Origin of the sequence: Mycobacterium sp. SM3041 (assembly GCF_039668335.1) — a bacterium.
In the GTDB taxonomy this organism is placed as follows: domain Bacteria; phylum Actinomycetota; class Actinomycetes; order Mycobacteriales; family Mycobacteriaceae; genus Mycobacterium.
Map to the genome: position 1 here is coordinate 115,344 of NZ_JAYXBQ010000050.1, position 57,671 is coordinate 173,014.

Annotated in this window: 54 protein-coding genes, 2 riboswitches and 1 other annotated feature (2 of these 57 cut by a window edge); of the genes, 22 read left to right on the plus strand and 32 right to left on the minus strand. The window is 66.8% G+C overall.

All coding sequences use genetic code 11. The annotated features are described in order from the left end of the window. The 4 genes in view from VXD91_RS17660 to VXD91_RS17675 are tightly spaced (at most 10 nt apart) and all read left to right on the plus strand, a layout consistent with a single transcriptional unit that may run on beyond the window. On the plus strand, positions 1–347 hold the 3' portion of the coding sequence (locus VXD91_RS17660; protein ID WP_318986658.1) for a DUF4194 domain-containing protein. 319 nt of this gene lie to the left of the window's left edge; only the last 347 of its 666 coding nucleotides appear in the window; its start codon lies beyond the left edge, outside the window; the stop codon is at positions 345–347. Further along, complete coding sequence (locus VXD91_RS17665; protein WP_318986659.1) at positions 340–3,681, plus strand: SbcC/MukB-like Walker B domain-containing protein; 3,342 nt, start codon at positions 340–342, stop codon at positions 3,679–3,681. Before VXD91_RS17660 ends, VXD91_RS17665 begins: the two co-directional genes overlap by 8 nt. Before the next feature lie 10 nt (positions 3,682–3,691). After that, positions 3,692–4,477: an exodeoxyribonuclease III gene (locus tag VXD91_RS17670; protein WP_318986660.1), complete on the plus strand. Its 786-nt coding sequence runs from the start codon at positions 3,692–3,694 to the stop codon at positions 4,475–4,477. Then, positions 4,474–5,463, plus strand: coding sequence for an alpha/beta hydrolase (locus VXD91_RS17675; RefSeq protein WP_318986661.1), 990 nt, complete (start codon positions 4,474–4,476; stop codon positions 5,461–5,463). Before VXD91_RS17670 ends, VXD91_RS17675 begins: the two co-directional genes overlap by 4 nt. Here VXD91_RS17675 and VXD91_RS17680 read toward each other — a convergent pair. After that, positions 5,460–6,020, minus strand: a complete 561-nt coding sequence (locus VXD91_RS17680) for a TetR family transcriptional regulator (RefSeq protein ID WP_318986662.1) — start codon at positions 6,018–6,020, stop codon at positions 5,460–5,462. The two genes, VXD91_RS17675 and VXD91_RS17680, sit on opposite strands and share 4 nt — an antisense overlap. 113 nt (positions 6,021–6,133) lie before the next feature. On the opposite strand from VXD91_RS17680, the gene VXD91_RS17685 reads away from it, so the two are divergent. Both VXD91_RS17685 and VXD91_RS17690 read left to right on the plus strand, forming a co-directional pair. Continuing rightward, entirely contained in the window at positions 6,134–9,229 is a 3,096-nt protein-coding gene (locus VXD91_RS17685; protein ID WP_318986663.1) for an MMPL family transporter, read from the plus strand. 473 nt (positions 9,230–9,702) lie between these two features. Continuing rightward, the gene (locus VXD91_RS17690) at positions 9,703–11,133 is read left to right on the plus strand and encodes a DUF222 domain-containing protein (protein WP_346415966.1); all 1,431 of its coding nucleotides are present in this window, start codon (positions 9,703–9,705) and stop codon (positions 11,131–11,133) included. Between the two features lie 74 nt (positions 11,134–11,207). Here the strand turns inward: VXD91_RS17690 and VXD91_RS17695 are convergent, their stop codons facing one another. The 9 genes from VXD91_RS17695 to VXD91_RS17735 form a co-directional block, all read right to left on the minus strand. Next, a complete protein-coding gene (locus tag VXD91_RS17695) occupies positions 11,208–11,531 on the minus strand; it encodes a hypothetical protein (RefSeq protein ID WP_318987003.1) in 324 nt (107 codons plus the stop codon). A 146-nt stretch (positions 11,532–11,677) separates the two neighbouring features. Beyond that, the gene (locus VXD91_RS17700; protein ID WP_346415967.1) at positions 11,678–12,184 is read right to left on the minus strand and encodes a hypothetical protein; all 507 of its coding nucleotides are present in this window, start codon (positions 12,182–12,184) and stop codon (positions 11,678–11,680) included. Positions 12,185–12,319: 135 nt separating this feature from the next. Beyond that, positions 12,320–13,572, minus strand: a protein-coding gene (locus tag VXD91_RS17705; RefSeq protein ID WP_346415968.1) for an IS3 family transposase whose coding sequence is annotated in 2 segments (ribosomal slippage) — positions 12,320–13,275 and positions 13,275–13,572 — 1,254 coding nt in all. Because the reading frame shifts where the segments join, the coding sequence is not laid out codon by codon here. After that, positions 13,157–13,288, minus strand: a sequence feature (AL1L pseudoknot). (Overlaps the previous gene by 132 nt.) A gap of 224 nt (positions 13,573–13,796) precedes the next feature. After that, the gene (locus tag VXD91_RS17710; protein ID WP_318987001.1) at positions 13,797–14,183 is read right to left on the minus strand and encodes a hypothetical protein; all 387 of its coding nucleotides are present in this window, start codon (positions 14,181–14,183) and stop codon (positions 13,797–13,799) included. A gap of 3 nt (positions 14,184–14,186) precedes the next feature. Next, on the minus strand, positions 14,187–14,957 hold the full coding sequence (locus VXD91_RS17715) for a MerR family transcriptional regulator (RefSeq protein ID WP_346415969.1): 771 nt from the start codon (positions 14,955–14,957) through the stop codon (positions 14,187–14,189). A 9-nt stretch (positions 14,958–14,966) separates the two neighbouring features. Then, the gene (locus tag VXD91_RS17720; protein ID WP_212807120.1) at positions 14,967–16,451 is read right to left on the minus strand and encodes an NAD(P)/FAD-dependent oxidoreductase; all 1,485 of its coding nucleotides are present in this window, start codon (positions 16,449–16,451) and stop codon (positions 14,967–14,969) included. A 12-nt stretch (positions 16,452–16,463) separates the two neighbouring features. After that, a complete protein-coding gene (locus VXD91_RS17725) occupies positions 16,464–17,384 on the minus strand; it encodes a ferritin-like domain-containing protein (RefSeq protein ID WP_212807121.1) in 921 nt (306 codons plus the stop codon). A gap of 12 nt (positions 17,385–17,396) precedes the next feature. Further along, a complete protein-coding gene (locus VXD91_RS17730; RefSeq protein WP_346415970.1) occupies positions 17,397–18,254 on the minus strand; it encodes an SDR family NAD(P)-dependent oxidoreductase in 858 nt (285 codons plus the stop codon). Next, positions 18,254–19,243, minus strand: a complete 990-nt coding sequence (locus VXD91_RS17735) for an alpha/beta hydrolase (protein WP_212807123.1) — start codon at positions 19,241–19,243, stop codon at positions 18,254–18,256. Before VXD91_RS17735 ends, VXD91_RS17730 begins: the two co-directional genes overlap by 1 nt. 89 nt (positions 19,244–19,332) lie before the next feature. On the opposite strand from VXD91_RS17735, the gene VXD91_RS17740 reads away from it, so the two are divergent. After that, on the plus strand, positions 19,333–20,385 hold the full coding sequence (locus tag VXD91_RS17740; protein ID WP_346415971.1) for a ferredoxin--NADP reductase: 1,053 nt from the start codon (positions 19,333–19,335) through the stop codon (positions 20,383–20,385). Positions 20,386–20,392: 7 nt separating this feature from the next. On the opposite strand, the gene VXD91_RS17745 is transcribed toward VXD91_RS17740, so the two are convergent. Then, positions 20,393–22,147, minus strand: coding sequence for an MFS transporter (locus VXD91_RS17745; protein WP_061002157.1), 1,755 nt, complete (start codon positions 22,145–22,147; stop codon positions 20,393–20,395). Positions 22,148–22,287: 140 nt separating this feature from the next. Beyond that, positions 22,288–22,403, plus strand: a riboswitch (TPP riboswitch). Between VXD91_RS17745 and thiC the strand changes: the two genes are divergently transcribed. From thiC to VXD91_RS17770, 5 genes are all read left to right on the plus strand, one after another. Further along, entirely contained in the window at positions 22,394–24,016 is a 1,623-nt protein-coding gene (gene thiC, locus VXD91_RS17750) for a phosphomethylpyrimidine synthase ThiC (RefSeq protein WP_346415973.1), read from the plus strand. (Overlaps the previous riboswitch by 10 nt.) A 7-nt stretch (positions 24,017–24,023) precedes the next feature. Continuing rightward, complete coding sequence (thiD, locus tag VXD91_RS17755; RefSeq protein ID WP_082762123.1) at positions 24,024–24,860, plus strand: bifunctional hydroxymethylpyrimidine kinase/phosphomethylpyrimidine kinase; 837 nt, start codon at positions 24,024–24,026, stop codon at positions 24,858–24,860. After that, on the plus strand, positions 24,850–25,476 hold the full coding sequence (locus tag VXD91_RS17760; protein WP_061002153.1) for an alpha/beta family hydrolase: 627 nt from the start codon (positions 24,850–24,852) through the stop codon (positions 25,474–25,476). Before thiD ends, VXD91_RS17760 begins: the two co-directional genes overlap by 11 nt. Positions 25,477–25,490: 14 nt before the next feature. Further along, positions 25,491–26,978 (plus strand): NAD(P)/FAD-dependent oxidoreductase, encoded by a 1,488-nt coding sequence (locus tag VXD91_RS17765; protein ID WP_061002150.1) that lies wholly within the window; start codon positions 25,491–25,493, stop codon positions 26,976–26,978. A gap of 16 nt (positions 26,979–26,994) precedes the next feature. Next, entirely contained in the window at positions 26,995–27,273 is a 279-nt protein-coding gene (locus tag VXD91_RS17770) for a hypothetical protein (RefSeq protein ID WP_061002148.1), read from the plus strand. Here the strand turns inward: VXD91_RS17770 and VXD91_RS17775 are convergent. The 5 genes from VXD91_RS17775 to VXD91_RS17795 all read right to left on the minus strand — a co-directional run bounded on the left by VXD91_RS17775 (position 27,270) and on the right by VXD91_RS17795 (position 32,609). Further along, the gene (locus VXD91_RS17775; RefSeq protein WP_346415974.1) at positions 27,270–28,475 is read right to left on the minus strand and encodes an MFS transporter; all 1,206 of its coding nucleotides are present in this window, start codon (positions 28,473–28,475) and stop codon (positions 27,270–27,272) included. The genes VXD91_RS17770 and VXD91_RS17775 overlap by 4 nt on opposite strands. After that, positions 28,472–29,110, minus strand: coding sequence for a GntR family transcriptional regulator (locus tag VXD91_RS17780; protein ID WP_346415975.1), 639 nt, complete (start codon positions 29,108–29,110; stop codon positions 28,472–28,474). The genes VXD91_RS17775 and VXD91_RS17780 overlap by 4 nt, the downstream gene beginning before the upstream one ends. A gap of 67 nt (positions 29,111–29,177) precedes the next feature. Further along, positions 29,178–29,582: a hypothetical protein gene (locus VXD91_RS17785; RefSeq protein ID WP_162563420.1), complete on the minus strand. Its 405-nt coding sequence runs from the start codon at positions 29,580–29,582 to the stop codon at positions 29,178–29,180. Positions 29,583–29,664: 82 nt separating this feature from the next. Continuing rightward, positions 29,665–31,140 (minus strand): M28 family peptidase, encoded by a 1,476-nt coding sequence (locus tag VXD91_RS17790; RefSeq protein WP_346415977.1) that lies wholly within the window; start codon positions 31,138–31,140, stop codon positions 29,665–29,667. Then, positions 31,137–32,609, minus strand: coding sequence for a M28 family peptidase (locus tag VXD91_RS17795; protein WP_346415978.1), 1,473 nt, complete (start codon positions 32,607–32,609; stop codon positions 31,137–31,139). The genes VXD91_RS17790 and VXD91_RS17795 overlap by 4 nt, the downstream gene beginning before the upstream one ends. 106 nt (positions 32,610–32,715) lie before the next feature. Here VXD91_RS17795 and VXD91_RS17800 point away from each other — a divergent pair, with 106 nt between their 5' ends. Together VXD91_RS17800 and VXD91_RS17805 are read left to right on the plus strand one after the other, a co-directional pair. Next, positions 32,716–34,266 (plus strand): glycosyltransferase, encoded by a 1,551-nt coding sequence (locus VXD91_RS17800; protein WP_234880783.1) that lies wholly within the window; start codon positions 32,716–32,718, stop codon positions 34,264–34,266. A gap of 59 nt (positions 34,267–34,325) precedes the next feature. Beyond that, on the plus strand, positions 34,326–34,475 hold the full coding sequence (locus VXD91_RS17805) for a hypothetical protein (protein WP_234785527.1): 150 nt from the start codon (positions 34,326–34,328) through the stop codon (positions 34,473–34,475). Positions 34,476–34,486: 11 nt separating this feature from the next. On the opposite strand, the gene VXD91_RS17810 is transcribed toward VXD91_RS17805, so the two are convergent. The 4 genes from VXD91_RS17810 to VXD91_RS17825 form a co-directional block, all read right to left on the minus strand. Next, entirely contained in the window at positions 34,487–36,235 is a 1,749-nt protein-coding gene (locus VXD91_RS17810; RefSeq protein WP_346415979.1) for a PGRS repeat-containing protein, read from the minus strand. Positions 36,236–36,997: 762 nt separating this feature from the next. Next, entirely contained in the window at positions 36,998–37,747 is a 750-nt protein-coding gene (locus VXD91_RS17815; RefSeq protein WP_163692956.1) for a GGDEF domain-containing protein, read from the minus strand. A gap of 320 nt (positions 37,748–38,067) precedes the next feature. Further along, complete coding sequence (locus VXD91_RS17820; RefSeq protein ID WP_131808858.1) at positions 38,068–38,505, minus strand: PAS domain-containing protein; 438 nt, start codon at positions 38,503–38,505, stop codon at positions 38,068–38,070. A gap of 845 nt (positions 38,506–39,350) precedes the next feature. Next, the gene (locus tag VXD91_RS17825; protein ID WP_064860949.1) at positions 39,351–39,992 is read right to left on the minus strand and encodes a DUF6875 domain-containing protein; all 642 of its coding nucleotides are present in this window, start codon (positions 39,990–39,992) and stop codon (positions 39,351–39,353) included. A gap of 70 nt (positions 39,993–40,062) precedes the next feature. On the opposite strand from VXD91_RS17825, the gene VXD91_RS17830 reads away from it, so the two are divergent. The 4 genes from VXD91_RS17830 to VXD91_RS17845 all read left to right on the plus strand — a co-directional run bounded on the left by VXD91_RS17830 (position 40,063) and on the right by VXD91_RS17845 (position 43,984). Further along, entirely contained in the window at positions 40,063–41,295 is a 1,233-nt protein-coding gene (locus VXD91_RS17830; RefSeq protein ID WP_346415980.1) for an ATP-grasp domain-containing protein, read from the plus strand. Positions 41,296–41,340: 45 nt separating this feature from the next. Next, positions 41,341–41,799 (plus strand): YbaK/EbsC family protein, encoded by a 459-nt coding sequence (locus tag VXD91_RS17835; protein WP_061003612.1) that lies wholly within the window; start codon positions 41,341–41,343, stop codon positions 41,797–41,799. A gap of 197 nt (positions 41,800–41,996) precedes the next feature. Further along, positions 41,997–42,455 (plus strand): ATP-binding protein, encoded by a 459-nt coding sequence (locus tag VXD91_RS17840; RefSeq protein ID WP_346415981.1) that lies wholly within the window; start codon positions 41,997–41,999, stop codon positions 42,453–42,455. A 134-nt stretch (positions 42,456–42,589) separates the two neighbouring features. Then, positions 42,590–43,984, plus strand: a complete 1,395-nt coding sequence (locus VXD91_RS17845) for a HAMP domain-containing sensor histidine kinase (RefSeq protein WP_234880784.1) — start codon at positions 42,590–42,592, stop codon at positions 43,982–43,984. Here the strand turns inward: VXD91_RS17845 and VXD91_RS17850 are convergent. The 11 genes from VXD91_RS17850 to thiO form a co-directional block, all read right to left on the minus strand. Beyond that, the gene (locus VXD91_RS17850; RefSeq protein WP_061003619.1) at positions 43,945–44,622 is read right to left on the minus strand and encodes a response regulator transcription factor; all 678 of its coding nucleotides are present in this window, start codon (positions 44,620–44,622) and stop codon (positions 43,945–43,947) included. The two genes, VXD91_RS17845 and VXD91_RS17850, sit on opposite strands and share 40 nt — an antisense overlap. A gap of 46 nt (positions 44,623–44,668) precedes the next feature. Continuing rightward, on the minus strand, positions 44,669–44,824 hold the full coding sequence (locus VXD91_RS17855) for a hypothetical protein (RefSeq protein ID WP_165605570.1): 156 nt from the start codon (positions 44,822–44,824) through the stop codon (positions 44,669–44,671). 171 nt (positions 44,825–44,995) lie between these two features. Continuing rightward, positions 44,996–45,592, minus strand: coding sequence for a phosphatase PAP2 family protein (locus tag VXD91_RS17860; protein WP_061003621.1), 597 nt, complete (start codon positions 45,590–45,592; stop codon positions 44,996–44,998). 39 nt (positions 45,593–45,631) lie between these two features. Then, on the minus strand, positions 45,632–46,882 hold the full coding sequence (locus VXD91_RS17865) for a hypothetical protein (protein WP_061003623.1): 1,251 nt from the start codon (positions 46,880–46,882) through the stop codon (positions 45,632–45,634). 111 nt (positions 46,883–46,993) lie between these two features. Then, positions 46,994–47,518, minus strand: a complete 525-nt coding sequence (locus VXD91_RS17870) for a hypothetical protein (protein WP_234785282.1) — start codon at positions 47,516–47,518, stop codon at positions 46,994–46,996. Positions 47,519–47,800: 282 nt separating this feature from the next. Continuing rightward, on the minus strand, positions 47,801–48,544 hold the full coding sequence (locus VXD91_RS17875; RefSeq protein ID WP_346415983.1) for an ABC transporter permease: 744 nt from the start codon (positions 48,542–48,544) through the stop codon (positions 47,801–47,803). After that, positions 48,541–49,449, minus strand: a complete 909-nt coding sequence (locus VXD91_RS17880) for an ATP-binding cassette domain-containing protein (protein WP_061003627.1) — start codon at positions 49,447–49,449, stop codon at positions 48,541–48,543. Before VXD91_RS17880 ends, VXD91_RS17875 begins: the two co-directional genes overlap by 4 nt. A 34-nt stretch (positions 49,450–49,483) precedes the next feature. Next, positions 49,484–50,254, minus strand: coding sequence for an SGNH/GDSL hydrolase family protein (locus VXD91_RS17885; RefSeq protein ID WP_061003629.1), 771 nt, complete (start codon positions 50,252–50,254; stop codon positions 49,484–49,486). After that, positions 50,251–50,994, minus strand: coding sequence for a thiazole synthase (locus VXD91_RS17890; protein WP_256370123.1), 744 nt, complete (start codon positions 50,992–50,994; stop codon positions 50,251–50,253). The genes VXD91_RS17885 and VXD91_RS17890 overlap by 4 nt, the downstream gene beginning before the upstream one ends. Positions 50,995–51,016: 22 nt before the next feature. Further along, a complete protein-coding gene (thiS, locus tag VXD91_RS17895) occupies positions 51,017–51,214 on the minus strand; it encodes a sulfur carrier protein ThiS (RefSeq protein WP_133427856.1) in 198 nt (65 codons plus the stop codon). Further along, a complete protein-coding gene (thiO, locus tag VXD91_RS17900) occupies positions 51,208–52,215 on the minus strand; it encodes a glycine oxidase ThiO (RefSeq protein ID WP_346416092.1) in 1,008 nt (335 codons plus the stop codon). The genes thiS and thiO overlap by 7 nt, the downstream gene beginning before the upstream one ends. A gap of 6 nt (positions 52,216–52,221) precedes the next feature. Beyond that, a riboswitch (TPP riboswitch) is annotated at positions 52,222–52,332 on the minus strand. Between the two features lie 26 nt (positions 52,333–52,358). On the opposite strand from thiO, the gene thiE reads away from it, so the two are divergent. Further along, positions 52,359–53,027, plus strand: coding sequence for a thiamine phosphate synthase (gene thiE, locus VXD91_RS17905; RefSeq protein ID WP_073694780.1), 669 nt, complete (start codon positions 52,359–52,361; stop codon positions 53,025–53,027). On the opposite strand, the gene VXD91_RS17910 is transcribed toward thiE, so the two are convergent. Continuing rightward, positions 53,017–53,502 carry an NUDIX hydrolase gene (locus tag VXD91_RS17910; protein WP_174557639.1) on the minus strand — a complete coding sequence of 162 codons (486 nt, stop codon included), beginning with the start codon at positions 53,500–53,502 and terminating at the stop codon, positions 53,017–53,019. The two genes, thiE and VXD91_RS17910, sit on opposite strands and share 11 nt — an antisense overlap. Positions 53,503–53,646: 144 nt before the next feature. On the opposite strand from VXD91_RS17910, the gene glnX reads away from it, so the two are divergent. The 3 genes in view from glnX to VXD91_RS17925 are tightly spaced (each overlapping or abutting the next) and all read left to right on the plus strand, a layout consistent with a single transcriptional unit that may run on beyond the window. Further along, positions 53,647–54,963, plus strand: coding sequence for a protein kinase G-activating protein GlnX (glnX, locus tag VXD91_RS17915; RefSeq protein WP_061003639.1), 1,317 nt, complete (start codon positions 53,647–53,649; stop codon positions 54,961–54,963). Then, positions 54,960–55,925 (plus strand): transporter substrate-binding domain-containing protein, encoded by a 966-nt coding sequence (locus VXD91_RS17920; RefSeq protein WP_346415984.1) that lies wholly within the window; start codon positions 54,960–54,962, stop codon positions 55,923–55,925. The genes glnX and VXD91_RS17920 overlap by 4 nt, the downstream gene beginning before the upstream one ends. Beyond that, positions 55,925–57,671, plus strand: partial view of a serine/threonine-protein kinase PknG gene (locus tag VXD91_RS17925; RefSeq protein ID WP_212807152.1) — the 5' portion only. The gene runs 542 nt beyond the window's last position; the window shows 1,747 of its 2,289 coding nt (coding positions 1–1,747); it begins with the start codon at positions 55,925–55,927; its stop codon lies off the right edge, out of view. The genes VXD91_RS17920 and VXD91_RS17925 overlap by 1 nt, the downstream gene beginning before the upstream one ends.

Here is a 57,671-nt window from a genome sequence, read left to right on the forward strand (position 1 = left end):
TGCGCCGTGAGCCTCTGGGCACCTACGACTCGATCCTGGCGTTGCACCTGGCACAGCTGATGCGCGCCGGCGGCGACCAGAGCTTCCTGATCACCCGCGACGAGATGCACGGCATGTTCAGCGGCGTCCTGAACGAAACCGACCGCGACGCAGTCACTTTCACCGCCCGCATCGATGCCGCCATCGCGCGCCTGACGGGCCTGGACATCCTGCGCCGTAGCCGTGACGACGAGGACAGCTACACCGTGAGTCCCGTCATCACGGCAGTGATGACGGCCTCGGTGATCACCGAGCTGCAGCAGCAGTTCGAACAACTCACCGGCGGAGGTACGGAAGCCGATGTCTGAGCAGTTCCACCTGTCCCGCCTCCAGATCATCAACTGGGGCGTCTTCGACGGTTATCACAGCATTCCGTTCAGCGCCGGCGGCTCACTGGTCGCAGGTGCCTCCGGCAGCGGCAAATCGTCACTGCTGGACGCGATTTCACTGGGCTTCCTGCCGTTCAACCGGCGTAACTTCAACGCGTCCGGCGACAACACCGCGGCGGGCTCGAGCGCGGGCCGCCGCACGGTCGACAAGTACGTCCGCGGCGCCTGGGGCCAGCGCAGCGAGGCCGGCACCAGCCAGGTCATGTACCTGCGCGGCGAAGGCACCACCTGGTCCGCCGTTGCCGTCACCTACACCAGCAACACCGGCCGCACCATCACCGGCCTGGTGCTCAAATGGCTGACGGGCGAATCACGTTCGGATTCGTCGAGCCGGTTCGTCATCGGCGACGGCGACCTGGACATCGAGGACGTCTGCAACCGGTGGGCCGCGGGCCGCTTCGACGCCGGGGTGTTCAAAGGCGACGGCTGGCGGTTCACGACCAAGGTCGAGTCGCAGTACCTGGCGCAGTTGTATGCCTCGATCGGCATCCGCGCGTCGGACGCCGCACAGCAGCTGCTCGGCAAGGCCAAGTCGCTGAAAAGCGTTGGTGGGCTTGAGCAGTTCGTCCGGGAATTCATGCTGGACGAACCGGACAGCCTGGCCCGGCTGCCCGAGGCGCTCAAACAGATCGACCCCCTCGTCGAGGCCCGGGAACTGCTCGCGGTGGCGCAACGCAAGCGCAAGATTCTCGGTGACATCGAGGCCATCCAGGTGCGCTATGCCTCCGAATCGACCGACCTGGGGATCATCGATCTGGTGGACCTGCCGATGGTGCGGGCCTACACCGACCACGTCCGGCTGCGGCACTGCCCCGCCGAGATCGAGACGCTCGACGCGACGATCGACCAGCTGGAGAACGAGAACGCCGACCTGACGCGGCAGCTCAATCTGGCCAAGGCCGAAGGTGATTCGCTCAACGCCCAGATCAACGGCGCGTCGGCGAATGTCGGCCCGCTGCAGGCCCAGGTCAACGCGGCCGAGGCGCAGGCCGACGATGTGGCGCGGCGGCGCGCGGCCTATGAGGAGATGGTCGCGGCCCTCGGCGTCGACGTGCCCGACACCGCCGACGAATTCTGGAACCTGCGCGAGGAACTGACCCGACAGGCCACCGAGATGCTGGGCAAGCTCGAGTGGGGGCGCGACGCCAGCACTGACGCGGAGTACGCACAGAAGTCGGCGCGCATCCTGCGCGACAACGCGGCCAAGGAACTCAAGCGCGTCGAGCACGTCGGCTCGGCACTGCCCGAGTCCGCCGTGACCATGCGGGACCACATCTGCGCGGGCGTCGGCATCGACCCCGCCGAACTGCCCTATGTCGCTGAGCTTTTCGATCTGCAGCCCGAGCACTCACGCTGGCGGCTCGCGGTCGAGAAGGTGCTGCGCGGGGTCGGCCTGCGGTTGCTGGTGCCCGATCAGCACTATGCCAAGGTACTGCGGTTCGTCAACGAGACCAACATGCGCGGACGGCTGGCCCTGCACCACGTCCGGGCCGGCGCCTCGGGACGCGAGGCCGAGCCGAACACGTTGGCGGGCAAGCTGTTCCTGGTCAAGCCCAAACACCCCTGCGCCGCCGAGGCCGCCGACGTGATCGCCGCGGCCGGTGACCACATCTGCGTGGACACCCCCGACGTGTTCGTCCGCTTCCGCCGGGCCGTCACCGACACGGGTCTGTACAAGGACTCCGACCGGCTGGCCATCAAGGACGACCGGCGCCCGATCAAGCCCTCCGAGTTCATCTACCAGGGCGACATCAGTGCCAAGCTGGAGGCGCTGCACGCCGAACTCACCGAGGCCGAGGAGGCCTTCAACACCGCCCGGCGCGCTGCGGATGAGATTGCGGCGCAACGGCAACGGTGGCGTGACCGGGCCGCGGCGTGCAAGGCCGTCTACGAACAATTCCCGCAGTGGAGCCAGATCGACACCGACACCGCCGAGGGTCACGCCGACCGGCTCCGCGAGCAGTATGAGCTGCTGCTGGCCGACCACCCCGACATCGAGGCGCTGTCGGCGCGCGCCGAGGAGTGCTGGGTCGACATCCAGACCCTGATGACGCGGCGCGGCGCGATCCAGACCCGGCGCGACGATCTCGACGCCCGCCGCACCAAGCTCATGGATCTGCAGGACCGGCTCTCCCCCGCCGCGGTGTCGGAGCAGGCCACAGATCTGTTGCGCCGCTATGCCGCTGACGTCCCGGTGCCGCTGGAGCTGCTCAATCCGGAGCCGCACCGCGAGGCGCTGTTCGCGGCCATCCGCCGCGAACGCGATCAGCTCACCGAGAGCCGCCGGCGCTCCTACGAGGAGTTGTCCCGCATCGTCGCGACGTTCGACGCCTCGTTCCCGGATGCGATTCCGAACGACTCGGATGACTTCGACGAGCGCATCTACGACTACGTGGCGGTCTGCCGTCACATCGACGAGCGCGAGCTGCCCGACGCCTACGATCGCATGATGCGCCTGATCACCGAGCAGGCGCCCGACGCGATCCTGACGCTGCACCGCGTCGCCGAGCAGGAGACCCGCCGCATCAGCGAGCAGATCGACCGTGTCAACACCGGTTTGGGCGCAGTGGAATTCAACCGCGGCACCCGCCTGACGCTGCGCGCCAACCCGCGCAGCATGGTCGCCGTCTCCGAACTGACCGACATCGTCAAAGCCATCTCCCGGCGCATCGCCGAGGTGGGGCTGGGCGACAAGAAGGCGATCCTCGACCAGTACGCCGACATCCTGCGGTTGCGAAACCGGTTGGCCGGCAACAACCCCGAGGACCGCGCCTGGACCCGCGATGCGCTCGACGTGCGCAACCGGTTCACGTTCGACTGCGCCGAATGGGACGTGGCGAGCGGCGAGCTGATCCGCACGCACAGCAACGCCGGTGACAACTCCGGTGGCGAGCAGGAGAAGCTGATGGCCTTCTGCCTGGCCGGGGCGCTCAGCTTCAACCTGGCCAACCCCGAAAGCGGCGACAACAAGCCGGTTTTCGCGCAGCTGATGCTGGACGAGGCGTTCTCCAAGTCCGACCCGCAGTTCGCCTCGCAGGCGCTGCAGGCGTTCCGCAAGTTCGGTTTCCAGCTGGTGATCGTCGCGACGGTGCAGAACGCCACCACCATTCAGCCGTACATCGACGGCGTGGTGATGGTGTCCAAGTCCGAGGCCACGGGCCGCAATGCCCGGCCGGTCGCCAATGTCGCGACCAAGACCATCACCGATTTCACTGCCCTACGTCGGGAACTGAAAGTCCCCGAGCCTGTCTGATCGGAGCGTCATGCGTATCGCCACCTGGAACGTCAACTCCATCCGCACCCGGGTCGACCGGGTCACGGACTGGCTGTCCCGCGCCGACGTCGACGTGCTCGCCATGCAGGAGACCAAGTGCAAGGACGAGCAGTTCCCGACCATGCCGTTCGCGGCGCTCGGTTACGAGGTGGCGCACGTCGGGCACAGCCAGTGGAACGGGGTGGCCATCGCGTCCCGCGTCGGACTCGATGACGTGCAGATCGGTTTCGCGGGCCAGCCGCAGTGGCAGGACGCCGACGAGGCCCGCGCCATCGGCGCCACCTGCGGCGGGGTCCGGCTGTGGAGCCTGTACGTCCCCAACGGCCGGACACTGGTTGATCCCCACCTGCCCTACAAACTCAAATGGCTTGCGGCCCTGCGTGATACCGCGGCCGGCTGGCTGGCCGACGATCCGTCGCTGCCGCTGGCCTTGATGGGTGACTGGAACATCGCGCCGACCGACGAAGACGTCTGGGACATGGCGGTGTTCGCCAACTCGACGCACGTCTCCGAGCCGGAACGTGCGGCGTTCCGCGCCATCAACGACGCCGGCTTCGCGGACGTCGTGCGCCCGTTCACCCCGGGGCCGGGCGTCTACACCTACTGGGACTACACACAGCTGCGGTTCCCCAAGAAGCAGGGCATGCGCATCGACTTCGTGCTGGGCTCACCGGAGTTCGCGGCCCGCGTCACCCACGGCGAGATCGTCCGCGAGGAGCGAAAAGGCAAGCAGCCCAGCGATCATGCGCCGGTGCTGGTGGAGTTGGCGCAGTGAGCGCGGTCATTCACGCCGCCGAGCCGGCCAGCCTGCGCGCCCGCATCATCCACTTCTTCGCGTCATTGCTGTTGGCCCGTATTCTGATTCGCGCGCTGACCACGGCGGAGTACGAGGCGACGACACAGCGGATCGTGCGGGTGGGACGCAATGTCAACAAGTTGGCCAGCCTGCAGCGTCGTCGGCCACCGCGCGGCTTCCGTCTGGTCGCCGAGAACTGGAACGGCCTGCCGGTCGAGTGGGTTTCGCCGTCGGACCTCGACGCGCCCATCACCGACGGGGTCATCCTGTACTTCCACGGCGGCGGGTTCGTTCTCGGTGATCTGAACACCCACCTGCGCGCCGTCGCCGCGCTCTCGCGCGTCACGCGATTGCCGTTGGTACACATCGAGTATCGGCAGTACCCCGAGGTCGACCTGGCGACGACCATCCAGGACTGCCTGGGCGCTTACCGTCACTTGCTGAGCCAGGGCGTCGACCCGGCCAAGGTCATTCTCGCCGGCGACTCGGCCGGCGGATTCCTGGCGTTCGCCACCGCGCAACAGGCCCCGAAGCACGGGCTCCCGGCACCGGCAGGGGTGGTCGGTATCTCGCCGCTGCTGGAATTGGACAACGCCGCACGCACCGCGCATGCGACCGCGGCGACGGACGTCTTCGGGATCGCCGCCGGCTTCCCGGTCATCACCGAGCGCATCTGCCCCGCCGGCAATCTCGGCGAATTGGAGCCGGTGTCCGGTCCGATGGACGCGATGCCGCCGTCGCTGATCGTCGCATCCGAGACGGAATCACTGCTGTGTGACGCCGAACGGATGCAGGACAAACTGCTCCAGGCCGGGCGCAGGTGCGATGTCGCGGCGTGGCCCAGCCAGGTCCACGCGTTCCCGGCCATCTTCCCCGGGCTGCCCGAGAGCCGCCGGGCCTACGCGCGCATGGCCAGTTTCATCGCCGACTGCCTTTCCGGCACGGCTCCGGCAAAGTCCGCCTAATTCAGGTACTGCTCCACCGACTCGACGAGCGCCGCCTCGACACGGCGCAGCGGCACGTCCGACTTGGTTGCCTGGGCCATGACGATGGCGCCCTCCACGGCGGCAACGGTCAGCGTCGCCTGCCGCGCGGCGTTATCGGGTGACAGGCCGGCGGCTTCCAGGCCGGCGGCGATGCGGCGTTCCCAGTCGAGGAAGACCTCACCAGCGGTGTCGGCCGCGGCCGGTGCCTCTGACCTGCCGAGTGCGGCAGCCATGATCGGGCAGCCGACCTCGAAGTCACTGCTGGTCAGGTTTGAAATCCACATCTCGACGAAGGCCCGCACCGCCCCGACCGGACCGTTTTCGCCGATCAGGCGGTCGATGCCGTCGCCCAGCATGTTGCCTGCGGCGACGGTCGCGTCGGCGACGAGTTCGGCCTTGCCACCAGGGAAGTTCAGGTAGAGGGACCGCCGCGCGGTACCGCTGCGTTCGAGCAGCTGGCTGAGCCCCATGCCGGAAACGCCCTGGCGCCGAATCAGATCGATGGCTGTGACGACGAGCCGATCCCGGGCACTCATGTGACGTAACTCCCTGTCCTTCAGCATTGTTTGTACACCAGTCGGTCTACTAGCGTCTGCCTCCAATAGTAGACCGAACGGTGTAGTTCCGGTCTCGAATCAAGGGGGTCCGGGTGGGACACAACAGTAGGTTTTTCGCCGCCACCAGCCGTTTCTGTGCCAAATGGGCGTGGGCCGTCATCGGCTTCTGGGTCGCACTCGCCGGAATCCTCAACGTCGCCATCCCCCAACTCGAGCAGACCGTTGCCGAGCACTCGGCGCCGTTCATGCCCGCGAACATCAAGGCCGCACAGACTCTGCGCGAGATGTCCGACGCCTTCGGTGTCCCGCGGTCCTCGGCCGTCGGGAGCGTGGTGCTGGTCGATGAGAAGGGCATCGACGCGGCCGACGAAGCCCTGTACCGCAACATCGTCGCCACCTTGCAGCGCGACACCACCAACGTCGCCTACGTGCTCGACACCTATGACAATCCGCAACTGCGCGACATCGCACTCAGCCCCGACCACAAGGCGATCAACCTCGTCCTTGCCGGCACCGGCGACGTCGGGTCCACCAAGGCACACACGAACACCATCGCGATCCGCGATGAGCTCCAGGCCCTGCCCAAACCCCCGGGGGTCGGGGTGTACCTCACCGGACCGTCGCCGACATTGGCCGACCTGTTCAGTGCCATGGACTTCTCCCTGCTGATCATCACCGCGGTGTCCGTCCTACTGATCACCCTGGTACTGCTGATGGTCTATCGGTCGCTGGCCACGGCAATGGTCCCGCTGCTGACCATCGGCATCGCCCTCGGCGTGGCCCGCCCTATCGTGTCGTTGCTCGGCATGGGCGGGACCCTCACCGTTTCGAACTTCACCATCTCGCTGATGACGGCGATGCTGCTCGGGGCCGCCACTGACTACGCGATCTTCATCCTCGCCGGCTATCACGAGGCCCGGCGCAGCCAGGTGCCCGTCGTCGATGCGATAGCGCAAGCCGGGCAGCGGGTTTCGGGCATCCTGATCGCCTCGATGCTGACCATCGCGGCGGCCGCCACCGCGATGGGATTCACCGAGCTCGGCATGTTCAAGGCCGCCGGCCCACCGATCGCCATCGCGATCGTCGTCGGACTGGCGGTGTCGATGTCCCTGCCCTACGCCCTGCTGTCGATCCTGGGACGCCGCGGCCTCGCCGAACCGCGTCCCCTCAACGACCGACGCTGGCGCCGCATCGGATCGACCATGATCCGCCGGTCCGGAGTCCTGGTGACGGCATCGCTGGTGCTGCTGCTCAGTTCCGCAGCGGTTCTCACCACCTTCCGGGTGAACTTCGACGAAAATTCCATGCAGCTCGACGACACCGAGAGCTCCGTCGGCTACGAGAAGACCTACGCCCATTGGGGTGTCAACGAGGCGGCACCGGAATACCTGATCGTCTCGGCCGACCATGACATGCGGAACACCGACGACCTGGCCGCGCTCGACCGCGTTGCCGGTCGCCTGTCAGGGATGCCCGAGATTGCCTACGTCCGTTCGATGACCCGGCCGGCCGGAAAGCAGTTGCCGCAGACCACCATCGGCTACCAGGCGGGGATCGTGGCCGACCGGCTCGGCGATGCCAAGAACCAGGTCAACAAGGCCGTTCCCGACATCCACCGGCTGGACTCCGGCGCGGCCCAACTGCGCGACGGCGCGGCGTCCGCGGTGACTCAGCTTCCCCAACTGGTTTCGGGCATCAGGCAGGTCACCGGGCTCGCCCATCAGGTGCTCGACGGGTACCAGGCCGCCGGCGCCGGGCTGTCCACCCTCACCGACGGCACCGTGGACGTCCGGTCGGCATTGGCCGATCTCAGTTCCTCCACCGGATTGCTCGACGCGGCGTTGCAGGCCATCGACGGCAACGCGCAGGTCGCCGATGCCGGTCGGCTGGTGAGCTCGGCACTCGGCTCCGCGCTGGACCCGCAACCCGGCCCCGACTGCCTGATGAACCCGGTGTGCAGCCGGGCCCGCGCGGACATCGCCGACCTCGACGCCATATCCAATGGTGCGGTCAGCCGGGCGCTGCTGCAGGCGCAGCGGCTCTCCGCGGTGCCGCAGGTGACCGTCGAGAAGGTGCGGGCCGCCGAGCCCGCCATCCGAGATGCGTTGGCCACGTTGCAGAAAATGGTCGCGAACCTGCCCGGCGGTTCGCCGGCGCAGGCTCGCACCCAGCTGACCGAACTCGTGCGTGGCGCCGACCAGCTCAGCGCCGGGATGACTCGACTGGCCGTCGGCCTCGATCAGGTCAAGGGTGGCGTGGATCAGGTGGTCACCATGTCCGGGCGGCTCACCGACGGGCTCGGTCAGGCGACGGACTACCTGACGACCTTGAGCACGCACACCGGCGATGGCCCGGGCTCGGGCTTCTACCTTCCGCCGCAAGGCTTTTCCGATCCGGCCTTCCGGGCCGCACAGGACCTGCTGTTCTCGCCCGACGGCAAGACCGCGCGGATGCTCGTCATCTGGAAGATCAACCCGTACAGCGCCCAGGCCCTGGATGCCTCCCGCGCACTGGCGCCGGCGGCGACCGAGGCCGCGTCTGGAACGTCTTTGCAGACAGCACGTTTCGCGAGTACCGGCCTGGCGTCGCTGTCGGCCGACATGCGTGACCAGGTGTGGCACGACTTCGCCGTCTACGGCATCGTCGCGATCCTGGGTGTGCTGCTGGTGCTGATCGCGCTGCTCCGTAGCATCCTCGCGCCCGTATTCATGGTCGCGGTCGTGACGTTGTCGTTCGCCGCCGCCTCTGGATTTAGCGTCCTGGTGTGGCAGCACCTCATCGGTGTCGACATCGACTGGTCGGTCTTCCCGGTGTCGTTCATGGCGCTTATCGCCGTCGGCGCGGACTACAGCATGCTGTTCGCCGCCCGTATCCGCGAAGAGTCGGGTGACGGCATGATCCGCGGCATCATGCGCAGCTTCGGCAGCACCGGCAGCGTCATCACCACCGCCGGAATCGTCTTCGCGCTCACCATGTTCGCGCTGATGACCGGCCGAGTGATCAACCTGCTGCAGATCGGGTTCACCATCGGCATCGGCCTGCTGATCGACATCACCCTGGTCCGCACCGTGCTGGTGCCGGCGGCGATGGCCATGATCGGCAACCGCATCTGGTGGCCGAGCAAGCCGAACGCCGGGCACTCTGCGACGGCGAGCACGGAGCGCGAGCCGGTGACCGCCGACGCTTAGGTGGGCCGGCTACATCGCTGGCGGTCCTCCGACCGCTACCCGCTGCTTTGGAGGCAGCGCCGGCGGATCGTCGACGGTTAGGTCGCCTAGCTGCCTGTCGAGGGGCACGCGCCCTGGTTCTCTGACGGGAGTCTCTGATCGTCGACGGTTAGATCAGCTAGTTGTCCTTGGAGGGCTCACACGAGCCGCGACCGGGGCGCTTCGGCCCCCGCAGTTCTCGGGGCGGGTGTCGGACCCTCGACGGTTAGGTTGACTAATCGCTGCTACTGCGCCGCGCCGTTGACTAGTCGTCCTAACCGTCGGGGATCGGCGCCTCTCGCCGGGCCGAGTTGGCTAGTTGCCCTAACCGTCGACGATCCCCGCCCGGGCGTCAATCTTGCTGGGGCTCTTCTGTTTAGGTGTCCTCATCGTCGTCGATGCCAGGGTGTCGCAACCGCCTGGGCTTGTCGGTGGGCAGGTCTACATTCGAACGTATGAGCGAATCAAATGGTGGTCCCCACGCCGCGGCCGCGGCGGTCGACGCGATCACCCTCGCCTCTCGCGAGGAGAACGCCGCCGGCGCCCGCCGCCTGGCCGCGATCGGCGACCTGTGGGAGCTACGAGCCCCCGACGACGACATCGAAAAACGGTACTGGGCGATCGACGGCTACGCCGGACTGGTCGTGGAGGTCGCCGCCGCGCTGGGGATGTCCCGCAAACGGGCACAGGCCCAGGTGGACCGGGCGGTGATGCTGCGCACCCGCCTACCCAAAGTCGCCGCCGTGTATGCGAAAGGACTGATCGATGCGGTGATGGTCGCGATGATCGTCGCCCGCACCGACCTGATCATCGACGACGACGTCGCCCAACGCGTCGACGCCGACCTCGCCGCCAAGATCGTGGCCTGGGGACGATTGTCGAAACCGAAAATGGAACAACGCATCGACGCGATCATCGCCAACGCCGACCAGGCCGGTGTGCACCCACCCAAACCCCCGTCCCAAGCCCGCTACCTCGACATCCGCGCCTGCGGCCCCGGCGCCGCCAGCGTCTGCGGGACGGTGGACGCCGCGACCGCCGCGGTGCTCGACGCCGCCCTCGATGACCTGGCGAAAGGGGTGTGCAAGGCCGATCCGCGCTCCCACGATCAACGCCGGGCCGCGGCCATCGACGCCCTGGCCCGCGGCGGCCGGCTGCGCTGCCAGTGCGGCCAGGACGACTGCCCCGCCGCCGCGGGCGCTGCCGGTGATCTACCGGCGCCGACGGTCGGCACCCGCGCGGTCATCCACGTCATCGCCACACCGCAGGCAGTGGACGGCCAGGCCCCCGGATTCCTGCCCGGGTACGGACAGATCCCCGCCGACCAAGTCGAACGACTCGCCGACGGCGCGACCATCCGCCAGGTGGACCTGCCACCGGATGCGGCCGAACCCCGATACCGGCCCTCGGCCAAACTCGCCGAATTCGTGCGCTGCCGGGACCTGACCTGCCGATTCCCTGGCTGTGACCGGCCCGCCCAAGCCTGCGACATCGACCACACCACCGCCTATCCCGCAGGGCCGACGCACCCGTCAAACCTCAAATGCCTGTGCCGGTTCCATCACCTGCTCAAAACCTTCCACCCTTGGCAGGACCAGCAGTTCCCCGACGGCACCGTCGTGTGGACCGCCCCCACCGGGCACACCTACATCACCAAACCCGAAGGCGCCCACTGGTACCCACAACTGGCCCAACCCACCGGAACACCCGCGGTCACCGAAGAACCGCCACGCACACCCACACGCGGTCACTGCATGCCCAAACGCAAACACACCCGCGCCCAAGAACGCCGACAACTCATCAACCAAGCCCGCACAGCCAACGAACAACGCATCGCCGACACGGCCGCGGCAGCAGAGCAGTGGGATGAACCGGCACCGTTCTGAAATGCGGAAAACGGCCACTCACAATGGGTTTCACCATCATGAGCGGCCGTTGTCGACCACCCTGCCGGCCGTAGCTACGGGCACCCCAAGAACTGGCAGGTCGCGTTGGTGTTCTCGCCCGCGACGGTGCGGTAGTGCGGGTGGCCGCCGTACCAGCCGTCTTCCGCGGTCATGCCAACGACCTGAGGCGGCATGCCACGGTGTACCAGGTTGTACCGATGGCAGATCGTCCAGTCCCAGTCGACCTCGGTGAAGCCGCCGGGAACCGGCTGGCCCGGGCACCAGGTACCCGAGGAGGGTTCTGCCTGGGCGATGCCGGTGCTCAATCCGAAGGCGGCCAGACCCATCCCGCCGGACAACAGCGCCGCCGCGGCCAGTCGTGCGATTCGTCGCGTCATGTGAACTCACCTGTCTCTGCTGCTGATTGGTGAATGCAGCATGCAGCCCGGCACTTGGCAGATTCTTGGGGCTTGCACACATGAGGCAGCCGAACACGACCCGGCACCGTTGCAGTCCGGCACTCGGGTCGGTTCGGCGCCTGTGGCTAAACCAGTTCCGGCACCCGCAGGTGGGCGAAGGCCACGTCGAATTCGGCCTCGTCCAGCTCGTCCGCACCGGTTTCCTTCATGCGCATCTGCTTCATCGTTTGCGCGCCATCCCGGTTGCGCTCCATGGCTTCCCGGCTGTCGAACGTCGTGCAGGCCACACCGCGGCCGGTGTTCCGATCAACCAGCAGGCTGGTGCTGCAGAAGCCCTCGAGCGCCTCGCTGTCGGGGACGATGTTCCTCTTGAAATGGTCGATGGCCGCATCGGCGTGGGCGGGGTCGACGTGCCCCCACGTAACGCGTGCGCATGCACCCTCGGGCATCTGGCGAGCGCGGTGCAACAACGCGATGTCCCACTCATCGACGGAAGCGGCGCCGCCGAACATCTCGATGGCCTTTTCGCGGATCGGCCGAACTTGTTCGGCGACAGCGTTCATCGCCTCCTCGGACTCCCACGCCGTCACCGCAATGCACCGGCCGGACTGCCGGTCGGTGAGCAGCGACATGCCCACGAACCCTTCGAGGCCTTGGAGTTGGGGCATCACTTCGTCGCGGAGGTGCGCAACTCCCGCATCGATGGCCGAGGGTTGTGCGTGAATAGTGGTAGAGTGAACCGTCCTGGTCTGGATGGAGACCTTCGGTTAGGCCACCTCCGGTATGGCGGTGACGGTGTCACGGTAGCGGTTCTCGTAGGCGGTCGGTGAGAGATAGCCGAGCGAGGAGTGCAGGCGGGTGGTGTTGTACCAATGCACCCAGGTGGCTGTTTCCCGTTCGACCTCGGTGCGGCCGGTCCAGGATTTGTCCCGGCCGATCAGTTCGGTTTTGTAGAGTCCGATCGCTGATTCCATCAGTGCGTTGTCGAGCGCATCGCCGACCGATCCGATGGACCCGGCGATGCCCGAGTCGCGTAGCGCGTCGGTGAACGCCAGTGAGGTGTACTGACTTCCGGCATCGGAGTGATGAACCAAACCTGTTGTGGTGAAACGAAAGTCGGTTCTCCTGCGGGTGAACACAGCCTGTTCCAGGACACTGGTCACCAACGGCGTGGCCTTGGTCGACATCACCCGCCATCCCAGAATTCGGCGGGAGTACACATCGACGCAGAACGCGGTGTAGACAAACCCTTGCAGTGTCCACACGTAGGTGAAATCAGCGACCCACCATTGATCCGGCCGGGTCGGTGCACCCCACTGGCGGTCGATCAAATCGGGGTGCCGCGTAGCGCCCGGGTCTGCGGTGGTGGTGATCGTGCACCGCTTTCCACGCACGATTCCTGCGATACCGCAGATGCGCATCAGCCGGGCCACCTGGTCCCGGCCGATCTCGTGACCAGCATGTTTCATCGCATGCCACATCTTGCGGACACCGTAGAGCCGCCGGTTAGCCACGTAGAGCCGGTGCACGGTGTTGGCGGCGTGGGCCTCGGCCCAGGCGGCATCGCTGACCGGGCCACGGGCTTTGGCCGCGTAGTAGGTGGACGGGGCGATCGGCAGGCCGTGCTCGGCGAGCACGGTGCAGATCGGGTCGACCCCGAACCGGTCGCGGTGAGCGTCGATGTAGTCGACGATCACCGAAGTCGGCGGTCGACCTCCGCCGCCGCGAAAAACGCTGTCGCGGTCTTCAAAATCTCATTCGCCCTACGCAATTCGGCGTTCTCTCGACGCAACGCCGTGAGTTCGGCGGCCGGGTCCTCACTCTCGCCGCGCGGTGCGGAAGTGCTCGTTCCGTAACGATCTTCGACCCAGTTGCGCAACGTGGCCTCATTGATCCCGAGAATCTCCCCGACATGCCGCCGAGCCCCCCGCTTGGAATCACCAACCTGCGCAATCCGGTCCTGATACATCCGTACAGCCCGCTCACGAGTCTCCGGGTCGAACTTCCTCTGTGCAGCCACAGCCACATCCTCCTGGTGCGATCACGGACTCCACCAGACCCAGGACGGTTCAGAGCGTGCGTACACGACCCACCCCCTCTATATCGGGGCAGCGCCCCAGCGGCACCGCCGGTCCACCGATATACGTTCCTCCGATGTCCGGCGGGTGGCAATAGCCGATCGGCGCGGGTATCGATATTGACGAGCCCGGACGAATTCCGTTCTGCGAGAACAGGAATTGACGACTAGCTGCGTTTTCCGCCGGGAATCCGGTCGACGAGCCACCCGAGCCGGGCGACCGTGCTGTCGAGGGGCTCGACCACTTCGGCGAGCCGCTGCAGACTCGGCAGGGTCGCGGCGATCGAGTTGGCGCCGTGGGCGATCTTCTCGGCAGAGGTGTCGATGCCGGCGGCGGCCTCGGTCAGGGTGGTGATCTGGCTGGCGATCAGTTCCGCATGCCGGTCGATGCCCGCTGCGCTCTCGCTCAGCTTGGCGATGTTGTCGGCAATGTACTGCGCGGACTTGCGAAGCTCGGCGACGTCGTCCATCAACGCGAACACCGCCTGAACGAGTGTCCTCGGCCCACGCCGCCGTTTGCCCGGAGCACTCTCGGCTTCGCCTGCCTGCGCCATGACTCACGCCTTCCGTTCGACAGGAGCCCCCTTGTCCTTGGCCTCCTGCTGGTACTGCCGCAGCTCGGCACGCACCGCTTCATCTAACGCGCGGTCAAGGCTAGCGTGAGCAGAACGGCGAGATACACGGCGCATGGCATCGATGAGGTCGGCGGCCCAGGCAAGTTCGACGTCGTTGCTGGGATACCAGCCGGTCCCGCGCTGCCGAACCACCTCGGTGTGCCCGGCCCGGGTCATGGCGCGCGCCGCTTCGTCGAGCTTCTTGTCGACCGCCGTGGTGGTCTTGAGGATCGCCGCCAACGGCATCCCGCGGGAGATGAGCTTGGCGAAGTCGTCGATCACCCGCCGGTCGGGGACCAGGTAGGAGTCCTTCTCGTCGGTCGGCTCGATGATCCGGCCGGCGACGAGCCGTCGCAGCGTCGCGCCGTCGAGCCGGCCCAGCGCCATCTCCAGCTCTTGGCGCGTCATGGTCTGCGCCTCGGGGTTCGACCACGGCGCGATCACCAGCTCCTCGAGATCGGCCAGGTCCAGCACCTCGACGAGCCCCTCACCGCGCTGCAGGCCGGTGAGGAACTTCAAGATGTGCTTGACGGTGAAGCCCTCGCTGAGCAGCCGGACGATCGCCTGCAGCTGGCTCAGGTGCCGGTCGGTGTAGATCGCGACCCGGCCCCGGCGCTGAGGCCGGGGCAGCAGGCCGTTCTCCTGGTAGACGCGGACGTTCCGGGTTGTCGTCCCCGCTTCGCGCGCGAGGTCGTCGATCCGGTACTCAGCCACCAGCGGATTCTATGCGGTCAGGACCGAAGCACTGCTGGTCTGTGCAGCAGTGATCTTGAAGTCGTGCAGATTGACCGTCTTCAGCTGGTTGACGTACTGGGTGGCGAACCCGGGGAACATCGTCGCGTTGAAGCCGTCCTCGGTCAGGTACCAGCTCTGGCAGCCCGAGTTCCACGTCGTGGACTGCAGTCGCTGCTGGATGTCCTCGTTGTACCGGGCCTGGACCTCGGGCCGGACGTCGAGCGACTTCCACCCGAACTGCAGCAGCTTGGAGATCGCCTCGACGATGTAGTCGATCTGCGCCTCCATGTACACCAGCGCGGAGCTGTGGCCGGGTCCGGAGTTGGGTCCGAACGTGAAATACAGGTTGGGGTAACCGGATACCGCGACGCTGCGGTAGGCATACGCGCCCCGGCTCCATTCCGCGGCGAGCTCCCGGCCGTCGATACCGATGACGGGGAACGGGGTGCCGGCCTTGGACACATCGAAACCGGTGGCGAAAACGATGGCGTCGAATTGGTGCTCGATGCCTTCGACTGTCCGAATCCCCTTGGGCGACAACCGTGCAATGGGCCACGTGATGAGCTTGCAGTTGTCGGCCTGCAGCGCCGGGTAGTAGTCGGCGGTCATCAGCAGCCGCTTGCAGCCGGCCGAGAAGTCGGGGGTCAGCTGGCGGCGCAGCCACGGATCCTTCACCTGCAGGCGCAGATTCGCCAGGCTCAGTGCCTCGACCACCCGGGTGAACGGGCTGTCCCACACCACACCGAGCGCCACCGACTCGTGTCCCCAGAACCACGCGGACCGCGCGAGCTTCTCGGCGAACGGCACGTCCTTGTAGATGCGCTTCAGCCAGCCGCTGGTCGCGCCGTTGATGCGCGGGATCACCCAGCCGGGCGTGCGCTGGAACACCTTGACCGACTTGGCGACCTTGATCAGTTCCGGGACGATCTGCACGCCACTGGCGCCGGTACCGATGACCGCGACCTTCTTGCCGGTGAAGTCGTAGTCGTGATCCCAACGGGCACTGTGGATCTTCTTGCCTTCGTAGGTCTCGATGCCTTCGATCTTCGGGAAGCTGGCGTTCGCCAACGGTCCCGAGGCGACGATCACGGCGCGCGCCTGCACCGGTTCGCGCCCCTCGAAGTTGACGGTCCACTCCCCCGCCACCTCGTCGTACTCCACACCGGTGACGTTGTGGCCGAAGCGGATGTGCGGCGCGATACCGAACGACTCCACCATGCTGTCGATGTAGCCGAGGATCTCGTCGCTACCGGAGTAGGTGTGCGACCAGTCCGGGTTCGGCGCGAAGCTGTAGGAATACAGGCGCGACGGGATGTCGCACGCCGCACCGGGATACGTGTTGTCGCGCCAGGTGCCACCGACCCGGGTGCCGCGCTCGAAGATCTCGAAATCGGTGATGCCCTGGTCTTTGAGCCGGATGGCGGCTCCGATGCCGGCGAAGCCCGCACCGATGATCGCTACAGAAATGGTCATTCGTGAATTCCCTTACGCAACCGGCTCGTAGGTCAGCTCGTCCGACCAGGTCGGCGTGTACTTCACCAGCGGCATCGGGATGGCGCCGGTGACCACCACCAGCGAATCGGCCAGCCAGTGGTACTTCGAGGTACGGTCGATGACCTTCTTGGCGTGCCACGAGATGAACCGGTACATGGGCACCCGGCGCGCGAAAGCGCTTCGCTCACCGACACTTTGGAACCGCCGCATGGCCTGGTACAGGCGTTCCTCGTTGACGCCCATGGCCACGATGTTGTCGCGCATCTTGTTGAGCAGGGGGAAGTAGCTCAGCGTGCCGACGATCAGTGCCGGGTTCATCCAGCTGCCGACGAAGTCGACGACCAGCTTGCGCATGTCGGCGTGGCCGAGGATGTCCATGACCTCGAAGTCGACGGCGAGGTGTCGCGACTCGTCGGAGTTGATGCGCTTGAAAACCTCCTGCGCCACCGGGTCTTTGACCTCATCGGTGATGAATTTGATGAGTGCCCCGTCCAGTGCCACCTCCAGCATGGGGATGACGGTGCCGAGGATCGACAGCGACATGCCGTCGGAGAACTTGTCGAGCCAGGTGATCACCAGCTGCACATTGACGCTCGGCGGCGGGACCTCGTCGTTCTCGAGCATGCCCCAGCGCCGCATCAGGGCCAGCTCGGCGTTGGCGTGCTTCTGCTCCTCGGCGTGGAAGTGCTCGTAGATGCTCTTGAGCGTCGGGGTCGGGGCCTTGCGGGCCAGTGCGGCGAAGCCACGGGCGCCGACGTTCTCGATCCACATCAGATCGGTCATGAACGGCTTGAGCTTGGCCCACAGTTCCGGCTCGATCAGTTCAGCACCCGGTGCGTCCCAGTCGATGTCGGCCAGGGCCCACTGCTTGTCCTTGATCTTCTGCAGCATGTCGTCGAGATCCATTGCCATGATGGGTTCCTTTCAGTCCTTGGGAAGTACGCGACCGAGCAGTCCGGCACCGCGGACGTACAGGGCCGGGAAGTGTCGCTTGAGGTGCCAGATGACGGTGGCGTCGATCTGCGGCACCACGTAGAGCCGGCCGCCGTCGTGCGCGTCCAGCGTGCGGGCGGCGACGTTGTCGGCCGACAGGCCGGTCCAGCGGGCCAGCTGCTGGCTCAGGCTCATCGAGCCGGGGGTGATGCGGCCGTCGGTGAAGACGTTGGTCTTCACGAAGGTCGGGCACAGGACGGTGACGGCGACGTCGGTGCCGTCGAGTTCGGCGGCGAGGGTTTCCGACAGCGACATCACGCCGGCCTTCGACACGTTGTAGGCCGCCATCGACGGCGCGGCGGCGAATCCGGCGGCCGAGGCCACGTTGATGATGCCACCCCGGCCGGCTTCGCGCAGCAGCGGCGTGAAGACCTCACAGCCGTACACCACACCCCAGAGGTTGATGCCGAGTGCCCAGTCCCAGTCCTCGAAACCGATGTCGCCCACGGGCTTTCCGCCGATGCCGACACCCGCGTTGTTGATCACCAGCGTCGGCGCGCCACCGAAGATCTCCTGCGCCTGCTTGGCCAGCAGCTCGATGGCGGTGCGGTCGGCGACGTCGCACTGCACGGCGTGGCCCTTGCCGGTGGGCAGCTGGTCGATCAGCGCGACGGTCTCTTGCGCGCGCTCCATGCTGATGTCCGCGCAGATGATCTCGCCGCCCCGGCGCGCGAGCTCGAGCGCGAACGACCGCCCGATCCCGCTGCCGGCGCCGGTGACGACCGCCTTCGCCTTGTCCGAACGGCGTTCGCCGCGAAAGACATTCAGAATCGTGTCGAGGCCGATCATCAGCACACCTCTTCGAGTTCGTTGGATCGCTTGTAGGCATCGGCGATGAAGGCCGCGGCGCGGCGCAGCGCCGGGGCGGCCTCGGGTGCCAGATGCGGCAGGGCCTGGAAGACGTGCACCATGCCGGGCCAGACTTCGAGTGTGCTGACACCACCGGCGCGGCGCAGCTCGGCATCGAGGTAGCGGGCGTCGGCGCGCAGCATCTCGAAACCGCCGACCTGAATCAGGATGGGCGGCAACTGGTCGGCCTTGGCGAAGTCGAGGCGCAGCCGCGGATCGGCCAGGTTCTGGCCCTGGGTGTACAGCCCGACCATGCGCGCAGCCGCCGTCGCCGACATCGCCGGGTCGCGGTACGACGCCTTCTCCTGCTCCAGAGCCAGTCCGAGCGTCACGTCGATCAGCGGCGAGAACAGCACCACGCCCGCGGGCCGGAAGTCCGGGTCGCCGGCGTGCGCCAGCAGCATGTCGCAGGTCAGGTGACCGCCGGCGGAGTCGGCGCCCATCACGATGTCCGAGGCCGCATAGCCCTCCGACAGCAGCCAGCGGTACCCGGCTTCGACATCCTCGGCTGCCGTCGGGAAGCGGTGCTCGGGGGCCAGGCGGTAGTCCACGACGAACATCGGCAGTCCGGTCGCCTCCGACAGGCGGGCCACCAGCTTGCGGTGGGTGCGCGCCGAGCAGATGACGTACGCACTGCCGTGCACGTAGTAGCCGGCGCGGCGGCCGAATTCGACACCCGGGCCGAGGACCCATTCGCCCCGCAGGTCCGGTGTGCGCACCGGGATGATCCGAGTGCCGCCGGGCATGGAACCGAAGGTCTCCATGATGGTCGCGATCAGCCCGCGGCCGAACCAGACACCGGGCGTGTTCATCGGGATGACGCTGGTCAGATTGCCCAGGGTCCAGCGGGTCACCGTGGCCGAGAGCGCGGCGCGCAACGTTGCGCGCGTGGGTACTTCGGGCAACGTTGCCCGATCAGTTTCCGTCACGGCAACTAGGTCATCATTAACTGTGCCATTTGTCAATGGCACAGTTGGCGGCGACAATCTGACCTGGTCCCACAACGGAAGGCATTTTCATGACCGCATCGACAGCGTCCAGGTCACACGAGTTGACCGTGGTCGACGTGATCAGCGAGACCCCCGACGCCGTGTCGCTGGTCCTTGCAGCCAAGCACGATGCGCGCCAACACTTCGCCTACGAGGCCGGCCAGTTCCTGACACTGCGCATCCCGGCGCGCGACGGCGCGGTCTCGCGGTGCTATTCACTCTCGAGCAGTCCGTCCGCCGACGAGCATCTCAAGGTGACCGTGAAGCGCACCTCGGGCGGCCTCGCCTCCAACTGGCTGTGCGACCACGCCAAGGCCGGAATGACGCTGGAATCACTCACGCCCGCAGGCGCTTTCACTGTCCGGCCGGCGGACAGCGAGCTGATCTTCGTCGCCGCCGGCAGCGGCATCACCCCGGTCATCTCGATGATCCGCGCCGTGCTCCTGCAGTCCGGCCGCCGGGTGACGCTCGTCTATGCCAACCGCGACCGCGAGTCCGTCATCTTCGACGCCGAGCTGACGGAACTCCTTGCGGCACATGCCGACCGGCTGACCCTCATGCACTGGCTCGAGTCGGAGTCCGGCCTCCCCACCCCGGCCGGACTGCGCGCCCTGCTGCCCGCGATGCCGGGTGCCGATACCGCCGCCTATCTGTGCGGCCCGGCAGCATTCATGGACGTGGCCGCGGCGGCCTTGCACGATGCCGGCGTCGCCCGCGAGCACGTGCACCGCGAGGTCTTCGTATCGCTGACCACAGACGCTTTCGCCGCACCGGAGCCGGTGACCGATGCCGCCCCGGACGGCCAGGCGGCGACCGCGACCGTCGAGATCGACGGCGACACCCATGAGATCAGCTGGCCCAAGAGCGAGGTGCTGCTCGACACCCTGCTGAGCCGAGGTATCGACGCACCCTACGCCTGCCGCGAAGGCAACTGCGGCGCCTGCGCGTACACCCTCCGCGAGGGCCAGGTGAGCATGCGGATCAACGACACCCTCGATGACTACGAACTCGGCATCGGCGTCCGGCTGGCGTGCCAGTCGATACCCGAATCCGACTATCTGACAGCGGTTTTCGACCGCTGACCGGCCGTCACGCCGCGTTGTCGGCGCCGGGCTCGGTGGCGTAGGTACCGGGATTGAACATCGACGCCACGGCGCCCAGCAGCATCATGATCGCCGCCGCGCCGAACACCACGACCAGGCCGGAGTGGAACGGTTCGGTGATCAGCTGCGGGAAGAACGTCTGGCCGGTCAGCGTGCCTGCGTTGACGCCGGGCTGCTGCAGGGTGTGGAAGGGGGCCAGCAGCTCGGCTATCGGGTTGTAGCCGAGGAAGGCCGCGAACAGGCTGCCCACCGGCGGTAGTTCGGCAACCTGCTGCGCGACGTCGGCCGAAACCCCTTGCTGCTGCAGACCACTGGACAACGCGGTCGGCAAGGTGCCGGCCAGCCCGACGACCATGAGCGAGAAGAAGATGCCGATCGACAGCGAGCTGCCGGCGTTGAAGAACGTCGACCGCACACCCGACGCCGCGCCGCGCTGCGCCGCCGGCACGCTCGACATGATGGCCGCGGTGTTCGGCGCGGTGAAGATGCCGCCGCCGACGCCGTTGAGGAACACCAGCAGGGCGAATTCCCAGTACGCGAAATTGACCGGAATCAGCAGCAGCGCAACGAAGGTCACCGCCATCAGCAGCATGCCGCCGACCGCCAGTGGCCGCGCGCCGAAGCGGTCGGACAGGCTGCCGGCGACGGGTGCCGCCACCAGGAAGCCGATGGTCGCCGGCAGCAGGTAGATGCCCGCCCACAGTGGTGTCGATTCGAAGTCGTAGCCGTGCAGCGGCAACCAGATGCCCTGCAGCCAGATGATGAGCATGAACTGGAGGCCACCGCGGCCCACCGACGACAGCAGCCCGGCCAGGTTGCCCATGCCGAAGGTCGCCGACTTGAACAGCCGCATGTCAACCATCGGCGACTCGACCTTGAGCTCGATGATGCAGAACACCACCAACAGCAGCAGACCCACACCGATGGAGCCGAGGACGGCGGGACTGCCCCAGCCCGTCGGCGAATTGCCGTACGGCTGAATGCCATACGTGATGCCGAGCAGCAGCACCGTCAGGCCCAGGCCGAATGTCACGGTGCCGGCCCAGTCCAGCTTGCCGGGCGACCGGGTACCCAGCTCACGCAGCGAGCGGTAGCTCCAGATGGCGCCGATCACGCCGATCGGGATGCCGACCCAGAACACGGCCTTCCACTCCCATTCCGAGAGGAACCCGCCGATGAGCAGACCGAGGAACGATCCGGCCACCGCGGCCACCATGTTCACGCCGAGTGCCATGCCGCGCTGGTTGGCCGGGAAGGCGTCGGTCAGGATCGCCGACGACGACGCCATCAGCATCGCGCCGCCGATGCCCTGGATCACCCGCCAGGCGATGAGCCAGATCGCACCGCCACCGAGGTGGAACGGATCGAACGACAGCGCGACGGCCGCCAGCGTGAAGATGACGAAACCCAGGTTGTAGATGCGGACCCGGCCGTACATGTCCCCGAGCCGGCCGAACGGCACCACGAGGACGGCCGTCACAACGAGGTAGCCCATCAGCATCCACAGCAGGTAGCTGACGTTGCTCGGCGCCAGCGGGTTCAGCCCGATACCCCGGAAGATCGCCGGCAGTGAGATCAGCACGATCGAGGCGTTGATCGTGGCCAGCAGTGTGCCCAGCGTGGTGTTGGCCAGCACGACCCACTTGTAGCGCGGGTGGTCGTGGTCCATCTGGACGCGTCGGCGCGCGGTTGCCGCGAGCGCGGTGTCGCGCTGCCCGGTGAGCTCGGTGTCAGTCGTCATCAGTCGGTCTTCGCTCCAATATCAGAAAAACATATGTTAGCTATACAAACGACCTCATGACAATTCGATTCCCGGTCACCGAACGCCCGAAACGGGATCGCACGCACCCTTGCCTTCCCACGACGATCGACTACGGTGAACAACGTCCGCGCGGGAGCGCACACCCTGGTGCGCTGAGAGGACGGCTTAATGGCGCCGTCGACCGTATGAACCTGACCGGGTAATGCCGGCGTAGGGAGTAAGCAGATGTCTGCAATTGCTGTATTCAACGACCTTTCCTGCGGCCCCATCCAGGGCAGCACCAAGGTTTACCGGGAGCTTCCCGACGGTGGAAAGGTCCCGTTCCGCCGGGTCAACCTGACCACCGGTGACCACCTCGACCTGTACGACACCTCGGGTCCGTACACCGACGAGAACGCGACCATCGACCTGGAGAAGGGTCTGCCCGCCCGCCCCGGTGTCGTCAAGGACCGCGGCACCCAGCTGCAGCGCGCCCGCAACGGCGAGATCACCGCGGAGATGGCGTTCATCGCCGAGCGCGAGGGGGTGCCGGCCGAGCTGGTGCGTGACGAGGTCGCCATCGGCCGCGCCATCATCCCCGCCAACCACAACCACCCCGAGCTCGAGCCGATGATCATCGGCAAGGCCTTCGCGGTGAAGGTCAACGCCAACATCGGCAACTCGGCTGTCACGTCGTCCATCTCCGAAGAGGTCGACAAGATGGTGTGGGCCACCCGCTGGGGTGCCGACACCATCATGGATCTGTCCACCGGCAAGGACATCCACCAGACCCGCGAGTGGATCCTGCGCAACTCCCCCGTCCCCGTCGGCACCGTGCCGATCTACCAGGCGCTGGAGAAGGTCAACGGCGATCCCACCAAGTTGACCTGGGAGCTGTACCGCGACACCGTCATCGAGCAGTGCGAGCAGGGCGTCGACTACATGACGGTGCACGCCGGCGTGCTGCTGCGCTACATCCCGCTGACGGTCAAGCGCGTCACGGGCATCGTGTCGCGCGGCGGCTCGATCATGGCGGCGTGGTGCCTGGCGCACCACCAGGAGTCGTTCCTGTACACGCACTTCGAGGAGCTCTGCGAAATCCTGCAGCGCTACGACGTCACGTTCTCGCTCGGTGACGGCCTGCGTCCCGGCTCGATCGCCGACGCCAACGACGAAGCCCAGTTCGCCGAGCTGCGCACCCTGGGCGAGCTCACCAAGATCGCCAAATCCCATGGCGTGCAGGTGATGATCGAAGGCCCGGGCCACGTCCCGATGCACAAGATCGTCGAGAACGTCCGCCTGGAAGAAGAGCTGTGCGAAGAGGCGCCGTTCTACACCCTCGGCCCGCTGGCCACCGACATCGCACCGGCGTACGACCACATCACCTCGGCCATCGGCGCGGCGATCATCGCGCAGGCCGGTACCGCGATGCTGTGCTACGTCACCCCCAAGGAGCACCTGGGCTTGCCCAACCGCAAGGACGTCAAGGACGGGGTGATCGCCTACAAGATCGCCGCGCACGCCGCTGACCTGGCCAAGGGTCACCCCGGTGCGCAGGACCGCGACAACGCGCTGTCGCAGGCGCGCTTCGAGTTCCGCTGGCACGACCAGTTCGCGCTGTCGCTCGACCCGGACACCGCCCGCGAGTACCACGACGAGACGCTGCCCGCCGAGCCGGCCAAGACGGCGCACTTCTGCTCGATGTGCGGCCCGAAGTTCTGCTCGATGCGCATCACGCAGGACATCCGCGACGCCTACCCGGACGGCGTCGCTCCCGATTACGCGGACGAGATCGCCCAGGGCATGGCAGAGAAATCCCAGGAGTTCGCCGACCATGGCAACCGGGTGTATCTACCCTTGACGTCGTGATGCGTCCGTGAACCTTCTGCCTTTGACCCCGCCGGGCGAAACGCCGTTGCGGGTGATGACCATCGCCGGCTCGGACTCCGGCGGCGGCGCCGGCATCCAGGCCGACCTGCGTACCTTCGCGATGCTCGGCGTGCACGGGTGCGTCGCCGTCGCCGCGGTGACGGTGCAGAACTCGGTGGGGGTCAAGGGTTTTCACGAGCTGCCGCTCGACATCATCAGCGGGCAGATCACCGCGGTCGCCGACGACATCGGCATCCAGGCGGCCAAGACCGGCATGCTGGCCTCGGCCGAGATCATCGGTGCGGTCGCCGAGACGTGGCAGGGTCTCGACGGCGACATCCCGCTGGTCGTCGACCCGGTGTGCGCGTCCATGCACGGTGACCCGCTGCTGCACCCGAGCGCGCTGAATTCGGTTCGCACCCAGCTGTTTCCGATCGCCACGCTCGTCACCCCGAACCTCGACGAGGTCCGGCTGATCACGGGCATCGACGTTATCGACGCGTCGACCCAGAAAGATGCCGCCAAGGCCCTGCACGACCTGGGCCCGAAGTGGGCCCTGGTCAAGGGCGGTCATCTGCGGTCCAGCGATCACAGCCCGGACCTGCTGTACGACGGCAGCGAGTTCTACGAATACACCACCGAGCGCATCGACACCGGCCATGACCACGGCGCGGGCGACACGCTCGCGGCGTCCACGGCTTGCGCACTGGCGCACGGCTTTTCGGTGCCCGACGCGGTGGCGTTCGGCAAGAGCTGGGTGACCGAGTGCCTGCGGGCGGCCTACCCGCTGGGCCACGGCCACGGTCCGGTCAACGCGCTGTTCAGGTTGGCCCATGAATCTTGACGAGATCGCGGGCATCGCGCACGAACCCGACGGGACGCCGACGGGCGTCGTGCTGCTCACGCACGGCGCCGGCGGTAACCGCGATGCCCCACTGATCGTCCGCATCTGCGACGAATGGGCTCGCCACGGCTGGCTCGCCATCCGATACAACCTGCCCTACCGGCGGCGCCGCCCGAAGGGGCCGCCGTCCAACTCGGCGGCGTCGGATCAGGCCGGCATCGTCGAGGCCATCGAACTGGCGCACACGCTGACCGATGGCCCGGTGATCGCCGGCGGCCATTCCTACGGGGGCCGGATGACGTCGATGGTGGCGGCGCAGGGCGCTGACCTGGCGGCACTGACGCTGTTCTCCTATCCCCTGCACCCGCCCGGCAAGCCCGAGCGGGCGCGCACCGAGCACCTGGGCCAGATCAAGGTCCCGACGGTCTTCACCCACGGCACAGCCGACCCGTTCGGGAGCATCGACGAGCTGACGGCCGCAGCCCAGCTGATCCCGGCGCCCACCGAGCTCATCGAGATCACCGGGGCCCGCCATGACCTGGGATCCAAGACCCTGGACGTCCCGGCGCTGGCGGTCGCCGCGGCGCTTGTGTTCGTGGCGCGAAGCGGTACCTGAGGTACCGTCTGAATATGACGACGCAGCAGTTCGACGCGGTCATCGTCGGCGCAGGATTCGCCGGTATCGGTGCGGCCATCCAGCTCAAACGCCTCGGGATCGAGAACTTCACCCTCCTGGAGCGCGAGGACGACCTCGGCGGCACCTGGTACGTCAACCACTATCCCGGACTCGCGGTCGACGTGCCCACCACCACGTACTCCTATTTCTTCGAGCCCAACCCGAACTGGTCGCGGCTGTTCACCCCGGGCCCGGAGATCAAGCGGTACGCCGACGACGTCGCCGCCAAGTACGACGTGCGGCGGCACATCCGGTTCAACGTCGTCGTCAACGGAGCCCGCTGGGATGAGGAAGCGTCGCTGTGGCGCGTCAACATCGCCGACGGTGAAACGCTCAGCGCGCGCTATCTGATCACGGCCACCGGCTTCCTGTCGCAGCCGAACATCCCGGCGATCCCCGGCATCGAAAGCTTCGAAGGTCGCGTCATCCACACCACCGACTGGGATGACGACTACGACCCGGCCGGCAAGCGCATCGCCGTCATCGGTACCGGCGCGACCGCGGTGCAGCTGATTCCCGAGCTGGCCAAGACCGCCGCCGACCTGACGGTGTTCCAGCGCACGCCGATCTGGGTGGTACCCAAGATCGACCCGCGCTTCGGCGCGCGTGCCAAGAAGATGTTCGCCCGATTCCCGTTGACGCAGCGTGTTCTTCGCTGGCTCACCGACTCGATCTACGAGGTCATGGTGTCCGTCGGGGTCCGGCACTACGGCATGTTCCGCGGCCGCTTCAACATCTCGGCCTCCGACCTGTCGAAGATGCACCGGTTCTTCGTCATCCGCGACAAGGACCTGCGGCGCCGGCTGACCCCGGACTACGACTTCGGTTGCAAGCGGCCGACTTTCAGCAACGGCTACTACCAGGCCTTCAACCGGCCCAACGTGCACCTGCAGGACGCCGGCATCGACCACATCGTCTCCGACGGCATCATCGGCAACGACGGGGCCAAGGTCGAGATCGACACCCTGGTGCTCGCGACCGGTTTCGACCTGTGGGAGGCCAACTTCCCGGCCATCGAGGTGATCGGCCGCGAGGGCCGCGATCTCGGAAAGTGGTGGCGCGAAACGCGTTTCCAGGCCTACCAGGGCGTCTCGATGCCGTACTTCCCGAACTATCTGAGCCTGGCGAGTCCGTACGCGTTCCTGGGGTTGAACTTCTTCAACACCATGGAGTACCAGATGCGGCTGATGGACCGGCTTTTCACCGAGGTGAAGAAGCGCGGAGCGACGACGTTCGAGGTCACCGAGGAAGCCAATACCGCGTTCCTCGACCGCATGACGGAACTGCTCGGCGACTCGCTGTTCACCCTCGGCAACTGCGCCAGCGCGCACTCGTACTATTTCAATCCCGCGGGTGAGCCCACGCTGCTGCGCCCGTCGTCGACCGAGACGGCGATTCGGGAAGCTTCCGAATTTCCGTTGAGCGACTACAAGATTTCGTGATCAGAGAGGACCACAGGTGACCGACGCCGCCGAGAACACCGCTGGAAAGAAGGGCCTGCTGGCCGGGATCGGCCTGGCACTGGCCGGACTGGCGCACTTCGTCAAGCCCGACCTCTTCAAGGGCATCACCGCGACGGCGTTCCCAGACGACATCGACAAGCACCTCAAGGTCAACGGAACCATCGAGACGGCGCTCGGCGTCGGCCTGATCGTGCCCCAGACCCGCAAGCTCGCGACCGTCGGCGTGATCGGCTACGTCCTGTACCTGGGCGCCAACGTCGCCCGCAACCGCTAGGCGCGGGCCGGCAGGTGCTTGGACCAGCCTGCCGCACAGATCACGGTGCACACTGCCGCCAGTAGGCCGACGACGGTGAGCATCGCCGGGTAGCTGACGTAGTGGGCCAGCGCGGCGAGCACCGCGGGGAGCAGGAAGCCGACGTACGCCAGCGAGTAGTACACGCCAGACACCCCGGCCAATTCGTGGGGTTCGGCGATGCGCTGAATCTCCAGCAGCCCGGACACGATGGCGATGCCGTACGCGCTGCCCAGCAGCATGGCCACCAGCACCGCGATGGCCGGTGAGCGCGTCACCGCCGTGGCGACCGCGGCGAACACCCCGGCCGACATCAGCACCATCGACACCACCACCGCGCGGGCGCTGGAATGGTCGTCCAGCCGCCTCGCGATCGGCTGCACCAGCACGCCACAGGCCAGCGTCAGCACCGTCAGGCCGGCGGTGTACAGCAGCGCCCAGGAGCCGAGCCGATCAGCGACGAGCGCCGGCACGATGGCGTACGCGATGGCCGCCGAGCCGAACACCCAGGGCGCCATCGGGGCCACCACTCGGACGAAGCGGCGGTGCGTCGCGGCGGGAACCCGCAACTGCGACAACAGGTCTCCACTGACGCGAGCGCTCCGGGTCTCCACCGTCCGGTACCGCACCAGCCACAGTGCGGGCGCGCACAGCGCCGCCTGCACCAGGTACGTCAGCGTCAACGGCAACGGCGCGAACTGCGCCAGCAGGCCCGAGCACAACGGGCCGATTGCCAATCCCAGAGACAGCCAGATCGAGGCCCGGCGCGCTCCGGCGCCGGTCGCGGCCGAGTCATACGGCGGCGCGGACAGCTCCGCGATCCAGGTCGAGCCGACAGCCATCGCGACGCCCACACTGAGCCCACAGAGCAGCCGGCCCACGAAAAGTGCTGGGAATCCGCCCAATTCGCCGGTCGCGAGAATGAGGCTGCCCACCGCCGAGCTGATCAGCCCGGCGATCATCAGCGGGCGCCGGCCGTAGCGGTTCGACATGGCCGCAGCGACCAACAGCCCGGGGATCAGGCCGAGCACGTACGCGCCCAGCAGGACGTCGACGTCCACCCGGGAGTAGCCGGCGCGGTGCACGTACTCGATCAGCATCGGGGTGAACTGATTTCCGCCCCAACCGATACAGAACACAGCGACCGCGACAGCGAGCCACGGCTTCATACGTGCGCGGCTCATCGCAGCACCACCTCGTAGGTCGACTCGAGGTGCGCCAGCAGGCGGGCGTCGAACGCCGTCGCATCACGCGTCCCGACGGCGTGCGCCAGCTCGGCGTGTTCGGCGATGAGCCGGGCGACGAGGGTCTGGTCGGCCTGCACGGCGTCGGCCATCATGCGGCGCTGCCGGTCCCCCAGCGAGCCGTAGAACCGCTGCGCGATGCAGTTGCCGGCGGAGTCCACGATGTGCCGGTGGAAGGCGTCGTCGAGCTCGGCGAAGCGCGCCAGATCGGTGGCCGCGCCACGCTGCTGGTCGATCAGCCGGGCGAGTTCGGCAGCCACTGCCTGCGCGGTGGCCTCAGAACGGCAGAGGCGGCGCACAGCACTGCCCTCCAGCGCCAGGCGCATCTCGAGCAGGTCGGTGGCCTCACGCGGTGGGATCGGTACGACGACCGCGCCCCGCCGGGGCAGCAGGTCGAGCAGGTCCTCGGCCGCCAGACGCAGGAAGGCCTCGTGCACCGGTGTCCGGCTCACGCCGAGCTCCGCCGCGACTTCCACCTCGCTCAGCAGCTGCCCGCCCTTGACCGCGCCGACCAGGATCTTGCTCTTGGTGTCACGGTAGGCGCGCTCGCTGGCGGGAGTCTGATCAATGGCCACGGGACGACAGTAGCAACTTGCATGCAAGCTTGCATACAAGCAGTGACGGACCTAACTTAGGGCCTGATCAGTGCTGCTGCGGCCCGAAGTTGTTGAAGCCGCCGCGCTCGCGCGGCTGCGGCTGGTAGACCGTCGAGGTCTGCACCGACGTCGACGTTTCCGTCGAGGTCTGCACCGACGTCGAGGTCTCGGTCTGCGTCTGGGTCTCGGTCTGGGTGGCCGTCTCGGTGTTGGTCACCGTCTCCGGAGCGGGCGCCGGCGCCTGCTGCTGACCGCCGCCCGCGCTACCGCCGCCACCACCGCCGTGGTGCTGCTTGGCCGTCGTCGTGGTGGTCGTGGTGCTCGACGGGGTGACTGTCACGGTGGCCGGCGCGTTGTTGCCCTGCGAACCACAGGCGACGGTCAGCCCGCCCATGGCCACGACAGTCACGGTGCCGGCAACGGCCGACCAACGGCGATAGGTGCTTTTCATGGGCACCATTACTAACCCGGCAACCTGGCAACCGGACTCACAGGAACGGCGATTCCAGTTATGCAGTAGCTGTGAAACTCGGCTACTTGCCTGCTTGCCGGTGTCGTTCGTCGTGCAACGGCACACCGTTGGGGCCCGTCAGCGACTGCGCGTACGTGCCGACCGCAAACGCGACGGTGGGTCCGGTCACGGCCAGCGCCGCGCGGTTCAGCTGCTCGACGGTATCGCCCTTCGGCCCGTACCCGGGATCGAAAGCGGCGCCCGCCTGTCCGCCCCACAAGCGCGCCTGGATCGGCGATTTCCGCTGCGACGTGCCGGTCGAGATGCCGCCGACCGGAATCCCGGCGGTGAGGAACGGACCGTAGCCACTGCCCAGATCCATCGTCATGTCGGCGGGCCGCTTGCCGGCGAGATACAGATATCCGGCCAGCGTGCGCTCGAGCCCGGCCGACCCGGCAGGCACCGCGTCAAGCGGGATCTCAGGGTTCGCCTGGCCGGACTGGTCGCCGTCGAACGTGAAGAACCCGGCGTTGGGTGAACCGAGGATGTCGAAATCCAGATACAGCGCAATGTCATTCAGCGGTTCGGCAGCCAACCCGCGCACGTACTTGGTGGCGCCTTCCTGACCCACGGCGCCCGAACCCCAGAACGTGAACCGCACCGCGTTCTCGATCTTCGGCGAGCCGCCCAGCGCTGCGGCCGTCTCCAGCAGTGCCGACACCCCGGTTGCCGCGTCATTGATGCCCGCGCTCGTCGGCGCGCTGTCGAGGTGCGCGCCCGCCAGCACTACGCTGTGCGGATCACCGGTCTTGGTCTGAGCCAAGACGTTTCGCGATTTCACACCGGTGTTCTTGGCGTCGAGGGTGAGCTTCACCGGGCTGTTGGTTTTCAGCAGTACGGCATCGGCGTCCTTGCCGATGATGCCCACCGGCGTGTTGAGGTGTTCGTAGTAGCCGGGGCTGAACAGCCCGCGCGGGGCGCCGTTCGCGCTGGGCGGGCTGACCACCAGCACCGCGACCGCGCCGCGGGCCACCGCCGCATTCTGCTTGTCGACCACCGAGCACACCGCGTCGTCGACCACCGCGATGGCTCCCCGCAGGTTGAGGGTGCCGTAATCGTCCGGAGCGCAACCGGCCGGCTTGACAGGGTGCAACGTCGGCGCGGTCAGGCCGCCGGGCGCCGTGGACGTCAACAGCGAGGCCTGCACGACCCCCCACCGACGGCCACCGACGTCGAGCACCGGATTGCCGGGGGCACCGCGTTCCACGCGCACATACTCGGGGGTCTGCACGTCGAACCCTTTGTCCCGCAGCAGGTTCGCGACGTAGTCGACGCTGGCCTGGTAGCCGGGGGTGCCGTCGGCGCGGGTGCCCTTGTTCTCCGCCGCGATGGCGGCGAACTTCCTCAGATGCGTGTAGATGCCGTCGGTGCCCACCCTGCCGGCCAGATCGCGCGCGAGATCAGGCGCGGGCGGCGGCGGTGGGGCCGGTGGCTGCGGCGGTGGTGCACACGACGCCAGAACAGCGGTCAGCAGCCCGGCGGCCAGTGCCCGCCTCATGATGCCGAGACCACGTGCCGGGTCCGGTCATCGCGGACCGGAACGCCGTTGCGGCCACTCAAATCCTGGGCGTACCGCCCCACCCCGAAAGCCACTCCACGACCCATGATGTCCATTGCCGTGCGGTTGATGTGCGCCAAGTCGTCCGTCTTCTTGTGGTAGTTGGAGTCGAAAGGTTTTCCGGCGGTGCCGCCCCACAGCCGGGCCTGCTCGTCGTTCATGTTTTCCTCGTCGCCGGTGCCCAACCCACCCGCCGGGATACCGGCCTTGGTGAAGGCGTCGTAGTCCGACCGTCCGTTGAACGGGTAGTCCTGAGGCGGCTTACCGGCATCGGACAGATACGCCGTGAAGGTGCGATCGATTCCCGCCGAGCCCTCCGGGATACGCGGCACCAGGTCGTCGGCCAGCGGCGGGCCGGACAGGTTGCCGTCGTAACTGAAATAGCCGGCGTTCTCCGAGGCCAGCATGTCGAAATTCAGATACAGCGCAATGTCTTTGAGCGCCTCGACGTCGAGGGATTCGATGTATCGGTCAGAGCCGATCGTGCCCTCCTCCTCGGCGCCCCAGAACGCGAACCGCACCGCGTTCGCGATTTTCGGGGCGCTGCCCAGCTGCAATGCCGTCTCCAGGACCGCGGCCACGCCGGAGCCGTTGTCGTTGATCCCCGGCCCTTCCTTGACGCTGTCCAGATGTGCACCGACCATCACGACGTCATGCTCGGACCCGGTCTTGGTCTGGGCTATCACGTTGCGGGTGTGCTCAACCCGCACACCGGCGTCCAGCTTGAGGGACACCGGCCCCGGGGCGGCCCGCAGCCGAGCCCCGGCCGCCTTCGAGATCAGTACCGCGGGAATTCTCACCGTCGCCTTGGCGCCCAGGGTGCCGCCCCGCGCGGGGACGCCCGCGTCGTCGACGTCGTCCTTGTTGTCGGCCACCACCAACGCGACGGCGCCGTGCACTGCCGCGGTCGCCTCCTTCACCGCGAAGGGGCACGTGCCACGGTCCACCAGCGCGACCGCGCCCTTGATCGGCAGGCCGTCGTAATCGGCACTGTTGCAGCCTGATGCGGGACCGCCTTTGACCGGCACCAGCGGTGCGGTGAGACCGGGGGTGCCGACCGAATACTCCAGCGCCCGCGCCGGTATCCGGGTGCCGGCCACGGTCAGTTCAGGCGTGTTGTTGTACGCCACCTTGACTTCCATATCCGGAGTGACGACGTCGAAACCCTTGGTGCGCAGCGCATTCGCGACGTAGTCCACGCTCGCGTCGTAACCAGGTGTGCCGAACGCCCGGTTCCCACCGTGAGCGTCGGCGATGGCCTGCAGCTTGGCCAGGTGACCGGTCGTCGCCTCGACCGTCACGCTCTTGGACAGCTCGCCGGCGAAGTCATCGGCCGTAGGCTCCGATCGGCCGCACCCCGAGATGCCGACCGCCAGCACGAGCGCGAGCGCGACGCGGGTGCGGACCATGGGCACCACCGTAGCGTGCAGGCTCACAGAAACCGATGCACCGGGCCAGATGGCGAAGCTGGTGGCCGTTCCCGAACGCCCGCAGTGGATGAGCTGAACCGTTTCGGTGGAAGCGCAGCAAACATCAACCGAAATCGGGTATACGGATTCAGTGGACAATCCACCCGGGCCGACCATCTGCCTCAACATGATCGTGCGCAACGAAGCACACATCGTCACCGAGGTGCTCGATGCGGTCGCGCCCTATATCAGCTACTGGGTCATCGTGGATACCGGCTCCGCCGATGGCACCCAGGAGACGATCCGAAATCACATGGCGCATCTCGGAGTCCCCGGGGAGGTCCACGAACGCAGATGGCGCAATCTCGGCGAAAACCGTTCCGAAGCACTGCAGCTCGCCCATGGCCACAGTGACTACATCTGGGTCATGGACGCCGACGACACCGTCCGCGGCCGGCCCGACTTCACGCGACTCTCCGCCGACGTCTACTCCATGCGGATCAGCGACGGGCTGCTGTACTGGCGGCGGCAGCTATTTCGCGACGGCCTCCCGTGGCGATACATCGGCGTCGTCCACGAATACGCCGACTGCACTGAGCCGTTCCACGAGGAGCGCCTCGAAGGCGACTACTTCATCGAGTCCCGCCGACTCGGCGCCCGTAACAACGATCCGCGAAAGTACGAGCGGGATCGCGACCTGTTGCTGGTGGAGGTGCAGCGCGACCCGACGAACGAACGTTCGGCCTTCTACCTCGCCGAAAGCTATTTCAACCTGGGTGATTTCGCCAACGCCCGAATCTGGTCGGGCCGGCGCGCCGAGATGGGCGGCTGGGACGAAGAGACGTTTTACGCCCTATGCCAGGTGGCCCGGTCGATGTGCCGCCTGGGCGAACCGTGGCCGCAGGTCTTGGATGCTTACCTGCGGGCTTGGGCGTTCCGGCCTACCCGCGCTGAGCCGCTACATGCCATCGCCGCCGAGTACCGTGCCCGGGGCGAGTATCAGCTCGGTTATCTCTTCGCACGATGCGCAGCGGAGATACCGCTTCCGGAGGCAGACATCCTGTTCGTCGATTCGTCCGTCTACCAATGGCGTGCCCTCGATGAACAATCCGTCTGCGCATCATGGACCGGCCGGCACGCAGAATCGTTTGCGTTGTGCCGTCAGCTGCTCGCCCGTACTGACATCAACGGCGAGGACCGCAGCCGAATAGCGAGGAACCGCGATCAGTCCGTTCCGGCGCTGCTCGAAGCCGCGTCGGCATACCCTGAAGCATTGGTACACAACATGTCCAGCCACCAGCGGGGTGCCGCGGTGACGATCAGCCTGATCGCGGGACCGGACATCCGAACAACCCAACTGGCGCTCAACACATTCATGAACTGCTGTCTGGACGTAGGCCAGGCACATCGATTCCTGGTGCTCGACACCGGTCTCGCCGGCCGAGACCGGGCACTCTTGTTGGAGCAGTACCCCTTCCTAGAATTCGTCGATCACACCCCTCGACGGAACCACTGGCAGAACTCAGCGCACTGCGCGAGCACATCAATGGCCGCTACTGGTTCCATCTCGACCAGGGGTGGCTGTTCTTCGCCCCCGAGAATTTGGTCGGCAGGATGCGGGCAGTCCTCAACGCCGAGCCGACCGTCGTTCAGGTAGGCGTCAACTTCGCTGACGCACAATCCATCTCCGGCGTGTACGCACGAAACGACATAGTCTTGCGGACCGCTGAAGGCCACCGATACGTCGTCGTCGATGACGCCACCCGCGGTCCGGCGATGATCGACCTATGGCGTCTGGACGCCAAACCCGCAGCTGGGCCACGAACAACCGCCCTTGACGAGGTGTTCTGCATCAAGGGCGGTTGATCGTTCGCGGTTTATCCGCCGGCGCCACCTGCACCGCCGGCACCTCCACCGCCACCGGCACCACCAGCGCCGCCGCTCACACCGAACGTCGCATGGCCCGCGGAGCCGGTGCTGCCCGCGCTGCCGGCAGCACCTGTGTGTCCGGCGCTTCCTGCCGCACCCGCAGTGCCACCGGCGCCAGTGGCGCCCGTACTTCCGGACGCGCCGGTCTTTCCGGGCGTTCCGGCTGCGCCGGTGCTGCCTGTCGCTCCGGTCGCGCCTGTCGCACCCTTCGCGCCGGTGGCACCTGTGCTGCCGGCCGTGCCGCCGGACCCAATTCCCAAGCCGCCCAACAAACCGCCACCACCGCCGGCGCCCGCAGCGCCCGCCGGTACCACCCGTGCCGCCCACGCCGCCCTGGCCGCCGTTGCCTCCGGCACCAGGCGCACCGCCGGCCCACCGGTTGCACCGCCGCCACCGGCACCACCAACGCCGGCCGCGCCGCCGGTACCACCCGTACCGCCGGTGCCACCCTTACCACCCGCACCGCCGGTGCCACCCGCACCACCTGCGATCGCGAAGGGCAGCGGGGCAATCGGCGAGATGCCGTCGCCACCGGCGCCACCGGTACCGCCGGTGCCACCGGTACCGCCGGTACCGCCGGTACCGCCCGTGCCACCAGTCCCACCGGAACCGCCCGTGCCGCCTGCGCCACCATTGCCGCCTGCGCCACCATTGCCACCATTGCCACCCGTGCCGCCGGTGCCACCCGAACCGCCGGTGCCACCGGTTCCGCCGGTGCCACCAATACCGCCGTCACCACCTTGGCCGCCGCCACCGAACAACGTGAGCAGGCCGGCACTGCCACCGGCACCACCGGCACCACCGGCACCGGCCGCAGTACCCTGCAGACCCGTCCCACCGGCACCACCGCCGCCGCCGGAGCCGCCCGGCGTACCGGCACCACCGGTTCCGCCGGTGCCACCGGTTCCGCCAGTGCCACCGGTACCACCAGTGCCGCCTGAAGCACCCGCGCCACCCGCGGCGCCCGCACCACCGGTGCCACCAGTGCCGCCCTTCAACCCGATCAATACAAAGTCGCTGCCCTTGGAGCCGGTCGCGCCGGCAGTGCCCGCAGTTCCCGCGGTGCCCGCGGTACCTGCCGCGCCGGCTGCGCCTGCGGCTCCGGTAGCGCCGGTCGCACCTGCCGTACCGGTCGCGCCGTCGGTGCCAGCAACGCCGTCACCGCCCGCGCCGCCGGTGACGCCAGTCGCACCGAAGCCACCTGCGCCGCCATTACCGCCCTTGCCGCCGGTCCCGAACAGCCCGAGCAGACCCATGTTTCCGCCCTTGCCGCCGTTACTGCCGGCCAGGACGTCGGTGCCGTCGGCGCCGTTGCCGCCTCGGCCGCCACTACCGAACAGCAGACCTGCTGCGCCGCCGTCACCGCCGTTGACTCCTGCATCGGTGCTGTCCCAGCCTGCGCCGCCGTCACCGAACAAGATGCCACCGGCTTGGCCGTTCGGGTGCGCAGCCGTACCTGCCGCGCCGTTACAGATCAGACCGCACGGACTGTCCAATGGGTCCGGCGTCGTCGGGGCGAACGGCTTGATGAGCGCTTTCGGTCCCGGCGGCGACGCGTTCGCCCCGAACAACCCGGTCAACCACCACAAGGGGTTGTTCGGATCCTGCGCAGGCGCCAGCGGGAAGCTGAAATCGGTGAGTTCAACCGCTCGCGGCGACGCTGTGAGCGCGTCCACCGCGCCTGGCGGAATCGCCATTACGATGCCGGCACTCGCGGCTGCGACGCCCAAGGCACCGGTCGCGAGATAATTGACGGACCTCAAGGTCCTGCCGGACTTTTGTTTGCGATGCTTGGACACGATCGAATCCCCTTTGGATTCAGAGCGTTTTGCCGCCCCGCGCTCGGCCTATTGGAAATTACCATGTTTGCCCACTAGCCAACAGATTCCTCAAAAAATCCGCATAAACGCACGTGGAGTGCTGATATTGCTACTGCATAGTAAATATTTGCAGTTTGCAGGAAGAAGGTTTATTAACTATCGCGATTGAATATTTTTAATCGGTCTCATACGCCTCATGCGCCACTCCATGTTCTCCGCTACACGAAAATGGAAACGCGCGGCAGAGAGTCGACTTTGCAAACAAATCTATGCTCGGCCAATCGTGAAAAGACGGGGTGGTTTCCATTTTCTGCGGACGGCATCTTCTTTTGCGGGTGCGGCATCGAGGCGGCGGTCGACCATTGTCGATGCCGCCATCGAGGACACCGATCACGCCAAGTTCGAAGCAAAACGCAAGGGCGGCAACGCCCATCGCGATGGCAGGGAAGGTACATGCTGAGGCTCTCGCGTCGTTTGGCTCGCTACGTGACGGGGATCAGTGCTTTATGCCGATGAGGAGGCGATCGCACCACTATGGAAGGGCAAACGCTTTCCGATGGAAGCGTGCACCGCGCCGACAAGGCGATGTACCGCGCGCGCCGAGCAAGCTGAGAATGGCCTACGTTTCCCGCCGCATACCTACAACCTGCGTTCGGGCGGCGTAGAGGAATGACGCGGGTCTGCGTCGGATCGGTGCCGAGGGGTGGCCGAATGTACCGACAAGAATCGGGTTTCGCCCGAACCTGTCGCTTTGGCCTGATACATGGCGGCATCGGCCTGGCGTAGAAGATCGGTGGGCGTTGTTGGCCGGGTCGGGTCGACGCCGGCAACGCCGATACTGGCGCTGACGGCGATGGTGTGCTCATCGGTGACGATTGGGTTCTCGAGGGCGTGGTGCAGCCGCCGAGCGATCTGCTGAAGGTCTGCGGCGCTGGCTGGTGCAGCGACGAGCACCACGAATTCGTCGCCGCCGACACGGGCGAGGGTGTCGGTCGCGCGGATCGCCCCCTGGAGACGCTCAGCGCAGGCTTGCAACACCACATCGCCAACGTGGTGCCCCAGCGAGTCATTAATCCGTTTGAGTTGATCGATGTCGATGAACATCAGCGCCGCCAGATGAGGGTGGTCGCTGGGCGTCATGGCCGCAGTGATCATCGCCAGGGCGCGGCCACGATTGGGTAGCCCGGTGAGCGTGTCGTGGTGCGCCGCGCGGCGCAGATGCAGATTGGTCAGGTGCTCGGTGGTGACGTCAGTGAGCGACATGACAATCGGCGAACGTTCGGGTTCATCGGGGTTGAGCAAGGTTGTGGTGAACGAAATCCAGGATTGATGGCCATCGTCGCGACGCAGGCCGAGAACCTGCGCGTAGACGGGCTGCCCGGTGCGCAAGGTGATGTTGGCCGGCCGCTGCGGGGCAGGCACCATGTTTCCCTCGGTGTCGAAACCGGGTAGTCCAGCGCGCGCTCAGCATGTGTACTAGGAAAGCGTCCGCCCCCGGGTCCGCGGATGCGGATGGCGGCCGGATTGATGGAGGCGATGGTGCCGTCACGATTGATGACCACGATGCCGCGGTCCAGCGATGTCACCACCGACTGATAGTGCTGTGTGGTATCGAGCGCGTCGGCGCGGTCGGTGCAGATGAGGATGTACCCGGTGTCGACCGCTGCGACAGAGACACGCACCGCCACAGGCCCTCCTGTCAACGTGTATCAGGTGAGGTCGCGGGCACGTCCCTCTGCGGCGATGGCAACCACATCGAGTTCGACGCCGAGCGCGTCGCGGATCAGCTGCCCGAGGGAGTCGGCGACTGATCGCCCGAACAGCCGCTCGGCAGCGATGTTCCATCCGGTGATCAGGCCGTCGACGGTGGCGGTGATGATGGCCTCCGGCGCATGCCGGACATGCAGTTCGTGGTTAATTGTATTGCTGTGCAACACTATTGGCGTGGTCACCGCTCGCAGCACCGTCTGATGGGCGGGGCGACCTTCCCACGGGGTGGCTACCGTGGTGGCTTCGATGTCGAGCGTGGTTCCATCGCAGCGCAGCAAAACCGACATCACTGGTGCCGATGCCTGGCCTGAGTCGCCGGGAGCGGTCAAGGCGCTCAAAATTGCTGCGGGATGCACAAAGTCGGTGATGAGCGCCAACCATCTGCCCCGTCGACTCGGCCATCGTCAAACTCGCCGCCGCGGCGTTGGCGTACACTACACGTCCACGATCGTGCACCAGGACGGCGTAAGGGCTGGTCTCGCTGAGGCTCCGGAAGCTGGCTGCCGATGCACCGACTGACACATTCCACGAGGTACCAGAATCGTGCCCCGTCGCATGATTGTTATGCATGCGTCACGCTCCCATCGGGGCCGACAGACACTGCCCGACGACAGTCGGGACGACCCCTGCCAAGCCTCTCTGCAATGATCGGGCGGTCTTGAGCGTCTGCGCATACCGCTGCGCCGCCGAGTCGGCGAAGTACTTCCCTGCCATGCATCAGTCCCGTCAGCCGGTGCGCGAACACCGTTCCCCGCGTCGCGCCGTCGCGCGACAAACCCCACCAACCACCTGCGAAAAATGACTGGCGCTAGCACTTCTAGCAAATCACTGATGCAGTGCTAATTCAACTTCTGGGCGCAAAGAAGTCGCAAAGAAGTTCTGATCGCGCGCCGACGACCGATCGCGCCATTCACTACCACCCGCCGGGTCATCCCAACATCATCGGCGGTCTTGAACACGTATTACTGACGAATATCCGCGAACTGCACTTGACGCATCCGCGAGAAGACGACTCCTCCCGGAGGTGCGGCCACAACTCCGAGAGGACCACTGACGAGTGTCGAACAGAAATTAACTGTGAATGATATGAGCTAAGTTATTAGCCGATACTCCTACCTAGCGGACCATGCTCACCTATGCGGACCGGTGATCGAACGCTTTTTGGTCAACGGCCCCGCCGCGGCGGGCTCTTGTCCGCGACGCGAACGCCAGGCTCTGCGTTTCAGCCGGGCGGGGTCGGGTCGCTGAATCTGTCCGCTAAGGCCGCGCGCACTGGCGAGGGGACGGTCGGCGCGAACCGTCGCAGGTAAGCCTCGACCCAGGCCGGCGAGGTGTTGAGAAAAGCGAAGTCACTGCCCACCATGTGCCGTATCGCGAGGAGCGGAACGGGCGACTGCAGCGGACGGAAGTCGGCATTCCAGAGACCGCGCTCGGTGCAGCCGTCATAGAACTGGCCGACCATGAGGCCGGCGTCAACGAATTCGGGTTTGAGTGCCTGTTGCACCGCATCGATGACGGCGACGTCGGTCAGATCGGGGAACACGATGAACACCGCCTTGAGCAGGCTCTCGGGGCCATCAGCCGGCTCCAGCTCCAGGAATGTGTCACGCAGTGTGTGCAGCTCAGCTACCAACTTGGAGAATGCCGGTAGTTCGCTGTGCACCGCGGTAATCCACAGCATGTCCTGATCCAACGAGGCGCGGGCAAAAGGGCACACCGGTCCCGCCCGCCCCAGGTCCCTATGCGGTTCCATGAGGTACTCACGAATCCAACCGCGCAGCAGGTGAGCAAATTCTGACGTTTCGTTGTCGGAATCGTCGCCGTCAGATAATTTGCAAAGACCGTCAAGCAGGGTGACCGCCATGTGCACAATCTCCCTGTCTCTGCTAACCGCCGCAGCTGTCGCGATATCCCCGTGGAGGGTGAAAACACCCATGTCAGTGCCCACCGAACGTCGAATCGCGATCGTATATGAACCCGACTCGGTCCCGCTGCTCATACTCACAGAGACGGCGACACGAAACGGGATTCACCTCGTCTGGTTAGCCGGTCAGACCGACGCACGAATACTCAGACGATTCGGAAGCGTTATCATTACCGACGGCAGTTCCACCGAGAAGGTGACCGCGCAGCTCACACTACACGATGTCGTCGGCGTCACCACATTTGCCGACTCACGCATCGAGCATGCCGCCGCCCTGGCACGGAATATTGGTTTGCCAGCAAACCATGCCTGCACAGCACGGCTACTCGTCGACAAAATCGCCCAACGCCACGCACTGGCCGATGCCGGCGTACCCGGACCCGGGTTTGTCGGCATCGACAGCCCGGCCAGGGCAACCAGCGCCGACGAACTACTCAAGAAGCTGACCTACCCGGTCGTGGTGAAACCGGCGTCGGGGCACGGGGGCCGCGACACCATCTGCATTCCCGATTTCCCGGCGCTGGCAGCAGAATTGGCAATCCGATGCCACGCCAACCCATGGCGACCGACCATCATCGAAGAACTCCTCGGTGACTTCCCACCAACCGATCGCGGCGGCGTCGGCGACTACGTCTCGGTTGAAGTGGTGGTGGACAACGGGCTGCCCTCGGTCCTCGCAATCACCGGCCGCATGCCCCTAGCCGAACCATTCCGAGAAACCGGCGCCTTCCTCCCGGCGATACTGAGCCCAGTCGAGCGACACGACGTCGCAGACGTGGCGCTAAAGGCAGCACTAGCACTCGACGTGCAATGCGGCTGCCTACACATCGAGATCAAACTGACCACGACCGGGCCCCACATCATCGAAGTGAACGGGAGAGTTCCCGGCGGCGGCATCACCGACCTGGTTGCCGCACAAACCGGCATCGACCTTTTTGAATGCGCGCTGAACTCGGCCGCCGGACAGATCGTCGACCGGAGGCCGGGCAACGCAGCCGGGGTCCATTACCAGTTGGCCCTCCAGCCGCCGATCGGCCAACGAGTCCGACTACGACCGGATTGGTCGGCACAGTTGCGCACCGTCGCCGGCATCGAACACGTTGCGCTACGGTCAATGACCGCCGAAGTCGACCTGCGCGACGGCTCCTACGGCTACCTGCTGATGGCACGTGGCTGCGCCGACGACCACGAGGGCTTGCTAGAAACCCACCGGCGTCTGAACACCCTGTTGCTCAACGACTGATACCACTCACGAGACAGGACATCAATGACAGAATTGCACGCGCGAGTGCGCGCGCACCTGGCCGCTGCCGCGGTGACGCACCGGGTGCACGATCACGCCGCCCTGCCCGGCCCCATCTCATCGCCGACGGACTTCGCAGCCGCGCTGGGCTACCCCGTGGACCGGATTATGAAAACGCTGATCTGCCACGAACACTCCACGGGCAGACTGATCGCCGTCACCTGCCCGGTGAACATTCGGGTAGACCTCAAACGTGTTGCCACCGAACTCGGTTGCAGCAGAATCGAAGTCGCCAGCAGCGTGCAATTAGAAGCGACTACCGGCTACCCCCGACTCGGGGTATCACCACTGGGCCTGGACCCCAGTTTCATCGTCGTCATCGCGCAACACACGCTGACCTATGACACCGTTCTGGTCGGTGGCGGAGCAGCCGGAATCGAAATCGAACTCGCCCCCCGCGACTTACAACGCACCACTGACGCAGTTCCCGTCGATCTCCGATAGCGTCCCACCGCACGCGGGTACGAATACGGGCGGCACAGCCGTGCTGGCGAACTCTAATTTCTGATCGTTCTCAGCGTGTCTTCAGGTCGTGGCTCCTACGGTCGGGAGGTATATGCCCGGCGTAGCGCCACACCTGACCGAAGGCAAGCATGTTGCCTCGGCCGCCGGTCATTCACACGACCAGAAAGGACAACGCCGTGAGCCGAGAAGGAGAAATGGTCTTTCTCGATGATGTGTTGGTCCAGCATGCTGGACGGCTGCGGCAAAACACTGGGTTGTCGATCCGAACCGACCTGCAGCCGACCTACGTGGTGGGTGACGCTACGACATTGAACCGGGCGGTCACTGCGCTGGTCGAACATGCACGTTGCAGCGCCGTATCGGCGATCGAGCTTGAGGTGTACCGCCGAGATGCTCAGGCGGTCATCATCATCCGCGACGACGGCCCCCATATCGCGGTCGCCGACACCGGCCGGATGTCGTCAAAGTGCAACTCCGGTCTGGAGTTGGCTGCTCGGATCATCGCCACTCACGGCGGGACACTTGCCGTGGGTGAACGCGGCGCGTGCACCAATGCAGTGAGCGTGCGGTTGCCGTCCACGCGGCAATCTCTGTTCAATTCGCCTGCACCGAAATGGATTTCGGATGGGCAATGACATCGCGCGCCGCCGAGGACGCACGCTGTGACATCGCTGCCGGAGACGGCAGTGAATGATGGAGCGATGTGGGTCGGTCGTGGGTGGGTCTCGCTGAGGGGCCTGCAAGGCCAGGGCGCCGAGTGAGCCGCCGCGTGGCGCTGAGGGATTTCGCAGGCCGGTGGCGTGGCTGGTTCGGCGGCATTGCGGTCCGCTCAGCGCTGGTGGCCGCGGCGGTGGTGCTGGCCGGCCTCGTGATCGTGGGGTCGGCCTCGACGCTGTTGCTGTACCGGATGATGTGCGCCGACGTGGACAACGCAGCGGAGGCCCGCGCCCAGGCGGTGGCCGATGTGCTGCGCAAGGAACCACCCGATGAGGTGGAATCGGTATTGATGCACACCGATCACCGGATCGTGGCCGTGCAGATCGCCGACGCCGCCGGCACCGTGGTGGAGCGATCCGACAGCGCACCGCAGACCCCGTTGATTCCTGTGCCGCACGAAGGTGCCCAGGTCGGGGTGCTGGCAACCGATGACGACGACGTGCGCGTCAGCACAATCACAGTGGCATCCCGCAAGGGGCGGCAGTACACGGTACTTGTGGGCGGGGGCATCGAGCCGATCGAGCAGATGATCGGCACTGCCGGGCAGATGCTGGCGATCACGGCGCCGGTTGTGGCTGTGGTGGCCGGAGTCGTCACATACCTGCTGGTGCGCCGGTCGTTGCGGTCCGTGGAGGCCATCCGGTCGCGAGTGTCGGCGATCAGTGCCTTCGATCTGGGCGAGCGGGTCCCCGTCGGTCGCAGGTCGGATGAGATTTCCGCGCTGGCGGTGACCATGAACGACATGCTGGCCCGCATCGAGGCCGGCCATGCCGCGCAACGACGGTTTGTCGGGGACGCATCCCACGAGCTGCGGAGCCCGCTGGCAACGGTGGTGTCCGCGTTGGAGATCGGAGCCACCCACCCCGATCTCCTCGACAGAACGCTGCTGACCAACGCATTGTTGCCGGAAGCACGCCGGATGCAGACCCTGGTGGAGAACCTGCTCCTACTGGCGCGCGCCGATGAACGCGGCTTGCCGCTGCGTCGTGTCGAGACCGATCTCGACGATCTGGCGACTGCGGAGGCGGCACGACTCAAACGGGAAACGACGTTGCGAATAGTCTCCGATCTTTCGGCGGTAAAGGCCAGCGTCGATCCGGACGGGTTCGTGCGATTGTTGCGCAACCTGGCCGACAACGCGGCCCGCCATGCCACCAGCGAGGTGACCATCGTCGTGCGCGCCGAGGGTGACAACGCCGTCGTGCAGGTGATCGATGACGGCCCGGGAATCCCTGCCGCCGCACGGGACAAGGTTTTCGAGCGGTTCTTCCGGCTGGACGCCGACCGATCCCGGCGTGGTGGTGGTACCGGGTTGGGGTTGGCGATCGTCTCCGAGATCGTGGCCGCCCACGATGGCTCGGTCAGCATCGAGGACCGACGCTCTGGCGCAGGAACCGTGGTGACGGTTCAGTTGCCGCTTGCCGGTTCGCCGGATTCGAGCCGGTAGCCTGCGCCACGGAGCGTGGTGATCGCCTCCGAGCCGATCTTGCGTCTCAGATAGCCGACATAGACTTCCACCACGTTGTCGGGGCCGTCGTAGTGACTGTCCCAGACGTTGTGCAGGATCTGGGTTTTTGTGAGGACAGTGTCCTTGTGGCGCAACAGGTATGCCAGGAGCGCGAATTCTCGCGGTGTCAGCGAGACGTCCTCGCCACCCCGGTGCACGGTCCGGCGCGCGGGGTCCAGTGAAATGTCGCCGGCAGTCAGCACGACGGGACGCTGCGGTGCGCCGCGGCGAATCAAGGCCCGCAAGCGCGCGGTGAGCACCATGAACGAAAAGGGTTTGGTCAAATAGTCGTCTGCGCCCAGATCAAAGGCGTCGGTCTGGTCGTAGTCGCCGTCCTTGGCGGTCAGCATCAGCACCGGCGTCCAAATGTGTGCGGCGCGCATCTTGCGCAAGACCTCGTAGCCGTTGAGACCCGGCAGCATGATGTCGAGCACGATGACGTCGAACTGCTCGTGGGTGGCCTGCCAGAGGCCCTCGGCACCATCGGCCACCGCGACCACGACGAACCCTTCGGCGCGCAGCCCAGCGGTGATCGTCTCGGCCAGCATGGGCTCGTCTTCGACCAGCAGCACTCTCACCTGCGTAGCCTGGCACAGACTGAGGCGGCGGCCATAAATTGGCCGGCTACATCCCCTGGACGAGTGCGCTGTCGTAGTGCCCGCCGTTCGACAGAGCCGGTGCGTTCTGGGCGCGCTCCTGGGCCTCGTGGACCGACATCGTCGCCGCCACCAGCATCAGGGCTCCGACCATCAGGTTGATTGCTTCTCGCCGGGCTGTCATGTCCATCAACACCTTTCACGGGATTCCAGCTGATCGAAGCCGAGCAGCTGTCGGGTATGCCACCAGACTGACAGCAGGTCGCTGTGAGGACGCTGAGCGCGAACAGGCCTGAAGACCCGCGCACACGTTTCAAACGCAAAACTGCTGAAAAGCCCACCGCCACAGTCTGCTTCAGTGAACGGCACCTGGCTCAGCGGCCGTGATGAGCGGCCGCAGCCGGGTCCTGGCGGCGCGTTCCACCAGCCGGCTCAGCACCGGCCGGGCGACGAGATATCCGGAAACGCTCAGGGTCGCGCCCAGAGCGAGACCGGCAACGACGTCTTGGGGGTAATGCGCACCGACATAGACGCGAGCCAATGCCATGGCCACTGCCGCGATGGCGGCGATGACGCCGAGTCGTCGATTCACCAGCCAGACCCCGGCAGCGACGGCCCCGGCCATCATCGCGTGGTCACTGGGGAAGCCACCGTCGGTGTTGCAATGCAAGACGACGATGTGGGGCAGCGCATTACAGGGACGGGTGGCATTGATGGTATCGGCGATCGGCTGGTTGATGGCCACCGCTGCCAGCACACCCAAAGGCGCCCATACCGCCGCTGCCATCGCACTGGGGTTGTTGGTTCTGCGGGCGATCCACCATCCAGCGAGGAGAAAGCTGGCGAACAGTACAACACCGTCTTCGGCGTATCCGGCCACGACCGGGTGCAGCCACGGGGTGTCCCGGGCGAAATTGTTGATGTAGTAAAAGATTCGGGTATCGAGGTCCATCGCGGCCTTGTCGTTCTGAGTTGCGAATGACTGAAGGAATCAGCGCAGACTGTTCAAAAGCGTTGTCAGAGATTGTTTTTCGTCGTCAACGCTTGGGCTGCTGGATCGGACGGACTTGAGTGCTGCGTCGATTTCCCGGTCCAGCGCCGTCCAGGCGCTGGAGTCGATGGCCTGCAGCCGGTCCTGGTCGTGGTCCCATGCGGTTTCGAGGTCGGTGATCCGCGCTCGGGCGCCGGATTGGTCTCCAGCATCGACCTTTGCCAGCGTGTCTTGGGTGACGTTGCGGAAGTGCGCAATATCGGTCGCCGGGAAGGCACCGACCTTGCCGGGCACCAGAGGCGCGGCCGCCGCGGTCGGCGCGGGCCCTTCCTCGCTGTCGGTGACGGGGCCATGCGGCTGAATCGAGGCCCATTGCAGCAGGGCGCCGGCCGCCAAGACCACGACGGCGTAGTAACCGACGGTGCTCACCGCCGATAGCGTGCGCTTCGGCGCGGGGGCCGCCGCCTGATCGTCGACCTCGATCACATCGATGCGGGTCCAGGTCAGATAGCCGACAGCAGCGGCGATCGCGGCGAGGAAGATTCCACTGGTCAGGCCGTATCCGAGGCCGAGACCGTGTGCGCTGCGCGGTGTGGCAAGCCAGTCGCCGAGGTTGGCGCCCAGCGGGCGGGTCAGGATGTACGCCAGCCAGAACGACAACACGGAGTTGACCCCGACGCGCCAGCCGATGGTCACCGCGGCGATGAGGGTGACCGGGAGCAGTACCGATACCCCGGCACTCCACCCGGTCAGGGTCAAGGTCCAGTCGCCGGCGGCGGTGCCGAGCGCGAAGGTGACCAGGACAGCGAGCCAGTAGAACAGCTCCCGCGGTCGCGTTGTGATGCTGTGGATCGACAGTGTCCGCTCCCGGGCGAACCACACCGCGAACACCACCGCCAGAGTGACAGTGAAGACGGCTGTGCTCGTGGCCATCGGGACGGCAAGGGCGTCGGTGAGCAGATCGGTGTAGAGGGTGCCGGTGACGCTGAGGACCACGACCGTCAGCCAGTAGACGACAGGGACGTAGCGCGGCAATCGCAGCTGGGCCCCCATGACCAGGGCCAGTACGGCGGTGAACAGCACCGCGGTGGCACCGAGACCCACACCGAGACCTTGGTTGATCCAGTCGGCGAAGCTCTCTCCGACCGTGGTGCACAGCACCTTGATCAGCCAGAACCAGATGGTGACTTCGGGAACCTTGCTCGCAGTCACGCGCTTCACGATCGTTGAGGGGCGGGCAGCACCGGTCATGCCTGCGGAAGGTAGTCACCGCTTGCTGAACTGACGCTGAGAACGAAGGGGCCTGTCGTCGGTCCTACAGGTGGACCAGGTGAACACCCACGTGCGGAGCTTCCCCGCGGCTCACTTGCAAAGGCCGGCAATCTTCGTGCTGACAGCTTCGCCGGCTTTCAACCGACCCGCCTGCGCCGGGTCGGCCCCGCCGATCCCGGCCTGCCCGTACATCGAAATATCCTGCAGGTCAACGGCAAACTCGCGAATCGCGGCCGTGAGGTCCGCCGGCGTGGCCCGGTCCAGATGCGTCTGCAAGTACTGAGCACCACTGCTCATGGCCAAACGCGAGACTGCTGTGACCGCCGTAACCGCAACCGGCTCAGAGCCGAGTTCGGTGTGCGTCTGTAGCGCCACCGCCGTGCGCACGGTGGTGAAGGCGGCACACGCGCGAGCCTTCGCGTCGGCGACTTGTTGCTCGGTGGGCTCTGGGACCGATGGCGACGACTGATGTGGTGGCGACACCAGCGCCCAGACCGCAACCCCTAGCGCGATGACCGCGATTCCGAGCGATGCGGGCGCCAACCACTTCGGTTGCAGATCTACCGCAACGGGCTGACGCGAGATTGACGGCGCTTCAGGGTCAGTCTCCGGCATACGCGCGATGGTAGAGCAACAACTGTCCGAATATCGGCGGTTGGACGAAGCCCAGGCAGGAACCGGTTCATTCGAGTCGAGGCCAGCATTCAGCTACCAGAGGGTGGCCGCAGTGACTGCGATCCATGCGGGCGGCGACTTGGTCGGAGTACAAGCCCGACCCAATCGCGGCGAAGTTGGAGCCATCGAAGTACCGAGCCATCTCCAGCAGAATCTCGCAACTCCGCCGGGAAGGCCCAGTGCGCCAAACCAATTCGGCCGTTGAGAGCAGACACCCATGCCCTACGGGTCGCGGCGGGTGACCACCACGAGCGCCAGCATGAACACCGCCGCCGCAACTGCGGCGAAGTAGAGGGCCGCGCCGGCCGGTCCCCACCACAACGAGAACGTCTGGAACCAGGGGGTCCTGGTGAAGGTGTACGCGTTCCCGAAGGGCAGCCACGGTCCCACCCGTGCGCCGACCTGAGGAAGCGCGCCGAGCACCGGTTCCACGACGAACGGCATCAACAACACCACCGCGACCACTGCCGCCGCGTGCCGCAACAACCCGCCCAGACCGACCGCCAGCACCGCGCCCAGCACGGCATACAGCGACATCGTGCCGATCGCACGCCAGACCTCCGCGTTCGAGAAGGACAACTCCTCGGCCTGCTCTGCGGTCACCAACGACGCCGCGAACGCGATCGAGCCCGCCACCATGACCGCGGTGACGACCGCGGAAAGCGCCGCCGTCACGAGCGCTTTCGCTGCCAGTGCCCACGCTCGGTTGGGGGTGGCCAGGAACGTCGTGCGGATCATGCCGGAGCGGTACTCCCCGGTGATCGACATCGCGGACAGGATCATCAGCATCGGCACACCGAAGACGCTGACGCCGATGGCCGCCCGCTCGGGCTTGAGCACCCCGTGCGGACCCAGTGCCGCCGCCTGTATCGCGGCGAACCCCAGACCCACCACCGCAACTGTCAGGATGAGCCAGATCGGCGACCGCGTGGTCTGCAGCTTGATCCGCTCGGCGTTGATCGTCATGGCGCACCCACCGCCCGGTAGTCGACGGCGTCGTCGGTCAGTCGCATGTACGCTTCCTCCAACGAGGCCTGCTGGGCGGCCAATTCGTGCAGCACGATTCCGTGACCGGCAGCCAACTCCCCCACCTGCTCCGTCGAGATTCCGCGAACCAGCAGCACGCCGTCCGCCAATTGCGCCGACGCATCCTGCGCCGTCAGCAACTCATGAAGACGCTCCAGCTGCGGGCTGCGGACCCGAATGGTGTCGCTCCCGGAGCTGGTCAGGAACTCCGCCATGGTGCTCGAGCTGATCAACTGTCCCCGCCCGATCACCAGCAGCCGGTCCGCTGTGTTCGCCATCTCGGCAAGCAGATGACTGGACACCAACACCGTCCGGCCCTCAGATGCCAAGTCGCGCATGAGCGTCCGAATCCACCTGATGCCCTCGGGGTCCAGCCCGTTCACCGGTTCGTCGAACAGCAGCACTTCGGGATCACCCAACAGCGCCACGGCGATGCCCAACCGCTGCGACATCCCGAGCGAGAACGTGCCGGCCTGTTTACCCGCGACATCGGTCAATCCGACGATGTTCAGTACTTCATCGACACGGGCCTTCGGCAGCTTGTTGCTGGCGGCCAGCCACCGAAGGTGAGCGCGCGCCGTGCGATTGGGATGCACCTGACGGGCATCGAGCAGCGCACCGACGCTGCGCAGCGGATGCTTCAGCTCGTGATAGGTCTTGCCCAGCACCGTCGCGATGCCGGAGGTCGGCCTGTCCAGCCCGACGATCATGCGCATCGTGGTGGATTTACCGGCGCCGTTCGGCCCGAGGAAACCGGTGACGAAACCGGGCTCGACGGAACAGGTCAAATCATCGACGGCGCGTTTGCGCCCGAAAACCTTTGTCAATCCCGTCAGCTGGATCATCGCCGGACAACCCCCTTGCCTGATGGCAGCGCCATCAGGCGCACGATACGCGTTCGATCACCATCTGCGCGACGGCGCGCATACCCGCGGCGTTCGGGTGCAGCGGGGCCACCCGGCCCGGCAGTGGCAGATGAAACGCCGTGGTCCAGGGATCGGCCGACCACGCATGGTGCGCACGGCTGGCAGCTGCGACCGGCACCAGTTCACATCCGGCCGCCGCGGCCGCGGCGGCCGTCAGCTCGGCCAGCCGGGCGGCGACGTGCCGGCCCAGCTCGGCATCGGCCGCACCGATCGGTGGTGCGGGCACTCCCGCCGGCGGCAGGAGCGTCAGGTAGTCGACGAACAGCACCCGGGCCTGTGGGGCACGTCGACGTACTTCTCGCCCAACGGTTTTCAGCGACTCGCCCACGACTTCGAGCGCCTGGTCCCGCGCCGCCGCATCGAGTTGCCCGCGCAGCAGTCCACCGATGACGGGCACCGACCGCAGGAACCGGGGCAGGCAGGCCGCCCCGAGCATCGGTACATAGCCGGCGTCGTTGCCGCCGATGGTGATGGTGACCAACGACTCCGAGCCGTCGAGCGCGTCCACCTGCGGCGGCGCACCGTACTGCCGTTCGGTGAGCAGGTGGGTGGTGGTGGCGCCCGAAAAGGTCACGTCGACAAGGTCGTAACCGAGGCGGTCGGCGACGAGATGCGGGTAGTTGACCGCCGACCGGCCGGACCGCTTCGGCGCACCGGGCGCACCCGGTGCGATGCCCGGCCCGGCGGCCATCGAACTACCGAGGGCGACGTACCGCGGCGTCATAGCGCCGGACTGGATGCCTGCGCCCAGAACCGCTTGGGCACGCGGCCGGCGCGCGAGGCCAGCCGGCCCGCGGTGACCGCCGCCGCCATGGCGGCGGCCATCATCGGCGGATCCGAGGCCCGGGTCACCGCCGTCGCGAGAAGCACTGCGTCACAACCCAGTTCCATGGCCAATGCGGCATCGCTGGCCGTGCCGATGCCGGCGTCGAGCACCACCGGCACGCCGGCGGCCGCGACGATCATCTCGATGTTGTGCGGGTTGGAGATGCCCAGCCCCGTGCCGATCGGCGCGCCCAACGGCATCACCGCCGCGCAGCCGGTGTCCTCCAGCCGGCGCGCCAACACCGGGTCGTCGTTGGTGTAGGGCAGGACGACGAAGCCGTCATCCACCAATTGCTCTGCGGCGCGGACCAACTCGATGGCGTCCGGCAGCAGGGTGCGCTCGTCGGCGATCACCTCGAGTTTCACCCAGTTGGTCTGCAGCGCCTCGCGCGCCAGTTGCGCCGTCAGCACCGCTTCGGCCGCGCCGCGACAGCCGGCGGTGTTGGGCAGCGCGGCGATGCCGAGCTTGTTCAGCAGATCGAGCACGCCGGTGCCGGTTTCGGCGTCGATGCGCCGCATCGCGACAGTGGTCAGCTCGGTACCCGAGGCGACGAGTGCCTCCTCCAGGATCGACAGATTCGCCGCACCGCCGGTGCCCATGATGAGCCGCGAACCGAACTCCCGGTCGGCGATGCGCAGGACGTCGGCCGACGTACAGACCTCAGCCACCTTGCACCGCCGTCACGACCTCGATCTTGGCGCCCTCGGCCACGACGTCGTCCCACTCCGACCGGGGCAGCACCGTCCAGTCGACCGCGACGGCGATGCCCTTGTCCGGAAAGCCCAGGGTGCCAATCAATTCGGCCACCGTGGTGCCTTCGCGAATCTCCACGTTCTCATCGTTGACTGTGATCAGCACAGTGCCACCTTCTCTCTCGCATCGCCCTTCAACAGGTCCGAAATCCGTTGTGCGGTCCAGGCGGCCAGCAGAAAGCCGTTCCTCCCGTGACCGGTGGCCGCCAGGGTGCGGTCATCGAGCCAGCCCACGATCGGCAGGCCGTCCGGGGTCATCGGCCGCAGTCCCGCAGCGCATTCGGCAAGTTCGTATTCGCCGAGGGCAGGTATCACCGCACAGGCGTCATCGAGAAGGTCGCGCACTCCGGATACCGCCGGCGCGGTATCCCGGCCGTGCTCGTACTGGGTGGCGCCGACCACCACACCATCGGCACGCGGCACCAGATACACCTGCCGACCGTGCACCCGAGCGCGAATCACCCGCCGCGGCACCGGCATACAGCCCTTGCGCCACCGCAGCCGCAGAATCTCGCCCTTCACCGGACGCACGGGCAGCCCGGGCCACAGTGCCGGCGCGTCGATCCCGTTGGCCAGCACGGTGACATCGGCGTCGCGCGTCTTGTCGAGGGAATCGACCGGTCCGGCCCATTGCACACCCAGGCGGTCGCAGTGCGCGATCAGCCCCTCGACCACGAGGCGGTTGTCGACGGCCAGTTCGGTCTCCGCCCGGAAGCCGTGCCGAATCCCCTGCGCCAGCAACGGTTCGATGTCGCGGGCCGCGGTGGTGACCGTGACGGGATGCCCCTGCGCTGCCAGCCACTCAGCGACCGTACGGACGTCGGCCGCGTCTGCCCGGTCGACCGCCACCACGAGCGAGTCGCGGGCCGTCACCACGTCGTCAGGCAGGCCGTCGAGGAAGCCGTCATGCCACAACGCCAGCGAGTCCAGCCCCACCTGCAACTGGTCCTGCTCACCCGGCCAGCCCTCGGAGTGCGGCGCGAGCATGCCGCCGGCGACCCACGAGGCGCCGCGCGCCTCGGTCCGGTGCACGCGCACCGACCACCCGTCCAGCGCCGCGCGCCTGGCCACGGCCAGACCGATGACGCCGCCGCCGATTACCGCCATGCCAGCCGGCACGATGATTCCTCTCCCTTCGCCGGCATGATCCGGATCAGGTGTGACGGTAAGGGTAGGACGACCCCACTCTCAGCCCCCGGTCCCGGGACTCCCGTGTGTGCGGCGTCCACGGTAGTCGCTACCGTCGCGCTGTGTCTAAAGCCTTCGAGCGTCTGCAGTCCGCGTCCCTGTACCTGTGCACCGACGCCCGCCGGGAGCGCGGTGACCTGGCCGAGTTCGCCGACGCGGCACTCGCCGGTGGCGTGGACATCATCCAGTTGCGGGACAAGGGCTCGGCCGGTGAAGCACAGTTCGGTCCGCTCGAGGCCAAGCAGGAGCTCGAAGCGCTGGAGGTGCTGGCCGACGCGGCCAGGCGGCACGGCGCGCTGTTCGCGGTGAACGACCGGGCCGACATCGCCCGCGGCGCATTCGCCGACGTGCTGCACCTCGGCCAGGACGATCTGCCGCTGGCCCTCGCCCGCGACATCGTCGGGCCGGATCCGCTGTTCGGCCGCTCGACGCATGACGAGCAGCAGCTGGCCGTCTCGGTGACCGAGGACGTCGACTACTTCTGCGTCGGCCCGTGCTGGCCGACGCCGACCAAGCCGGGCCGCACCGCGCCGGGCTTGGAACTGGTCCGCGCGGCGGCCGCGACGGGTACCGACAAACCCTGGTTCGCCATCGGCGGCATCGACCTGGCGCGGGCCCCCGAGGTGGTGGCCGCCGGTGCGCGGCGCATCGTCGTGGTCCGGGCGATCACCGCGGCCGAGGATCCGGCCGCGGCAGCGCAGGCACTCAAGCAGGCCCTGCCTACGAACTGAGCGGGATACTCGCCGTCACGCTGCGCAGCTGTTCCCAGCTGGCGGCGAATCCGGGATGCAGCGGCAGCGACGCGACGTCGTCCTCGGAGACCCACCGCAGCTCGACGCTCTCCCGGTTGGGCACCGTCGCGAGTTGTTCGGGTGCGTCGGCGATCACCGTGGTGTACGTCCACACCTCGCCCATCGCGATCGCGGTGACCACGGTCGTCCGGACCGTCAGCTGCTCGGCCAGCAGGCCGGCCTCCTCGTAGGCCTCGCGGACGGCGGCCTCCTCGACGGTCTCGTGGCTGTCGCGCGCCCCACCGGGCAGTGCCCAGGTGCCGCCTTGATGGCTCCATGGCGCGCGGTACTGCAGCAGCACCGCCGCTCCGCCGCCCGGCTGCGGCGCCCGCAGCAGAAGTCCGGCCGCACCATGGCGACCCCAGAAGTGGGAGCCGTCAGCCGCGAGCACCCATCCGTCACCGTCGCCCTGCACGAAACCCACAATAGGGAACGTCGCGAAAGATTTGGGGGACCGGGCCGACCGGTAGTCCACCCCCTACGCGCCGCAAGCTCTTAGACTTCTATTAAACGAGTTCGGCAGGGCCAACGGGTCAGGAAAGTTGAGGTCGGCGCACACGTGACGGTGGAGTTGGCGCACCCTTCGACCGAGCCGGTGGTATCTCGGTCCCCCGGGACTCCCGCGCACACTCGATGGTGGTTCATGTGGACCACCCCCGGCCGCATCCTCCTGATCGGGTTGATGCTCGCCAGCCTGGTCCTCGCGTGTGCCTTCGCCACCTCGACCACGATCCACGCCCGCCAGCAGGCCCTGACCACCGTGCTCGACCACACCGAGCCGCTGGCGTTCGCGGCCGGCCAGCTCTACACCACGCTGTCGGTCGCCGATGCCGCCGCCGCGACCGCCTTCATCGCCGGCTCGGAGCCGGTGGATCTGCGGCAGCGCTACGAGCAGGCCATCACGGACGCCGCCGTCGCCGTCACGGCCGCGTCCAGTGGCATCACCGACGAGCCCATGGTCAAGGTGCTCGGGCACATCAATGCCGAGCTGGCGGTCTACACCGGCCTGGTGGAGACCGCGCGGACCAACAACCGCGCCGGCAACCCGGTGGGTTCGTCGTACCTGTCCGAGGCGTCATGGCTCATGCAGACCCAGATCCTGCCCGACGCCCAGCGGCTCTACGAGAACACCTCGGCGCGGGTGAACTCGGAGACCAGCGGCTCGTCGCAGGTGCCCGCACCCGTGATCCTGGTGGTCGCGGCGACGCTGATGTTCGGCTTCTTCTCGAACCGCTGGCTGGCCCAGCACACCCGCCGGCGCGTCAACATCGGTTTCGTCGCCGGCGGCATGGCGGTACTGATCATGATCATCTGGATCGGCGCGACGCTCATCATCTCGACCACCGACACCCGGCATGCCCGCAACGCGGCAGCGTCGCTGCAAACTGTGACGAGCATGGCCATCACCGCACAGCAGGCGCGGGCGGACGAGACGCTGTCGCTGATCCGGCGGGGCGACGAGAGCGTCCGCAAGCAGTCGTACTACCACCGCATCGACGCCCTCCAGCAGCAGCTCGGGGATTACATGCGTCGCCCCGATGCGATCGGCAAGAAGGACCTGGACGGCGCCGATCAGTTGATCCGCCGGTGGCGTGCCGCCGACGACCGGATCAACGCCTACATCTCGACCGGCAACTACCAGTCCGCCACCCAGGTGGCGCTGGGTACCAGCGAAGACGATTCGACGCCGGCGTTCGACAAGCTCGACGAAGCGCTCTCCAAGGCCATCGACGAAAGCCGCAAGCAGCTGCGCAGCGACATCCTGAACGGACGCCAGGCGCTGTCCGGGGCGACGGTCGGTGCGGCCGCGTTGAGCTTCGCCGCGGCACTCGCGGTGGCGCTCGGGCTGTGGCCGAGGTTGAGTGAATACCGATGAGTTTCACGATGCGTTCTCGGTTGGTCCCGGCGATGGTCGCGGTGTTGGTGGCCGCCGGCTGCGGCGAGGCCCCGCCGCCCGCCGCGCCGCAGAGCATCACCATCGCGCCGCCGACACCCGCGGGCATGGAGGTGCAGTCCGCCGTGCCGGAGCTCGGCCCGGAGGACAAGTCCGACTGCACCGCAAGCCTGCGGCCGTTCCCGACGCCCGAGGCCGCCGCGGCGGCCGTCACCAACATCAAGGACCGCGGCCGGCTGATCGTCGGGCTCGACATCGGCAGCAACCTGTTCGCGTTCCGCGACCCCATCACGGGGCAGATCACCGGATTCGACGTCGACATCGCCGGGGAGGTGGCCCGCGACATCTTCGGCACCCCGTCACAGGTCGAGTACCGCATCCTGTCCGACAACGACCGGATCTCGGCGCTGCAGCACAATCTCGTCGACATCGTGGTGAAGACCATGAGCATCACGTGCGACCGGCGCAAGCTCGTCAACTTCTCAGCCGAGTACTTCTCCGCCAAGCAACGGATCCTCGCCACCCGCGACTCCGACGTCCGCAGGCCCGCGGACCTGTCGGGCAAGCGGGTCTGCGTCGTGAAGGCCACCACCTCGAAGGCACGCCTGCAGCGCATCACCCCGCCGCCGGTCCTCGTGGAAGCGGTCACCTGGGCGGACTGCCTGGTGGCGTTGCAGCAGCGGCAGGCCGACGCGGTGTCGACCGATGACGCGATCCTGGCCGGTCTGGTGGCGCAGGACCCGTACCTGCACATCGTCGGCCCCAACATGGCCGAGGAGCCGTACGGCATCGGAATCAACCTCAACAACACCGGTCTCGTGCGGTTCGTCAACGGGACGTTGGAGCGGATTCGCCGCGACGGCACGTGGAACACGTTGTACCGCAAGTGGTTGACCGTGCTCGGCTCGACGCCGAACCCACCCGTACCGAGGTACAGCGACTGATGTCCGACAGCGAAGCGACGACAGGCCCCGTGGATGAGGGACCGGTGGACGCGGGCCCCGACACCGACCCCGGCACCCAGGCCGTCGAGGTGACGTGGGATTCGCTGGCCACGATGCGCCCCATGGGTACCCAGGCGGTTTTCCGGCCACTGTTCGACGACTCGACGAGCATCCCGGTGCCTGCTCCGCCCGAACGGGATTCGGCGCCGGCCAATGTCGCCACCGCGACCACCCGGGTCTCGCCCGTCCGGCGCCTGGGTGGCGGCCTGGTCGAGGTGCCGCGCGTGGTGGACCAGGACCCGCTCGCCGCGTTGATGACCGATCCCGTGGTGGCCGAGGCCAAACGGTTCTGCTGGTCCTGCGGCAAGCCGGTCGGCCGCTCCGAGAACGGCGAACCCGGCAAGTCGGAAGGCTCGTGCCCGCACTGCGGCGCCGCGTATTCGTTTCTGCCGCAACTGACCCCGGGCACCATGGTGGCCGACCAGTACGAGGTCAAGGGCTGCATCGCCCACGGCGGACTGGGCTGGATCTACCTGGCGCTCGACACCAACGTCAACAACCGGCCGGTGGTGCTCAAAGGCCTGGTGCACTCCGGCGATGCCGAGGCGCAGGCCATCGCCATGGCCGAGCGGCAGTTCCTGGCCGAGGTCACCCACCCGGCGATCGTGAAGATCTTCAACTTCGTCGAACACGCCGACAAGCACGGTGACCCGGTGGGTTACATCGTGATGGAGTACGTCGGCGGCACCTCGCTGAAGCAGGCCAAAGGCGCCAAACTGCCGGTGGCCCAGGCCATTGCGTACATGCTGGAAATCCTGCCGGCACTGGGCTACCTGCATTCAATCGGGCTCGTCTACAACGACCTCAAACCCGAGAACATCATGCTGACCGAGGAGCAGCTAAAGCTCATCGACCTCGGTGCGGTGTCACGCATCAACTCGTTCGGATTCCTCTACGGCACACCGGGTTACCAGGCGCCGGAGATCGTCCGCACCGGCCCGACGGTCGTCACCGACATCTACACCGTCGGCCGCACCCTCGCGGCCCTGACGCTGAACCTCAAGACCGAAAAGGGCCGCTACGTCGACGGGCTGCCCGAGGACGATCCGCTTCTCCTCCAATACGATTCGTTCGCCCGGTTGCTGCGCCGCGCGATCGACCCGGACCCACGCCGCCGGTTCGGCAGTGCCGAGGAGATGTCGGGGCAGCTGCTCGGCGTGCTGCGCGAGGTCGTCGCCCAGGACACCGGGACGCCGCGGCCGGGTCTGTCGTCGGTGTTCAGCCCGTCGCGCTCGACGTTCGGGGTCAACATGCTGGTGGCCCACACCGACGTGTACATCGACGGACAAGCGCACACCGAAAAGATCACGGCGCCAGAGATTGTCCGGGCGCTGCAGGTGCCCCTCGTCGACCCGGCCGACGTCGGTGCGGCCGTGCTGTCGGCCAGCCTGTTGAGTCAGCCGGTGCAGACCCTGGATTCGCTGCGCGCGGCGCGCGAGGGCTCCCTCGATTCGGAGGGTGTGGACCTGTCCACGTCGGTCGAGCTGCCCCTGATGGAGGTGCGCGCACTGCTCGACCTCGGCGATGTGGCCAAGGCCAACCGGAAGCTGGAGAACCTGGCCGACCGGATCGGCTGGCACTGGCGGCTGGTGTGGTTCCGCGCGGTGGGCGAACTGTTGTCCGGCAACTACGAAGCCGCGACAAAGGATTTCACCGAGGTACTCAACACGTTGCCGGGCGAACTGG

What these genes read in the sequence shown, in the direction of transcription:
- VXD91_RS17785 (WP_162563420.1), bottom strand. Translation starts at nt 29,582, where the DNA reads ATGAAAAGCACCTATCGCCGTTGGTCGGCCGTTGCCGGCACCGTGACT.
- VXD91_RS17860 (WP_061003621.1), bottom strand. Translation starts at nt 45,592, where the DNA reads ATGGACCTCGATACCCGAATCTTTTACTACATCAACAATTTCGCCCGG.
- VXD91_RS17745 (WP_061002157.1), bottom strand. Translation starts at nt 22,147, where the DNA reads ATGACGACTGACACCGAGCTCACCGGGCAGCGCGACACCGCGCTCGCG.
- thiO (WP_346416092.1), bottom strand. Translation starts at nt 52,215, where the DNA reads ATGGCGGTAATCGGCGGCGGCGTCATCGGTCTGGCCGTGGCCAGGCGC.
- VXD91_RS17810 (WP_346415979.1), bottom strand. Translation starts at nt 36,235, where the DNA reads ATGGCGATTCCGCCAGGCGCGGTGGACGCGCTCACAGCGTCGCCGCGA.
- VXD91_RS17665 (WP_318986659.1), top strand. Translation starts at nt 340, where the DNA reads ATGTCTGAGCAGTTCCACCTGTCCCGCCTCCAGATCATCAACTGGGGC.
- VXD91_RS17855 (WP_165605570.1), bottom strand. Translation starts at nt 44,824, where the DNA reads ATGACAGCCCGGCGAGAAGCAATCAACCTGATGGTCGGAGCCCTGATG.
- VXD91_RS17730 (WP_346415970.1), bottom strand. Translation starts at nt 18,254, where the DNA reads ATGATCGGCCTCGACACGATTCTGAATGTCTTTCGCGGCGAACGCCGT.
- VXD91_RS17700 (WP_346415967.1), bottom strand. Translation starts at nt 12,184, where the DNA reads ATGTCGCTGCTCACCGACCGGCAGTCCGGCCGGTGCATTGCGGTGACG.
- VXD91_RS17710 (WP_318987001.1), bottom strand. Translation starts at nt 14,183, where the DNA reads ATGGCGCAGGCAGGCGAAGCCGAGAGTGCTCCGGGCAAACGGCGGCGT.
- VXD91_RS17775 (WP_346415974.1), bottom strand. Translation starts at nt 28,475, where the DNA reads ATGAGCCGCGCACGTATGAAGCCGTGGCTCGCTGTCGCGGTCGCTGTG.
- VXD91_RS17875 (WP_346415983.1), bottom strand. Translation starts at nt 48,544, where the DNA reads ATGACGATCAACGCCGAGCGGATCAAGCTGCAGACCACGCGGTCGCCG.
- VXD91_RS17870 (WP_234785282.1), bottom strand. Translation starts at nt 47,518, where the DNA reads ATGCCGGAGACTGACCCTGAAGCGCCGTCAATCTCGCGTCAGCCCGTT.
- VXD91_RS17725 (WP_212807121.1), bottom strand. Translation starts at nt 17,384, where the DNA reads ATGGCAATGGATCTCGACGACATGCTGCAGAAGATCAAGGACAAGCAG.
- VXD91_RS17765 (WP_061002150.1), top strand. Translation starts at nt 25,491, where the DNA reads ATGACGACGCAGCAGTTCGACGCGGTCATCGTCGGCGCAGGATTCGCC.
- VXD91_RS17790 (WP_346415977.1), bottom strand. Translation starts at nt 31,140, where the DNA reads ATGAGGCGGGCACTGGCCGCCGGGCTGCTGACCGCTGTTCTGGCGTCG.
- VXD91_RS17680 (WP_318986662.1), bottom strand. Translation starts at nt 6,020, where the DNA reads ATGAGTGCCCGGGATCGGCTCGTCGTCACAGCCATCGATCTGATTCGG.
- thiC (WP_346415973.1), top strand. Translation starts at nt 22,394, where the DNA reads ATGTCTGCAATTGCTGTATTCAACGACCTTTCCTGCGGCCCCATCCAG.
- VXD91_RS17720 (WP_212807120.1), bottom strand. Translation starts at nt 16,451, where the DNA reads ATGACCATTTCTGTAGCGATCATCGGTGCGGGCTTCGCCGGCATCGGA.
- VXD91_RS17830 (WP_346415980.1), top strand. Translation starts at nt 40,063, where the DNA reads ATGTCAGTGCCCACCGAACGTCGAATCGCGATCGTATATGAACCCGAC.
- VXD91_RS17690 (WP_346415966.1), top strand. Translation starts at nt 9,703, where the DNA reads ATGAGCGAATCAAATGGTGGTCCCCACGCCGCGGCCGCGGCGGTCGAC.
- VXD91_RS17920 (WP_346415984.1), top strand. Translation starts at nt 54,960, where the DNA reads ATGAGTTTCACGATGCGTTCTCGGTTGGTCCCGGCGATGGTCGCGGTG.
- VXD91_RS17695 (WP_318987003.1), bottom strand. Translation starts at nt 11,531, where the DNA reads ATGACGCGACGAATCGCACGACTGGCCGCGGCGGCGCTGTTGTCCGGC.
- VXD91_RS17760 (WP_061002153.1), top strand. Translation starts at nt 24,850, where the DNA reads ATGAATCTTGACGAGATCGCGGGCATCGCGCACGAACCCGACGGGACG.
- VXD91_RS17740 (WP_346415971.1), top strand. Translation starts at nt 19,333, where the DNA reads ATGACCGCATCGACAGCGTCCAGGTCACACGAGTTGACCGTGGTCGAC.
- VXD91_RS17825 (WP_064860949.1), bottom strand. Translation starts at nt 39,992, where the DNA reads ATGGCGGTCACCCTGCTTGACGGTCTTTGCAAATTATCTGACGGCGAC.
- VXD91_RS17795 (WP_346415978.1), bottom strand. Translation starts at nt 32,609, where the DNA reads ATGGTCCGCACCCGCGTCGCGCTCGCGCTCGTGCTGGCGGTCGGCATC.
- VXD91_RS17670 (WP_318986660.1), top strand. Translation starts at nt 3,692, where the DNA reads ATGCGTATCGCCACCTGGAACGTCAACTCCATCCGCACCCGGGTCGAC.
- VXD91_RS17865 (WP_061003623.1), bottom strand. Translation starts at nt 46,882, where the DNA reads ATGACCGGTGCTGCCCGCCCCTCAACGATCGTGAAGCGCGTGACTGCG.
- VXD91_RS17885 (WP_061003629.1), bottom strand. Translation starts at nt 50,254, where the DNA reads ATGACGCCGCGGTACGTCGCCCTCGGTAGTTCGATGGCCGCCGGGCCG.
- VXD91_RS17880 (WP_061003627.1), bottom strand. Translation starts at nt 49,449, where the DNA reads ATGATCCAGCTGACGGGATTGACAAAGGTTTTCGGGCGCAAACGCGCC.